The sequence below is a fragment of the Mesorhizobium sp. P2_H9 genome (genome assembly GCF_056403215.1).
On record NZ_JBFUFX010000003.1, the window covers coordinates 1 to 57,671 of the forward strand.

Annotated in this window: 48 protein-coding genes and 5 pseudogenes (1 of these 53 running past the window's edge); 16 read left to right on the plus strand and 37 right to left on the minus strand. The window is 58.8% G+C overall.

Annotation, left to right across the window (positions count from 1 at the left end; translation table 11 throughout):
• Positions 1-286: 286 nt before the first annotated feature.
• The 5 genes from AC1DXN_RS05920 to AC1DXN_RS05940 form a co-directional block, all read right to left on the minus strand.
• Positions 287-1,243, minus strand: a complete 957-nt coding sequence (locus tag AC1DXN_RS05920) for an alpha/beta hydrolase (RefSeq protein ID WP_477278447.1) — start codon at positions 1,241-1,243, stop codon at positions 287-289.
• A 57-nt stretch (positions 1,244-1,300) separates the two neighbouring features.
• Positions 1,301-1,870 (minus strand): S-(hydroxymethyl)glutathione synthase, encoded by a 570-nt coding sequence (gene gfa, locus AC1DXN_RS05925; protein WP_477278445.1) that lies wholly within the window; start codon positions 1,868-1,870, stop codon positions 1,301-1,303.
• Positions 1,871-1,936: 66 nt separating this feature from the next.
• The gene (locus AC1DXN_RS05930) at positions 1,937-3,064 is read right to left on the minus strand and encodes an S-(hydroxymethyl)glutathione dehydrogenase/class III alcohol dehydrogenase (RefSeq protein WP_477421498.1); all 1,128 of its coding nucleotides are present in this window, start codon (positions 3,062-3,064) and stop codon (positions 1,937-1,939) included.
• Between the two features lie 104 nt (positions 3,065-3,168).
• Positions 3,169-4,590, minus strand: a complete 1,422-nt coding sequence (locus tag AC1DXN_RS05935; protein WP_477269769.1) for an FAD-binding oxidoreductase — start codon at positions 4,588-4,590, stop codon at positions 3,169-3,171.
• Positions 4,591-4,634: 44 nt separating this feature from the next.
• Positions 4,635-5,531 carry an SMP-30/gluconolactonase/LRE family protein gene (locus tag AC1DXN_RS05940; RefSeq protein WP_477269767.1) on the minus strand — a complete coding sequence of 299 codons (897 nt, stop codon included), beginning with the start codon at positions 5,529-5,531 and terminating at the stop codon, positions 4,635-4,637.
• Positions 5,532-5,887: 356 nt separating this feature from the next.
• Between AC1DXN_RS05940 and AC1DXN_RS05945 the strand changes: the two genes are divergently transcribed.
• The 6 genes from AC1DXN_RS05945 to AC1DXN_RS05970 all read left to right on the plus strand — a co-directional run bounded on the left by AC1DXN_RS05945 (position 5,888) and on the right by AC1DXN_RS05970 (position 12,350).
• Positions 5,888-7,510 carry an ABC transporter substrate-binding protein gene (locus AC1DXN_RS05945; RefSeq protein ID WP_477269765.1) on the plus strand — a complete coding sequence of 541 codons (1,623 nt, stop codon included), beginning with the start codon at positions 5,888-5,890 and terminating at the stop codon, positions 7,508-7,510.
• 44 nt (positions 7,511-7,554) lie between these two features.
• Entirely contained in the window at positions 7,555-8,574 is a 1,020-nt protein-coding gene (locus AC1DXN_RS05950; protein ID WP_477269763.1) for an ABC transporter permease, read from the plus strand.
• Between the two features lie 15 nt (positions 8,575-8,589).
• Entirely contained in the window at positions 8,590-9,447 is an 858-nt protein-coding gene (locus tag AC1DXN_RS05955) for an ABC transporter permease (protein WP_436260305.1), read from the plus strand.
• A 1-nt stretch (position 9,448) separates the two neighbouring features.
• Positions 9,449-10,450: an ABC transporter ATP-binding protein gene (locus tag AC1DXN_RS05960; protein ID WP_477269761.1), complete on the plus strand. Its 1,002-nt coding sequence runs from the start codon at positions 9,449-9,451 to the stop codon at positions 10,448-10,450.
• Complete coding sequence (locus AC1DXN_RS05965; protein ID WP_477269759.1) at positions 10,447-11,502, plus strand: ABC transporter ATP-binding protein; 1,056 nt, start codon at positions 10,447-10,449, stop codon at positions 11,500-11,502. The genes AC1DXN_RS05960 and AC1DXN_RS05965 overlap by 4 nt, the downstream gene beginning before the upstream one ends.
• 98 nt (positions 11,503-11,600) lie before the next feature.
• On the plus strand, positions 11,601-12,350 hold the full coding sequence (locus tag AC1DXN_RS05970) for a GntR family transcriptional regulator (protein WP_477269757.1): 750 nt from the start codon (positions 11,601-11,603) through the stop codon (positions 12,348-12,350).
• A gap of 100 nt (positions 12,351-12,450) precedes the next feature.
• Here AC1DXN_RS05970 and AC1DXN_RS05975 read toward each other — a convergent pair whose 3' ends face one another.
• Together AC1DXN_RS05975 and AC1DXN_RS05980 are read right to left on the minus strand one after the other, a co-directional pair.
• Positions 12,451-13,269: an SDR family NAD(P)-dependent oxidoreductase gene (locus AC1DXN_RS05975; protein ID WP_477269755.1), complete on the minus strand. Its 819-nt coding sequence runs from the start codon at positions 13,267-13,269 to the stop codon at positions 12,451-12,453.
• Between the two features lie 34 nt (positions 13,270-13,303).
• Entirely contained in the window at positions 13,304-14,605 is a 1,302-nt protein-coding gene (locus tag AC1DXN_RS05980; RefSeq protein ID WP_477269753.1) for an amino acid deaminase, read from the minus strand.
• A gap of 503 nt (positions 14,606-15,108) precedes the next feature.
• Between AC1DXN_RS05980 and AC1DXN_RS05985 the strand changes: the two genes are divergently transcribed.
• From AC1DXN_RS05985 to AC1DXN_RS05995, 3 genes are read left to right on the plus strand one after another with little or no spacing between them, the layout of a single operon-like run.
• Positions 15,109-16,209 carry a fatty acid desaturase family protein gene (locus AC1DXN_RS05985; RefSeq protein ID WP_477269752.1) on the plus strand — a complete coding sequence of 367 codons (1,101 nt, stop codon included), beginning with the start codon at positions 15,109-15,111 and terminating at the stop codon, positions 16,207-16,209.
• A 40-nt stretch (positions 16,210-16,249) separates the two neighbouring features.
• Entirely contained in the window at positions 16,250-16,579 is a 330-nt protein-coding gene (locus AC1DXN_RS05990; protein WP_477269751.1) for a MocE family 2Fe-2S type ferredoxin, read from the plus strand.
• A complete protein-coding gene (locus tag AC1DXN_RS05995; protein WP_477269749.1) occupies positions 16,576-17,799 on the plus strand; it encodes an NAD(P)/FAD-dependent oxidoreductase in 1,224 nt (407 codons plus the stop codon). The genes AC1DXN_RS05990 and AC1DXN_RS05995 overlap by 4 nt, the downstream gene beginning before the upstream one ends.
• A gap of 242 nt (positions 17,800-18,041) precedes the next feature.
• On the opposite strand, the gene AC1DXN_RS06000 is transcribed toward AC1DXN_RS05995, so the two are convergent.
• The 4 genes and pseudogenes from AC1DXN_RS06000 to AC1DXN_RS06015 form a co-directional block, all read right to left on the minus strand.
• Positions 18,042-18,917 (minus strand): aldose 1-epimerase family protein, encoded by an 876-nt coding sequence (locus AC1DXN_RS06000; RefSeq protein ID WP_477269747.1) that lies wholly within the window; start codon positions 18,915-18,917, stop codon positions 18,042-18,044.
• 370 nt (positions 18,918-19,287) lie between these two features.
• Positions 19,288-20,319: a LacI family DNA-binding transcriptional regulator gene (locus AC1DXN_RS06005; protein WP_436260315.1), complete on the minus strand. Its 1,032-nt coding sequence runs from the start codon at positions 20,317-20,319 to the stop codon at positions 19,288-19,290.
• A 170-nt stretch (positions 20,320-20,489) separates the two neighbouring features.
• Positions 20,490-20,630, minus strand: a pseudogene (locus AC1DXN_RS06010) (pantoate--beta-alanine ligase); the annotation flags it as partial.
• Positions 20,631-20,858: 228 nt separating this feature from the next.
• A complete protein-coding gene (locus AC1DXN_RS06015; RefSeq protein WP_477269744.1) occupies positions 20,859-21,677 on the minus strand; it encodes a shikimate dehydrogenase family protein in 819 nt (272 codons plus the stop codon).
• Between the two features lie 93 nt (positions 21,678-21,770).
• Between AC1DXN_RS06015 and AC1DXN_RS06020 the strand changes: the two are divergent.
• Positions 21,771-21,947 (plus strand): annotated as a pseudogene (locus AC1DXN_RS06020) (IS481 family transposase); the annotation flags it as partial.
• On the opposite strand, the gene AC1DXN_RS06025 reads toward AC1DXN_RS06020, so the two are convergent.
• The 15 genes and pseudogenes from AC1DXN_RS06025 to AC1DXN_RS06095 form a co-directional block, all read right to left on the minus strand.
• The gene (locus AC1DXN_RS06025; RefSeq protein ID WP_477269742.1) at positions 21,944-22,318 is read right to left on the minus strand and encodes a hypothetical protein; all 375 of its coding nucleotides are present in this window, start codon (positions 22,316-22,318) and stop codon (positions 21,944-21,946) included. The pseudogene AC1DXN_RS06020 and the gene AC1DXN_RS06025 overlap by 4 nt on opposite strands.
• A 103-nt stretch (positions 22,319-22,421) precedes the next feature.
• Positions 22,422-22,606 (minus strand): annotated as a pseudogene (locus tag AC1DXN_RS06030) (IS110 family transposase); the annotation flags it as partial.
• A gap of 13 nt (positions 22,607-22,619) precedes the next feature.
• Positions 22,620-22,931 (minus strand): annotated as a pseudogene (locus tag AC1DXN_RS06035) (integrase core domain-containing protein); the annotation flags it as partial.
• Positions 22,932-23,065: 134 nt separating this feature from the next.
• Complete coding sequence (locus AC1DXN_RS06040; protein ID WP_477269740.1) at positions 23,066-24,130, minus strand: extracellular solute-binding protein; 1,065 nt, start codon at positions 24,128-24,130, stop codon at positions 23,066-23,068.
• A 199-nt stretch (positions 24,131-24,329) separates the two neighbouring features.
• Positions 24,330-24,716 carry a hypothetical protein gene (locus tag AC1DXN_RS06045; RefSeq protein WP_477269738.1) on the minus strand — a complete coding sequence of 129 codons (387 nt, stop codon included), beginning with the start codon at positions 24,714-24,716 and terminating at the stop codon, positions 24,330-24,332.
• Positions 24,717-24,783: 67 nt separating this feature from the next.
• Positions 24,784-25,893, minus strand: a complete 1,110-nt coding sequence (locus AC1DXN_RS06050; protein WP_477269736.1) for an ABC transporter ATP-binding protein — start codon at positions 25,891-25,893, stop codon at positions 24,784-24,786.
• A gap of 85 nt (positions 25,894-25,978) precedes the next feature.
• Entirely contained in the window at positions 25,979-26,791 is an 813-nt protein-coding gene (locus tag AC1DXN_RS06055; RefSeq protein ID WP_477269734.1) for an ABC transporter permease, read from the minus strand.
• Positions 26,788-27,960 carry an ABC transporter permease gene (locus AC1DXN_RS06060; protein WP_477269732.1) on the minus strand — a complete coding sequence of 391 codons (1,173 nt, stop codon included), beginning with the start codon at positions 27,958-27,960 and terminating at the stop codon, positions 26,788-26,790. Before AC1DXN_RS06060 ends, AC1DXN_RS06055 begins: the two co-directional genes overlap by 4 nt.
• 414 nt (positions 27,961-28,374) lie before the next feature.
• Positions 28,375-29,442 carry a LacI family DNA-binding transcriptional regulator gene (locus tag AC1DXN_RS06065; RefSeq protein WP_477269730.1) on the minus strand — a complete coding sequence of 356 codons (1,068 nt, stop codon included), beginning with the start codon at positions 29,440-29,442 and terminating at the stop codon, positions 28,375-28,377.
• A gap of 402 nt (positions 29,443-29,844) precedes the next feature.
• Positions 29,845-30,513: a class II aldolase/adducin family protein gene (locus tag AC1DXN_RS06070; protein WP_477269728.1), complete on the minus strand. Its 669-nt coding sequence runs from the start codon at positions 30,511-30,513 to the stop codon at positions 29,845-29,847.
• A 20-nt stretch (positions 30,514-30,533) separates the two neighbouring features.
• Positions 30,534-31,919 (minus strand): FGGY family carbohydrate kinase, encoded by a 1,386-nt coding sequence (locus AC1DXN_RS06075; RefSeq protein WP_477269727.1) that lies wholly within the window; start codon positions 31,917-31,919, stop codon positions 30,534-30,536.
• Between the two features lie 69 nt (positions 31,920-31,988).
• Positions 31,989-32,796: pseudogene (locus AC1DXN_RS06080) on the minus strand (SDR family oxidoreductase).
• A gap of 47 nt (positions 32,797-32,843) precedes the next feature.
• Positions 32,844-34,568, minus strand: a complete 1,725-nt coding sequence (araD, locus tag AC1DXN_RS06085; protein WP_477269725.1) for an L-arabinonate dehydratase — start codon at positions 34,566-34,568, stop codon at positions 32,844-32,846.
• A gap of 60 nt (positions 34,569-34,628) precedes the next feature.
• A complete protein-coding gene (denD, locus tag AC1DXN_RS06090) occupies positions 34,629-35,615 on the minus strand; it encodes a D-erythronate dehydrogenase (protein ID WP_477269723.1) in 987 nt (328 codons plus the stop codon).
• Between the two features lie 366 nt (positions 35,616-35,981).
• The gene (locus AC1DXN_RS06095; protein WP_477269721.1) at positions 35,982-36,482 is read right to left on the minus strand and encodes an ester cyclase; all 501 of its coding nucleotides are present in this window, start codon (positions 36,480-36,482) and stop codon (positions 35,982-35,984) included.
• A gap of 116 nt (positions 36,483-36,598) precedes the next feature.
• Here AC1DXN_RS06095 and AC1DXN_RS06100 point away from each other — a divergent pair, with 116 nt between their 5' ends.
• Entirely contained in the window at positions 36,599-37,513 is a 915-nt protein-coding gene (locus tag AC1DXN_RS06100) for a LysR family transcriptional regulator (RefSeq protein ID WP_477269719.1), read from the plus strand.
• Positions 37,514-38,308: 795 nt separating this feature from the next.
• Here the strand turns inward: AC1DXN_RS06100 and AC1DXN_RS06105 are convergent.
• The 9 genes from AC1DXN_RS06105 to AC1DXN_RS06145 all read right to left on the minus strand — a co-directional run bounded on the left by AC1DXN_RS06105 (position 38,309) and on the right by AC1DXN_RS06145 (position 48,991).
• Complete coding sequence (locus AC1DXN_RS06105) at positions 38,309-39,811, minus strand: winged helix-turn-helix domain-containing tetratricopeptide repeat protein (RefSeq protein ID WP_477269717.1); 1,503 nt, start codon at positions 39,809-39,811, stop codon at positions 38,309-38,311.
• Positions 39,812-40,061: 250 nt separating this feature from the next.
• Positions 40,062-40,433, minus strand: a complete 372-nt coding sequence (locus tag AC1DXN_RS06110; RefSeq protein WP_477269715.1) for a hypothetical protein — start codon at positions 40,431-40,433, stop codon at positions 40,062-40,064.
• Positions 40,434-40,631: 198 nt separating this feature from the next.
• Positions 40,632-42,692, minus strand: coding sequence for an SPFH domain-containing protein (locus tag AC1DXN_RS06115; RefSeq protein WP_477269713.1), 2,061 nt, complete (start codon positions 42,690-42,692; stop codon positions 40,632-40,634).
• Positions 42,693-43,027: 335 nt separating this feature from the next.
• Positions 43,028-43,369, minus strand: coding sequence for an autotransporter domain-containing protein (locus AC1DXN_RS06120; protein WP_477421517.1), 342 nt, complete (start codon positions 43,367-43,369; stop codon positions 43,028-43,030).
• Complete coding sequence (locus AC1DXN_RS06125; protein ID WP_477421500.1) at positions 43,338-44,648, minus strand: HlyD family type I secretion periplasmic adaptor subunit; 1,311 nt, start codon at positions 44,646-44,648, stop codon at positions 43,338-43,340. Before AC1DXN_RS06125 ends, AC1DXN_RS06120 begins: the two co-directional genes overlap by 32 nt.
• Positions 44,648-46,402, minus strand: coding sequence for a type I secretion system permease/ATPase (locus tag AC1DXN_RS06130; protein ID WP_477269709.1), 1,755 nt, complete (start codon positions 46,400-46,402; stop codon positions 44,648-44,650). Before AC1DXN_RS06130 ends, AC1DXN_RS06125 begins: the two co-directional genes overlap by 1 nt.
• Before the next feature lie 100 nt (positions 46,403-46,502).
• Positions 46,503-47,894: an endo-1,3-1,4-beta-glycanase EglC gene (gene eglC / locus AC1DXN_RS06135; RefSeq protein ID WP_477269707.1), complete on the minus strand. Its 1,392-nt coding sequence runs from the start codon at positions 47,892-47,894 to the stop codon at positions 46,503-46,505.
• A gap of 455 nt (positions 47,895-48,349) precedes the next feature.
• A complete protein-coding gene (locus AC1DXN_RS06140) occupies positions 48,350-48,508 on the minus strand; it encodes a hypothetical protein (protein WP_477269705.1) in 159 nt (52 codons plus the stop codon).
• 180 nt (positions 48,509-48,688) lie between these two features.
• On the minus strand, positions 48,689-48,991 hold the full coding sequence (locus AC1DXN_RS06145) for a DUF982 domain-containing protein (protein ID WP_477269704.1): 303 nt from the start codon (positions 48,989-48,991) through the stop codon (positions 48,689-48,691).
• 204 nt (positions 48,992-49,195) lie between these two features.
• Between AC1DXN_RS06145 and AC1DXN_RS06150 the strand changes: the two genes are divergently transcribed.
• The 5 genes from AC1DXN_RS06150 (at position 49,196) to AC1DXN_RS06170 (ending at position 56,826) form a co-directional block, all read left to right on the plus strand.
• Positions 49,196-50,254 carry a glycosyltransferase family 4 protein gene (locus AC1DXN_RS06150; protein WP_477269702.1) on the plus strand — a complete coding sequence of 353 codons (1,059 nt, stop codon included), beginning with the start codon at positions 49,196-49,198 and terminating at the stop codon, positions 50,252-50,254.
• A 52-nt stretch (positions 50,255-50,306) separates the two neighbouring features.
• The gene (locus AC1DXN_RS06155; RefSeq protein ID WP_477269700.1) at positions 50,307-52,469 is read left to right on the plus strand and encodes an amylo-alpha-1,6-glucosidase; all 2,163 of its coding nucleotides are present in this window, start codon (positions 50,307-50,309) and stop codon (positions 52,467-52,469) included.
• Positions 52,470-52,617: 148 nt separating this feature from the next.
• The gene (locus AC1DXN_RS06160) at positions 52,618-54,399 is read left to right on the plus strand and encodes an alpha,alpha-trehalose-phosphate synthase (UDP-forming) (RefSeq protein WP_477269697.1); all 1,782 of its coding nucleotides are present in this window, start codon (positions 52,618-52,620) and stop codon (positions 54,397-54,399) included.
• Positions 54,396-55,157 carry a trehalose-phosphatase gene (gene otsB, locus AC1DXN_RS06165; RefSeq protein ID WP_477269695.1) on the plus strand — a complete coding sequence of 254 codons (762 nt, stop codon included), beginning with the start codon at positions 54,396-54,398 and terminating at the stop codon, positions 55,155-55,157. The genes AC1DXN_RS06160 and otsB overlap by 4 nt, the downstream gene beginning before the upstream one ends.
• 211 nt (positions 55,158-55,368) lie before the next feature.
• The gene (locus tag AC1DXN_RS06170) at positions 55,369-56,826 is read left to right on the plus strand and encodes an NCS1 family nucleobase:cation symporter-1 (protein ID WP_477269694.1); all 1,458 of its coding nucleotides are present in this window, start codon (positions 55,369-55,371) and stop codon (positions 56,824-56,826) included.
• 202 nt (positions 56,827-57,028) lie between these two features.
• Here the strand turns inward: AC1DXN_RS06170 and AC1DXN_RS06175 are convergent, their stop codons facing one another.
• Together AC1DXN_RS06175 and AC1DXN_RS06180 are read right to left on the minus strand one after the other, a co-directional pair.
• Complete coding sequence (locus AC1DXN_RS06175) at positions 57,029-57,568, minus strand: DUF1697 domain-containing protein (RefSeq protein ID WP_477269692.1); 540 nt, start codon at positions 57,566-57,568, stop codon at positions 57,029-57,031.
• A gap of 12 nt (positions 57,569-57,580) precedes the next feature.
• On the minus strand, positions 57,581-57,671 hold the end of the coding sequence (locus AC1DXN_RS06180) for a CTP synthase (protein WP_477421502.1). It continues 1,547 nt past the right edge of the window; the window shows 91 of its 1,638 coding nt (coding positions 1,548-1,638); its start codon lies off the right edge, out of view — the gene reads right to left on this strand; its stop codon occupies positions 57,581-57,583.

Genomic DNA, 57,671 nt, shown 5'->3' on the forward strand with positions numbered 1-57,671 from the left:
CATGCAGGCCTACCGCTATCCGGCGATTATGGCGATGATCGGCAGCGGCAAGCTGAAGCCCGAACTTCTGGTCAGCAAGAGGCTCAGCCTCGAAGAGGCTCCGGCCGCCCTGGTGGCCATGGGCGGCTTCGAAGGCATCGGCATCGGCGTCGTGACCAAGTTCCAGTAGCCGCCCTCAAACCCCCCAGCCTGGTGGCAACTCGCAACGCCACCTCTCGATGCAGCGCTTCATCGAGGGGCGGTCGATGCCTGCAACATTCGCCCCGCTGCCGTGAAATCCGAATGATCAAGGAGTGGCCTTGGCGGGGCAGAATAGAGCACTCGCGGGCATCAACACGGGCAGCAGCGGTTTTGGTCCTGCCATGGAAGGTATTTCCCAAGCTCCGCAGGATATCGGCGTTTTCTGAAAAAGCGCTAAGCCCAAGAAACATCCCCCTGCTTCGCATCGGAGGCATCGATAACGGTGATGCCGTACTGACGAAGCAGATTGTCGTATGGCCGAAAATCGGTAGCACCGAGGTGCTGCACATCGCCCGCGAGCCAGGTGGATACTTTGAGCGCCAGATCGTTTTGCGAAGAGTATGGTGATATGCGACCGCTTGTCGCCCAGCTCGAAAACCAGACGCTTGAATACATCGACATCGATGTCAGGCGAGGCGAGAATGACTGAACGAATTTTGGGCGGCACTTTTGCGTCCTGTTGGCCATGTCTCGCAGAGCCTCCATGGTCAGCCATGCCCATTGAATGGGCCAGGATCACCACCTCGGCGACGCCTGGGCTATCGACGGCTGCTTTCAGAACGGCGTCGAGCCCGAAGCGGGAATAGATCGTGCTTTCGCGATCGTAGACGTAGTCGAGCACGTTGCCGCGCGAAGGCCAGGTGAACGGCACCGGTGCGGCATTGATGCACGCATCGTGAACGAGTTGTGCGAAACGATAGACGGCTTCGGCATGGCCGTTGTCGAATCCAGGCACGAAAATCAGCACGTGCTTCGTTCCCCGGCTTGCCTTGCGAAACCACGGCACAACCTGCTCCTCGCCAAGAAGGTCGGCCTTGAGCGTGACGAAGGATCGTCGCGGATCGGGCTTTTCAGCATTCGGCCACAGAACGAGACCTATCTGACGAGCGCTGGCGGGGGAGACGGATACGACGATGTTGTCGAGGCGAACGTCGTCCCCACGCTCTCCGGTATATCTGAGCGCGGCATTGTCGGAGGGCTGGCGTGTGGTGGCAACTAGCATCCAGGGAATATGGGGCCGGATCGCTGTTCCGGCCCCATGAACGCTTGTTTCAGATCTTCAGGCCGGCAAGGCGCCGCACTTCTTCGCGGTCCAGGTGGCGATGTAGTCCATCAGGCCGGGATTGAGGCAGTCATAGGGTTCGATGCCGATTGACTTCAGCTGCGCGCGAATGCCGTCCATCCGTTTCGGGTCGACACCGGATTCGATGATCGACGAGACGAAAGCTGTGAAGCCCGGCGGTGACCAGCCATCTTCCTCAAAACGTTCGGGATGGATGAAGGAAAGGCCCTTGAACGGATGGTCGCGCTCGACCGGCCCGTGCATGTGGACGCCGCAGCCGGTGCAGGCATGGCGCTGGATCAGTGCCGAGGGGTCGACCACCTTCAGCTTGTCGCCATTCTCGGTGACGGTGACGTCGCCGGTGCCGGCGACGGCTACGACCGAGAACACCGCGCCTTCAGGCTTCCAGCATTTGGTGCAGCCGCAGGCGTGGTTGTGGGCGATCTGGCCCTTGACCTTCACCTTTACCGGCTTGCTGGTGCAGGCGCAGACCAATGTGCCGCCGGCAAAGCTTGCGCTCTCCTTGGGAAGCCCATTGTCGATCTTGGGATGCAGTTTCTCCGCCATTCTTGTCTCCTCCAGTTGTGAACCACAGAGGTCGCAGGCCTGCTGGTCGGCGGCGTGTGGTCTTCTTCAGTAAACCACGACACTCCTGATCGACTTGCCCTCATGCATGAGGTCGAAGCCCTTGTTGATGTCCTCGAGCTTCAGCAAATGGGTGATCATCGGGTCGATCTGGATCTTGCCGTCCATGTACCAGTCGACGATCTTTGGCACGTCGGTGCGGCCGCGCGCGCCGCCGAAGGCGGTGCCCATCCAGGTGCGGCCGGTGACCAGCTGGAACGGCCGGGTCGAAATCTCCTGGCCGGCGCCGGCAACGCCGATGACAACCGACTTGCCCCAGCCGCGATGCGACGCCTCCAGCGCCTGGCGCATCACCTTGGTGCTGCCGGTGCAGTCGAATGTGTAGTCGGCGCCGCCGATCTGGTCGGCGCCGCGCTTGGTCATGTGGACGAGGTGCGGCACGACATCGCCGTCGATCTCCTTCGGGTTGACGAAATGCGTCATGCCGAACTTTTCGCCCCAGGCTTTCTTGTCGTTGTTGAGGTCAACGCCGATGATCATGTCGGCGCCGGCAAGGCGCAGACCCTGGATGACGTTGAGGCCGATGCCGCCGAGGCCGAAGACGACTGATGTCGCGCCTTGCTCGACCTTTGCGGTGTTGATGACAGCACCGATGCCGGTGGTCACGCCGCAGCCGATGTAGCAGATCTTGTCGAAGGGGGCGTCGGGATTGACCTTGGCCAGCGCGATCTCGGGCAGCACGGTGAAGTTCGAGAAGGTCGAGCAGCCCATATAGTGAAAGATCTTGTCCTTGCCGATCGAGAAGCGCGACGAGCCGTCCGGCATCAAGCCCTGGCCCTGGGTGGCGCGGATGGCGGTGCAGAGATTGGTCTTGCGCGACAGGCAGGACGGGCATTGCCGGCATTCCGGCGTGTAGAGCGGGATGACGTGATCGCCCTTCTTGACCGAGGTGACGCCCTTGCCGACATCGACGACGACGCCGGCGCCCTCATGGCCGAGGATGGCCGGAAACAGGCCTTCGGGATCGGCGCCCGACAGCGTGAACTCGTCGGTGTGGCAGATGCCGGTCGCCTTGATCTCGACCAGCACCTCGCCCTCGCGCGGTCCGTCGAGTTGTACCGTCATAATTTCCAGCGGCTTTCCGGCCTGAACGGCAAGGGCAGCGCGTACGTCCATCGTCTTTCTCTCCTTCTTCAACCCTTTTCAGCAGGCCTTTGCCCCTTACTGATCGCCTTTTCCGGCTCCAGCCGGGGCTCGAAGAGATCCGACGAGGTCAATTGCTAGCCGAACCTCACCGCACCGAGACCCGCTGGTGAGGTGATCGTTTTGAGTTCTCGCGCCATATGTTTCAGCACAGCCGGCGTGAACTTGTCGTAGTAGGCTTGGTTTCTCCGGCCAATCGCATGTTCACCACTGAAGCTGCCATCAAAGTCATTGACCACGACGTCATACACCCAGTCCCGGAGCTGGCCCTCCATGCTCGCATCTGCAGCAACGCCGCTTGCCCGATCGGCAACGAGATTGAAATGCACACCACCATCGCCGATATGACCGAAATCGCAGACCGCAACGCCCGGGAAGCGCGCCGGTATTTCGGCTTTCATCCGCTCGCAGAACGTCATCACGTCACCTCTGCGAAAGGCCAGATCAAACGCGACAAGCTTTCCCATCTGTCTCACGCCCTCGGAGATCGCATGGCGCAGCGCCCACATTTCATGCGCCGACCCGAACAGAGCATCGGCCAAGGGCGCCTCTTGCAACTCCCACATCTCTGCCAGGACCGTTTCAAGCACGCTGTCGAGCGTCTGCTCATTGTCGCGAAGATCCCAGGTTCGCGTTAACTCCGCCAAGATCACGTAATCGGGGATTTCGCGGTTTTCGAAGGGATTGCGCAAAGATGGGATATGATGGAGCGTGGCTTTGATCGCATTTCCGGACATGCCCTCGAAGGCAGTGAGATAGCCACCGGCGCGTGTTTCCATTGCACGAAGCAGTGACATGACATGGCCCGCACTTGATGGAACCAGCAATGCAGCGGCGCTTTGTCTTGGGCGCCGTTCAAGGTTGAGAACACATTCGGTGATAATGCCGAGACTGCCGGATGTACCAATAAAAATCTGCTTCCAGTCGATGCCGGTGTTGTTCTTTCTGAGCTCGCGGCCGAAATCGAGGATCGTACCTTCCGCATCCGCCAACACGACCTTCATGCCAAGCGTATTCTTGCGGGCGTCGCCATATTTGAGAAATCGTGCCCCACCTGTATTTGTTGACAGCATGCCGCCCAGCCGGGGATCTGCACCAAGATCAATTGGGAAGAACAGCCCTTCGGTTTCGAGCGCGGCATTCAGATCCGACAGCAGGAAACCCGCATCTACGGCCACCGAACGGTTGTCGACGTCCAGATTGAGGCTCCGGGCCAACCGGTCAATGCTAATCACCGCCTGGGTTCCACTGGAGTCCGGCGTCGAAGCCGCGACGACGCCCGTGTTGCCCCCTTGCGGAATGATATGTATCCCGTGGCGCACGCAATAGGACACTGCTTGGGACATTTCCTTTGTCGTAGCCGGTCGCACAACGAATGAGGCGCGCCCCTTGTCATAGCGGGCACCGTCCTCATACGAGGCCGCGTCATCGCCGAACATGACGGCTTTTTCTCCAAGCATGGCGCCCAGGGTTTCAACGTGTTGAATATCAGCGACCATGCGGGGCCCTCCGGGGTTGAGATGATAAAAGTCCCGACACCGCGCTATGCGGGATGCAGGGCATGGGGTGCCTGCTCCGGAAACCTGTATGTGGGAAGACCAGGCACAGCGACGTCAAAGGCGATCAAAGTACCGGTTGAATGCTTCCCGTCCCGATCGGTTGTCAGGGACGTGACGAACATTGTCTTGAAATCCGGTCCGCCGAAACAAGGCATCGTCGGCGCTGCTACCGGCAATACCAGGGTCTCGAGGAGAGAGCCGTGCGCCGTGAACCGGTTGAGGACCCCAGCGGAAATACCTGCGCTCCAATAGCAACCCTCGACATCCACCGCTGCCCCGTCGGGCAGGCCGCCTTTTTCGTCGAGGACGATGATGGTCCGTTGATTGGAGACTTGTCCACTGCCCGGATCGAAGTCGAAAGCTCGCACGACCGGCCCCCGCGAATCAGCGTGATACATTGTTGTTCCGTCGGGATTCCAGGCGAGGCCGTTTGAGACACGCAGCCCGTCGATAATGGTCGTCACTTCGCCACTTGGTGTTACACGGTACAGGCTCGCCGTCGGTTGCCGCGGCAACGCATCGTGCATGCTACCGACCCAAAACGACCCGTCGGGACCGACTTTCCCATCATTGAGCCGGTTCGTCGGACGGCCAGGTTCAGGGTGAACGAGAAATTGGAGCGACCGGGTCGCCGGGTCGAAAATATGGACACCGCTCCTGAGTGCTACAATTAACTTGCCGCCCGCGACGAGGCCAAGACTGCCTATCTCGTCGGGCATCGGGTACTCCACCACCGTTCCTGAGGCCGGTTCGAGGGTGAAAGCTGCCGGCCGCAGGACGTCTATAAACCACAGGAGGCCTTTCTCTTCGTCCCAGACCGGGCTCTCACCGATGGCCAGCTCGAAATCTATGCAGGTCTCAAAATGAGATGTTGTCGGCACAAAAGCCTCCACCCGGGATCGGAACGATCATTTTTGATATAGCAAACTCTTCGCTAGTGTCGAGACGCAATCTTCCATCGATCGCAACTTTCTCCGGTTCGGATCGAAATCATTGAAAATTCTCACATTTCTTTCCGGCTGGAGAATGCTACGGCCATTTTGACATAGCAGATAAGCCGTCTCTGAACGTCCTTTCTGCCGAAATAATCGGACTGACCTCCCGCCATTTATGGCCTGCGGGGCTGGTTCCCGCCAAATTTCCCATTGACAGGTGGCCCGAAATTCAACGTTATGATATATGATGGACGTTCTGAAGCGCCGCGTTTCGTCACCAATCAACAAAGGGGAAGATCAAAATGACCGTAGCGTTCGATAAGACTCCCAATCGCAAAAGAGTCGGCCGTGCCTTGCTCCCGCTGGCTATCGCCCTGGCTATGCTTGGCTCGACGTCTCTTGCCTCCGCGCAAGCGCAAAAACCGCTCATTATTGCCCGCAACCTTGCCGTCAATTCACTCGATCCCGCTCGTACCACGTGCGATACCTGCAACATCTATTTGTATGCGGTCTACGAGACGCTGGTGAGGCTCGGAGATGACAACAAGACGATCACCCCGGCGCTGGCCGAAAAGTGGGAGGTCAACGACAACAATACGCAGTTCACGTTTCACATGAATCCGAAGGCGGTCTTCTCCGACGGATCGCCGGTCGAAGCCAAGGACGTCAAATGGTCCTGGGAGCGGCTGGCCAATCTCCAAGGAGGCATGGCCTGGCTCTTCGAAACCGTGACGTCGATCGAGACCCCCGATGCACGCACGGTCGTGGTCAAACTGTCGGCGCCGGATTCGGAATTCCTCGGCAAAGTCATCGCGCCATACTCCGGTGTGGTAAACAGCGACGTCGCCTCGACACAGGGTGCCAAGGCCTCAAAGGATGGGGCTGCCTCGGACAGCGCGGAGCCTTGGTTCCTCACCAATTCGGCAGGCAGCGGCCCTTATGTGCTGGGAGGCTACAGCCCGAACGACGAATTGCGGTTCAAACGCAACGAAAAATACTGGGACAAGCCAGCCGCGATCGCCGAAATCGTCATAAAGCAGACGAAGGATTCTGTTGCGCAGGCACAGGCGCTTGAAAGCGGCGCGGTCGATATAGCGATGCAGATCGCACCGGATACCGCCCGGACGATCAAAGCTCCCGATGTAGTCGTCGAATCAGTGCCCTCGTACAATTTCCTTTACATGGCGCTAAGCCCGGGCGCGAAGGCAAACACGGTACCGCTGACGCTCAAGGTGCGGCAGGCCATAGCCTACGCCATCGACTATAAGGGCATCATCGACTTCACAATCGGCGGGGCCGGCAAGGTCGTGCCCGTTGCGATTCCTAACGGCTTCCCCGGCACCGACGGCCTGCCGCAGCCGGAATACAATGTCGAGAAAGCCAAGCAACTCCTGAAGGAGGAAGGGCTTGAGAATGGCTTCGACATTGAATCCGTGTTTCCCAACGAGAACTATTATGGGGTTGATATGTCAACGCTCATGCAGTTCGTGCAGCAGAACCTCGCCAAGGTGAACATCCGCCTTCAGCTGAAGCCTGCCACCTTCCCGGTCTGGCTTGACACGGTCAAGGGAGACCACACGCCGCTGACTGCATCGTTTTACGGACCTGATTACTTCGGTACCGACCAGTATGTGAAAACCTTTGGTATGATCCCGGGCACACGCTGGCTGGCTCGCTCTGGCGGAGACAAGATAGAGGGCGTGTTGAACAACAAGGAAAAGGAACTGCTGGACAAGGCCGTTGCGGCGCCGATCAACGAACGCGACGAACTCTATCACCAGATCGCGTTGGAGATGATCAAGGACCGCATCATCGTGCCACTGGTCGGTCCCGATACGGTCCTTGCCTATAGCAAGAACATAAGCGGAATGAAGTACAGCGTGACGTCAATCCTGCCGCTACAGGATCTCAGCTTCGCGCAGTAATGCGCGACGACGGGAACGTGGAAGTCTGATCGAAAGGGCGAACAATGCAAGCTCATACATACGTTCTTCGCCGTTTGATCGGACTTCCACCCTTGCTTTTGGGTGTGCTTACCATCGCCTTCCTTCTGTCGCACGCCTCGCCGGCGGATCCACTTTCCTCGATCCTGCCCGAGCGGCAGCTCAGTAATCCGGAGGCGGTTCAAGCGGCGAAAGTCCGCTGGGGTTTGGACAAGACGCCCGTCGAGCAATATCTGATCTATCTGAAGAACGTGGTCACGGGGGATTTGGGCACGTCCTTCCGGACAAAGCGGCCGGTCGCTCAAGACCTGATGGAGCGCCTTCCCGCGACAGTGGAACTGGTCGTTGCGGCATTGCTGTTTGGCTCGGTTTCAGGAATTCTGCTTGGGGTAGTCGCAGCGCGTATGCGTGATACCGCCGTGGACCACCTGGTGCGCCTTTTCGCACTTTTGGGATCTTCGCTGCCGGTATTCTGGTCCGGGCTTGCCGTGCTCTTCATATTTTCCGTCCAGCTTGGTATTCTCCCCGGACCGGGGCGGCTTGATGCCCGCACGTCCCCAGAATCCACGATTACCGGCTTCTATACGGTCGACGCGCTGTTCGCCGGCAACATGTCCACGTTCTGGGAGGCTGCCACCCACTTGATACTTCCCGCGAGCGTCCTTGGATGGTCTGTCACCGGCATAATATCTCGGCTGGTACGCGCCAGCATGCTCGACGTGCTCAGCCAGGACTATATTCTTATGGCGCGCTCCAAGGGTGCGACCGAAAGAAGGGTCCTCTTCCATCACGCCCTCCGGAATGCACTGATCCCTGCGATCACCGTCATCGGCTATTCCTTCGCCTTCCTCATTACCGGCGCTGTTTTGACCGAAACGATTTTTTCGTGGCCCGGCATAGGATCCTACGCAGTGGAATCCGCCCGGGCACTGGACTATCCGGCGATTATGGGAGTGACCATGCTTGGAGGGACGGCGTTTCTTTTGACCAATCTCCTTACCGATCTCACCTACGTGCTGGTCGATCCTCGCATCAAACTCCAGTAGGAGCCCGGCAATTCCATGGCCGCAGCAGACACCTTACACGCAACGCTCAGGCGTAAACGACGCCGCACCAATCTGTGGTCGGTCATTCCCGCATATATTGGCTTCGCTATCATCCTGTTTTGGATATTTGCTGCTCTAACCGCGCAATATTGGATGCCCTATAGTGCTTTCGACATGGTTGGCCGTCGGCTCCAGCCCCCAAGCCTTGAGCATCTGTTTGGTACCGACGGCTTGGGTCGCGACGTCTTTTCACGGACGCTATCGGGAGCGGTCTATTCCATTCCCGTCGCATTTTTCGTCGTGTGTGTCGGTGCGATCCTCGGCAGTTGTCTTGGAGCGATGGCAGGTTTCCTGGGGGGCTGGATAAACACGATCATCATGCGGCTGGTCGACATCACCTTGTCCTTTCCGCCAATGCTCCTGGCGATGGCGGTCGCGGCTACACTAGGCCCCGGACTTTGGACGGCGACGGTGGCGATGATTGCTGTCTGGTGGCCGCTCTATACGCGTCTGATGCAGGCGCAAGTTATCAGCGTCAAACAAATGGAGCATGTCGAGGCTGCAATATCGTCCGGCGTCCGCAAAGGCCGATTGCTGCGGAAATATATCCTGCCTCTCTGCGGAACGCCGATTCTCATAAATGCAACTATGGATTTCGGGCAGGTCGTACTGCTCGCAGCATCGCTGAGCTTCATCGGTCTCGGCGCCGCCCCTCCTGCCCCGGAATGGGGCGCGATGGTCTCGGATGGCACCGTGAATTTCTACTATTGGTGGATCGCCGCAGCGCCCGGTTTGGCCATCCTGAGTGTCGTTCTCGCGCTGAATTTCATCGGCGACCGGGTCCGCGATATTCTCGACCCGCGGAAAGCATGACATGGGCGACCAACCTCTTCTCGAAGTAAATGATCTACGCGTGACCTTTGAAATAGCGAACGGTTACGTCGAGGCCGTTCGCGGGGTGAATTTTTCTCTGAAGAGAGGCGAGATTATGGGTCTCGTCGGTGAATCCGGCTCGGGGAAAAGCATCACGATGCGTGCCGTCATGGGGCTTTTGCCGCCTTCCGCGATGGTTTCCGGCTCGGTCAAGCTTCTCGGTCGAGAACTAATCGGCAGTCCTGCAAAGGACCTGCGACAATTGCGTGGATCGAGAATGTCGATGGTCTTTCAAGATCCCCTGACTGCGCTCAATCCCGTACTGACGGTCGGCGACCAATTGGTCGAGGCGATCAGGATTCACAATCCGCAGTGCACAGCCAAGGAGGGGCGGACAAGGGCGATCGAATTGTTTCGTTCGGTCGCGATTCCTTTTCCGGAAAAGCGCATTGACCAATATCCTCACGAATTCTCCGGCGGCATGCGTCAACGCGTGGTTGTCGCAATCGCAATCGCCAACAAGCCAGATCTTATTATCGCCGACGAACCGACAACGGCTTTGGACGTAACCGTCCAGGCGCAGGTGCTGGAGCTTCTCCGCAATCTTTGCGAGGGTAGCGGAACCGGCCTGGTGCTTATTACCCATGACTTGGGCGTCGTCGCCGGCATGGCTGAGCACGTGTCGGTCATGTATGCGGGCTCGATCGTTGAACGAGCGCCAGTCGATGACTTGTTCGACAATCCGCGTCATCCCTACACCAGAGGCCTGCTGGGTTCGTTGCCCCAGCTGACCGGGGAGATTGCTCGTCTCAGCGATATCGGTGGGGCTCCGCCGACGGCAGGTACCATACCGCCTGGCTGCGCTTTCAACCCGCGATGTAGTTTCTCTGTCGAAAGATGTCAGCTCGAAAGGCCCGAACTCCGAGGTTTCGGGCCAACCGACGTGGCCTGTCATCTCGCCCAGGCCATCCCGGCTGCTAAAACCAGAGTGAACTCGGCATGACATCCACTTTGCAGGATCTCCCCGCGGGACAGACCACTAGAGCTGTGAGCCATTCGGATGCCGGTGCGCCTTTGCTGTCGGTTAGAAACCTGACCAAGGATTTCGGCGCTGGCGGGGTCTTTTCCACTCTGAAGAACGCTCCGGTCATTCGGGCCGTTGCAGGTGTCAGTTTCGATATTGCCAAGGGAGAAACACTTGGGCTTGTCGGCGAGTCCGGCTGCGGCAAGTCGACACTTGCGCGCTGTATTCTCAGACTCTTGCCACCCAGCTCGGGAGAAGTGCTCCTCGAGGGAACCGACCTCAGCAAGATCAGCGAGGCGGAAATGCGTGCAAAGCGAAAAGATCTCCAGGTGGTCTTCCAGGACCCTTTTGCTTCGCTTCATCCTCGAATGAGAATCCGTGAGATAGTGACGGAGCCATTGCGTCTTCTGGATATGTCAAAAAAGGACATGTCGGATCGTGTCAGTGAGCTGATCGGACTCGTCAAACTCAACCCGGAGCATCTTGACCGCTTTCCCCACGAACTTTCAGGCGGCCAGCGACAACGCGTGGGTATTGCAAGGGCGCTCTCGGTCAAGCCGAAACTCATCATTCTTGATGAACCCGTCTCCGCTCTCGACGTGAGCATCCAGGCAGGCGTGCTTAATCTGCTCCATGATTTGCAGCAAGAGCTAGGCCTCTCCTACTTGTTTGTCGCGCACAATTTATCGACAGTGCGTCACATTTCGGATCGCGTTGCCGTCATGTATCTTGGCAAGATTGTTGAAATCGGTCCCCGCAACGAGATTTTCACGTCGCCAAGACATCCATACACGACCGCTCTCCTATCGGCGGTGCCAACCGCGGACCCTCGAAGCGAACGCACCCGCCGCCGCATCGTTTTGACCGGGGACGTGCCCAGCCCCGCCGATCCCCCGAGCGGCTGCCGCTTCCGAACGCGGTGCTGGAAGGCACAAGAACTCTGTCGCACTGTCGAGCCCATGCTTATTCACCAGGACGAAACCGCCTTTGCATGTCACTTTCCTATGGACAAGAACGGCCTCAAGGGCTGAAAAGCGGGCTTCGCCTTGTCGACATCTCGTAATCGGGGTTTGCTGGCATTATTGCTGGTAAATTCAGACGCCGGTATTGGACAGGCGGGAAGGCATATATGAATTCGATAGTCACACCAGAGACCGATATCGATAGTAATGAGGATCTCGGTCTCAATCGGCACAGCCTGTCGGAGCGGATATACTCACGTTTGCGCGTGGCACTCATGACCGGCCAATACGAACCTGGAGCACGCCTCAATATCAGGGGGTTAGCGGCCACATACAACACCTCGCCAACGCCGGTTCGGGAGGCCATCTTCCAGCTCGTGCGCGAGGGCGCATTGGAAATCCGACTTGGCCATCAACCGCGTGTGCCAGTGCTGTCGATTCCGCAATACATCAATATTCGCGAAACGCGGGTGCCCCTCGAGAGACTCGCAGCAGAACTTGCGGTGGTGCGGATTAGCGATGAGGACATTGCGAGACTAAGCGTACTGCACCAGAGGTTTATCCAGAGCGAAAAGGAAGAGCGTTGGAAGGAAGCACTTGCTGCAAACCAGGAGTTTCATTTCACGATCTATCGCGCCTGTGGCAACGATGTCCTCGTAAGGTATATTGAAAACCTCTGGCTTCTTGCTTATCCTTTCGTGAACAATCAATACCCGATCATCCGACCCGCAACGGCCGCAGTCCATCCCCATCTTCTGATTGTCGACGCATTGAACAGACGCTCGCCGGCCGAAACCGGCGATTTGATCATTCGGGATCTCCGCGAAGGATCTTACAATATTCTGCAAAGACTGAGCGGCGCGGAAAACGGCGACGACGCTACGCCATCGCGGCGAAAGAAGAAGCAGGAAAGCTGAAGCAACCTCGCGGTCAACGATCATCGTTGCCGGGGTCGGCCGACGCCGTCGAGGCAAGCATGGCACTCCTCACGTGACGAGGCCATCCCCTGGATCGCTGTCATTGTGGCCCGTTCATTGCCTTTCCAGCGCGGCGAGCCTTGAGCTTTTCAGCGCCGATGGCAGAGTTGCGGTCCATCATCTCCCAAAGGTTTTTGGGATTGGTCCCGAGCTTTTTCACTGCATCGCCGCGTTCCGGCGGCGCGAAGGCCTCGATCTCCTCATTGCGAATGGCTTCGAGAACCACCTTGGCGACATATTCGGGCGTGACCGATATGCCGGCAAAGGAAAGGGCCATTGCATCATCTTCCGCTTCCTTGTCCAACATCGGCGTTTCGGTGGACGTTGGATGGACGATGGTAAATTTCACTGGCGTTTGGCGCTCTTCCAGGGCTAGCGCGAGATGAAAAGCGCGAAGGGCATGTTTCGCGGCGGCATAGCTGGCGATACCCGGGAACGGCAGCAGCGCTGTCATGCTGCAAACCGTCGCGAGGTGCCCGTATCCCTGCGATTTGAAGCGCGGAAGTGCCGCGAGCATGCCCTTCACCGGGCCGAAGAAATTTGTGTCCATCGTTTGCAGGTGCTTTTCGATAGGAAGGTCCCGCGCATAACCTGTGTGGACGATTGCAGCATTGTTGATCAGAACGTCAAGGCCGCCACGCTCCTTCCATATCAGGTCAAGGACTGCCTCCCACTGCGCCTCGGAGCAGATATCGAGCTTTACGGCGGACGCCGACGGACCGATTGCCGAGGCAACCTGCTCGGCTCCCGGAAGATTGATATCGGCCACAAAGACGGTGTGGCCGGCCTCCGCGACGAGCCGTGAAAGGGCAGCCCCAATTCCACTCGCGCCGCCGGTGATGAGATAGGTCTTCGTCACGTTTTCCCCTCGACAATTTGTCCGTGTTCGCCCGTTAGAAATAGGTGCGGATGGAACTCGTGATGTGATAATTTTCATCAACTATGTGCATGACTCTCCATTTGTCGAAGGTGAGACAGGGATGAGAAATGCCGAAGCCGACCATATCCCCAACCTGGAGAGGTGAATCGGCAGGAATTGCCACATGGCAGTGCTGATCGTTCAAGCGCGTCACGGCGTGATCTGGAGACAGCTGTCGAGGGTGCTCCATCCCAGAACCCGGACGGAACCAGAGCAGAGGAATCGGCTGGTCGTCATGCGAGACGTCACGCTTGCCCAGTGCCGCGATGAGCTTCTCGGTCTCCGGCCTCGATTGGACATAGGCCCAAACTTCCAACGCCGGTGTCAGTCCGCCACGCGCGTCAGCCAACCCTGGATTTCTTTCCCGCAGCGCCTGAACTGCCTTGGCGTACAGGATTGAGTCATGCGTGATGTAGCAACCCGAGCGAACCAGAACCATGTTCTTTTTCGAAAGCGCTGCGGAACCCAGTTTCTCCGCGACAACATCATAGTACGCGGATCCGCCGGCACTCAGGATGACAGTTTCGGCGCCCCAAAGGTTTTCAAGGTCACATGCCTGAGCGAACTGCACCATTTTATCGAGGAACGAATGGACTAATGCGAGTGTCCCCGCATTGTCTGCGCCCTTTAGAAGTCCCTCGAAACCTTCCACGCCGCGCAGCGTCACGGCTTCGGTCCTGCTCACGGCCCGCGCAAGGTTCAGCGCCTCTTCGACACTGCGGCAACCGGTGCGGCCACCTGGATATCCGATCTCCACGAGGGCATCGAGCGGACGCTGGAGCTTCGCCTTTCGTGCTGCCTTGGCGATTGCTTCAAGATTGACCGCAGAGTCGACCAGGAACAAGAACTCGAATTCGGCGTCCCGGGCCAATTCAGAAATGACGTAGTCGATCGCCTTTGCGCCAATCAGCTGATTTGCAAGGAAGATGCGTTTGTAACCGAATCTGCGCACGACTTGAACCTGATGGGGCGTGGAAACGGTGATCGCCCATGCGCCATCCGCAAGCTGCAGGTCGAATAGCGCCGGGCTCATGGTCGTTTTACCATGCGGAGCAAGAACTGCTCCGCCCTGGGCCAGAAACGCCTTCATCCATTCGCTGTTGTGACGGAGGCTTTTCTCTTTGAGCACCGCCACCGGCAATGGCAGGTCTTCACTCAGCAACCTCCATCCCTGCTCGCCGACACGATTGATAGGGACTCCAACCTCCATAGGAGGAGCGCCTTTGTCGAGCTGGGTTAGAAGCGCGTCTTGGGGGTAATGCGCGTGGAACGCCATTCTGCTAACTCTCTGATATATGATATCTAGTCTGGCGTGATCGGCTGCGCAAGCAATATCTCCGCACGATTTATGGCTTTTCGCGAATTGCCTCCCCTTCCACGTGCTTCGCAAACTTAAGGAAACGGACATCCGGTGATATTTTTGATATGTCAAATATGCGGATTTTGACCTATATTCACTGCCACCCTGAATCCCGCATCCGAGTTAAGCCGAAACTGTCAGAGTTTTGACGCGACGAGCGGTCCCACCACAGCTTCAAAGAAGGTGCCCACGTTACCGATATGGCCAGAAAGCTCGCAGCCGTGCAGCGATTTATGCCTCTCCGCACCAGGACAACCTTCGCCGAAAATGACACAAACATGTCATTTTGCAAATCCAGGGTCTGACAGTTTTGATATATTTGTTGGACATTTCATTGCAAGAAGCAGGGTGTTCGGCTTTACCTTTGTCGGCCGAGCGCACCAACAGCTCTTTGAAGTCGGCAACCGGAGGCAAGGTAGATGGCGCGAATTCGCGAGTTCAAACGGGATTACAGCCTGCTGGGCCGGGACGCGACAGCAGCGATCGAGGAAGGCATCGCTGCGGCAGAATGGTATCATACCGACATTGGGCGGGCGAAGCTGAAAGAACTTATGAAACGTTCCGACGGCCCCGCGATCCGCGATACCCTTCTATGGTTTGCCATTCTCGGGTCTCTGGCATTTGGAGCCTACATCACCTGGGGAAGCTTCTGGTGCGTACCGATCCTGGCCGTCTACGGCGTGTATTACGGTTCGGCGTCGGATGCGCGCTGGCATGAGACGGGACATGGCACCGCGTTCAAGACACGCTGGCTGAGCGATCTTGTTTACAATATTGCGTGCTTCATGATGCTGCGGGAGCCCAAGATCTGGCGCTGGAGTCACGCTCGGCACCATACCGACACGACCATTATCGGACGCGATCCTGAAATTGTAACAATGCGACCGGCAGACCTCGCAAGAATGGTCATGGCGGTTTTCGGCATTCGTCGGGTTCCGTTGACATTCAAGAACATGATCAAACACGCATTTGGGAAGCTAAATCCGGAAGAAGCGTCTTTTGTTCCCGACATGGAGCGTCCGAGCATCTACCGCACAGCGCGACTTCTGCTGATCATTCATCTGGGTATCGTAGCGGTTGCCGTCTATCTGGGATCATGGCTGCCGGTGCTGCTGATTGGCCCGCTTCCAAGCATGTATGGCGGATGGCTCTCCTACTATCTCGCCATCACCCAACACGCCGGATTAGAGGAAAACGTACTTGACCACAGGCTTTGCGCCCGGACGATTTACGTCAATCCAGTTCTGCGGTTCATCTACTGGAACATGAACTATCATGTGGAACACCACATGTTCCCCATGGTCCCCTACCACAAGCTGCCGGCGCTCCACAGGCTGACGCTCCACGACATGCCCACCCCCTATCGCAGCACCTTCCACGCCTATGCAGAGATCATCCCCGCCATTATTCGGCAGCGGAAGGACCCCAATTGGTACATCACGCGTGCGCTCCCGCCCCACGCAAAAGCCTATCGACCGGAGTTGCACAAAACTGGCGCAACCGTGGTTGCAGCAGAATAACCCCGCGGATCAAACACCACGACCCCGATCGGATCTTATCATGACTTCAGACAACTGGATTGACGCCTGCGCCACCGATGACATCGATGAAGAGGATGTTGCACGATTTGATTACGAAGGGAGGACCTTCGCGATTTATCACAGTCCCGACGGAAACTTCTTTGCCACGGAAGGGCTTTGCACGCATGAAAAGATTCACCTTGCCGATGGCCTGGTGATGGGAGACATCATCGAATGTCCGAAACATAACGGAAGATTCAATTACAAGACCGGCCAGGCCAAGGGTGCCCCGGTGTGCATCAACCTTACAATCTATCTGGTGCGCATCCAGGCCGGGCGGGTCTTCGTGAACGTCCAGACGACGACGTGAGCGGCATTATTATCGTTGGCGCCGGAGAAGCTGGCGTCAGCGCCGCTTTCTCTTTGAGAGAATGCGGTTATGACGGCCCGATCGATCTCTTCGGATCCGAGTTGCATGTACCCTACGAAAAACCTCCGCTGTCCAAGCTTCCGGTGGATGGTGAGAGTGAACCCGGCCGTTCGATCCGCCCCTTGGAGGCTTTCGCAAGTCACCAGATCACATTGCATCGCGGCAAGACGATCAGCAGCATCCAGCGGCCCTCCCGTACAGTCAAATTCGTAGGCGGCGGCAGTCTCGCCTATTCGAGACTATTGTTAGCGACCGGGTCCGTGCCTCGACGGCTACCTGTTCCAGGCGGCGAGAGCTGTGTCTATCTCCGAACATTGGACGACGCCCGCCTGGTGCGGCAAGCGATCTCTCACCGCCTGCAGATCGCGATTGTTGGCGCTGGTTTCATCGGCTTGGAGATAGCCGCGAGTGCGCGCCAGAATGGCTGCGAGGTTTCGGTCTTTGAAGGTCTTCCACGAATTCTCTCACGGGCAGTGCCGGCAGAAATCGCCGCTGCATTGCACAACAGGCATGTGGGTGCTGGTGTTCGCATTTCGTGCAGCCAGAAACTGACAGGAATTGCTACGAACGGACGGACCCAGGAGCTGCGGTTTGCCGATGGAAGCACTTTCCAGGCCGATGTAGTGCTGGCCGGCATTGGTTCGCAACCGGTGACCGCGCTTGCACAGGATGCAGGTCTGGCGGTATCCAACGGCATTTCCGTTGATGCGCATTTGCGAACGACGGATCCTGATGTGTTTGCAGCCGGCGATTGCTGTTGCTTTCCCACGACTAGCGGTGAATCCGTCCGTTTGGAGAGCTGGCGAGCGGCCAAGGACCAAGGTCGCACAGCTGCATTGAACATGCTTGGCCGCGCACAGCAATTCACTGGGATGCCTTGGTTCTGGTCCGATCAGTATGAACTGACCCTCCAGGTCGCTGGTCTACCGAATTCCGCAGTCCGGACCGTTCGGCGAAAGGGCGTCGCAGGCCTGTTTCTTTTTCACCTAGACGAAGCCAATCGGATCGTCGCCGTCAGCGCGCTCGCTGAAGGTAACATCCTGGCAAAGGATGTCAGGCTGAGCGAGATGCTTATCGCAGCGCAAACAATCAGCGATCCGGAATTGTTGCAGACTGAAGGGCTAAATCTGAAGCAGTTGGCAAAGATGATGGTCGCGTGAGCTTGAACCGATTGGCTTCCTCGATGTGGTCGTAGACCGAGGCATCGGCACCATCAACGCCATAGGCGCAAGGGGGTCCTCACCAATAGCGCGCACTTCGGGACCCCGGACACAACGATGGCTGGACGAGCCTCAGCGGGCAGTCCGCACTAGCCATGTATGTGAAGCCGGACGTCGGAAAGTGCGAGTGGTGGAAGCCAATTCGGTCCTCACAATCATGCCTTGGCTGCATTGTAGGCGAGTTAAGTCGGATCACGGCCAATGACAGTGATCGACATCTCGAAATCCCGATGTTCACCAGGTTGAAGCAAGAGAATGCCAGGCTTTTCTGAAAGTTCGCCATCAAAGCCGAGAGGCGTGGGGAAACCTTGCCAAGGCTCGATGCAAACGTAGCCGGCCAAAGGTTTTGTCCAGATGCCCAGGTGGGGTAGGTTTCGCCATTCGATTTCAAGGTAGCTTCCCTTGCCGGAGCCATAGCGTAAACGTCGCGATTCAAGATCGAAAAACATCATGGCTTCGTCGCTGAATAGCTCATCGCGCAATTCAATCCTCCTGCCCGCGACCGGACTCGGATATGGTTTCGGGTCCAGAAGACCTGCAGATAGTCTACGCAGAGCGCAGGATTCCTCCTCCTCAAATTCGATGAAATGTTCAAGCCGTTCTCCGGCATCAGGAAGAGGCCAGCGAAACCCCGGATGGAACCCGAACGAGTAAGGCATGACGTCCGCACTGCGGTTGGTCACCTTCGCCGTCATGGTTAGGGTGTTCCTGTTCAAGCCGTAGGCTACATCCAGGCAAAAGTTGAAAGGATAGAGCTCCCGCGTGGCGGCGCTTGCCTCCAGCCGGAAGATGCAGCTACCTTCCTCGGCGGCCATGAGGGCAAATTCACTGGATGGTGCAAATCCGTGCTGACGTAAGCCATATAGCCGGCCGCCGATCATCACGCTGTCGTTGGGAACCCTACCCACGATGGGAAACAGGATCGGTGATGTCCCCTTCCAGATGTCTGCGTCTCCATCCCAGAGAAATTCGCGGCCTGAATGATCGCCAAACCCCACCAACTCCGCACGCCACGATGTGAACTTGGCATGCAGAAACTCACTTCGAATGCTGACCATCGTCCCTCACATTTGCGTTTTGCAACTACGGTAGGGTGATATATCAAACATGGCAACCGCCTTGATCTGGGACCGGGTGGGGAGCATTGAAATGCATCGCTTTTGACCACGTTGCGCAACAGGAAAATTCACGCAAAACGCGCTGAGAACGCGGCTCCCAACCGCAAAGCATGAATGAATGGCTGGTTTTCGGCCCGATGCGCCTTTTCGACCGAGATCATGCCTCGTGTGGTGGTCCAGCGCCTGTCGGCCTTTTGGCATGCGAGCGCATTGGTCAACGTCAACGTTTATGAAATATCGTATGGTTGGTCAGCGCTGCCCCGTCGTGCTCGTTTGAGCGATCGTGACGTCTTTTTGCGGGCGCAGGAGCCTACAGGTTTTCGGGGCAATACAGGCGAAATTCGACATGGGTGGAGCGGGGATCCGAGGCTGGATTCAAGCCGCGGCGAACCAATTGGTCAACAATCTCGCGCGCGAGGTCCTTGCGCGGCGAATCGAGAACAATTCCGACCGTTCCGGAAGCCAGCGCCGCACGGGTCACCGGCGTCAGTTCGTGACAGACGACGTGGAGACGACGTTCGGGAGGTAAGGTTTCGAGCGTCCGCAAAACCGCCGCCACACCGGCTCCGATAAAATAGAGCCCCCTTAAATCGGGATGACGGGCGAGTAATTCCTCGAACATTCTCTCGACGACAGAGTTGGTAGCGATTCCGTAGACGCCCTCGCATAGTTCCATACCCGGTTCGTGCTCGAGAATGTAATTGCGAAGACCTATCTCTCGCTCCTGGTAGGCACGGTACTGATAGCTTTCGATCAGCATGCCGATCTTGCCAGAGCGATTGAGGAGCTTCGACAAGGACCATCCTGCGGTACGTCCCGCTTTCTGGTGATCGATCCCGACATAGCCGGCAAGGCGAGGCGCTGAAAGATTGGACACGATGGCGACGACGGGTTTTGCAATGTCGGCGAGCAGAGAGACGGCCTCATTCACCGCAGGATGGTCGAAAGCCATGACGCCGACCACATCGACCTTTGCAGCCAGCTGGTGCAGCGCACGCCCCATGCCCTTTGGGGTCAGGTCGCTAAAGTCTTCGATCAAAATGCTGCGGCATTCGGGTCGGGCATGCTTGGCATAGGCGTTGATCTCCTCAGCCAATTGTCGGAAAAAAGGATTGGTTTTGTGCTGGAGGGCAAGCCCGACAGACACCGACCCGCGACTTTCATCAATCCTCTGCATCATCAGGTTTGTGCCGTGATAACGCAGTTCACGGGCCGCCGATAACACCCGCTCAGCGGTTTTCCCCTTGACCGGAAGCCGTGAGTTCAGCACTCGATCTACTGTTGACGGGCTGACGCCAGCCTTAGCGGCGATATCGGCGATAGTGGCCCGGGTGTTTTTCAAAAACGATACCCTGCTAATCTGAAAAACTCATGAGGGTTGGCCGATTTTGTTTACGGCAAACCGCTCGATTTGCGGAGACCAACCTACCCTGTTAATGAATGATCCTACGCTGCCGCTGAACGGTTTGTCATCTGTTCCCAGCTTTCGCCTCGTCGCACGTTTCGATTGGCGAGCGCGGCACGTACCAAGCTCAGATGGCCTTCATGCAAGGCATCCATAGTCGGCACGACAGCGACCTTCGGGCCACTCTGACGCCATCCGGCCACGGCCATGCGCAACTCGGCGACGATTCGTGCGATCGGAATGCTCATGCGCCTTTTCCGCCATTGACCGTCCTTGACGCGCATCGGACCGTGGGGCCCTTCTCCAGCACCACCGCGAATGCCCCCGCTTCGCTCACGTCAGGCCGACATGGAGTCACGACTGGGCAGGTACGCAACGCGTATATGTTGCCGCAAGTTCATAACTTGTGGCACCCTCCCCGAGGCCGGATTTTCGGCCTTTCTCGTATCTCACGTAATTGTCGCATCGTTGTGTGCCTACCCCCTTCGATTAGGCAGAAGCCCTAAGAACTCCGCTTCCAGACGCGGCTGTGGTTTGAGCATCTCCGCGCCGGAGACGATCGCGTGGCCGCGTTCAGCAGCTGCCTGAAGCAGCGGCGTCATCACCGGATTGACGACTACTTCGGCAACAATGGCTGCTGGCTCCATGGCGGCAATGCTAAAGGGCATGGGATCGCCTTCCTTCATCCCAAGACTGGTGGCGTTCACCACCAAGTCCATTCCCGCAGCTACGTCCTGCGCATTCGCATCGCGAACCACAGTTCGGCAGGACGGGACGACGGCCGCTATTTCTGCGGCAAGAGCAACTGCACGCTCCGTATTTCGGTTCGCCAGGACGAGCTCTACCAATCCTTCGTCCGCTAAGGCAAAGGCGATAGCGCGAGCTACACCCCCGGCCCCAACGATCAGGGCACGACGTCCCGCTACCGAGATATTGTTGGCAGCAAGACCAGCGATGAAGCCCGCCCCGTCCGTGTTGGTTCCGGTCAACGTTCGATCGGCGTTGAAGCGGATTGCGTTCACCGCACCAACCCGTCTTGCGACTTCCGTCATGTGTTCGAGATGAGGGATCACGGCAATCTTGTGGGGAGCCGTGATACCTAGCCCGACCACATTAAGCATCCTTCGCAATGCCTCAAGACTAGAGGCGAGATCAGCGGGCCGGACGTGGAGCGGCGCGAACACCGCGTCGACCCCTAAAGCCTCGAAGCTCTTGTTGACAATGATCGTGCCGCGGACGTGTGCGACGGGATCGGTGAGCATAAATATGAGAGCGGTCTTTCCGGTAATTTCCATTATCTCATCAGCTCCAAGTGGTTGGTAGAAAAACGGAAACGCCCTCGTTCCAAAGACCAGGGGTCGCTCTAGGCCGGGTGCTTCACCTAGGCGGCGCTGCGCGAATGGGTTAAGCCGCCGCCTATCCGACCTCAGCCCGCCGCGCCGTTGAATTGCCGGTACGGCTGGACAGAGACAATTGGCACCGTCCGCACGGCAGCCTCAAGTCCAAACCACCTATCAGTCGCCTCGGCCCTAAACGAGGACAACCTGTTGAGGCTACAAATCTAGGCCGTAGGCCGTCTAGCGGCCCAGTCGGGAGGCGTGACCGCAAATATCGCCGCCGACGTGCCCTTCGACCGCCAAATCAGAGAGGTTCCCGCCGGCAACCACATCATGTCGCCGGGCTTCATAAAATTCTCTTCTCCGTCGACCACGATAGAAAAGCTATCTTCCACGGATAAGCAGAACATGACTTCATCGTACCAAAGTTTAAAATCGATATTGGAGTCTTTGAAGTATACAACGCCAGCTGCCATGCTGGCGTTATCTTTGTCGTCTACAAAGACATGAGTGGACGACCCGCGTGGCGTGAATTCCCTCTTAATATCTGCGACCTTGTACAGTTTTGGCATGTAAATTCCCTCTACTTGTTCAGCCAATAAGATCTCGACCGGACGATGCAAGGCATCAGTCGGTGTCAAGAGCACAAACGATTGTGCCCGAAGTTAATCGGTTTTCTGAGCGCGTCAAGGCCTCACCTCCGGCTTCGTGGCCTTCATCGGGAACCCAAAGCGCCGTCAGTTCGCCGGCGCGCAATAACCTGGCCAATTCGACGGCCTGCCGGGGGGGTGTCTTCACCCGATCGCAGGGTACCTTGAAATCAACGATGGCGCGACCACAGTGCATTCAAGGCCGAGCGATCGGTTCAGCCGATAAAGACCATGACCTGCCACTGAACTGTCATCCAGCGGCGATTAGAGCCTCGGCGGTTTCTGTTACGCCGCAGGGCGCGGGTTGAGCAACCGGCGGAGACGTGAAGCCATCAACGAGCGTAGCGTCGGAGCCGGTTGCGATGCCGGCGAAGGATGCCGGGGGCTGGTATCCGAGCGAGGAATGAGGCTTGGCGGCGTTGAAGTCCTGCCTCCATTCGGCGATGGCACTGCGGGCGTGGTCGAGGCCGAAGAACAGGCTCTCATTCAAAGGCTCGTCGCGCATCCGGCCGTTGAAGCTCTCGACATAGCCGTTTTGCATCGGCTCGCCTGGCGCTTTGTAGGACGATCCGCCTTATTGGCAGAAGCGGACAACCGGTCTTAAGACTAGCCGATGCCCTTCTAAGAAGTCGGCACCGGCATGCAACTGGTCGAGACAGGGCGGCGCGACGGCGCGCCGTCCTGAGGACACTGTCGCTATTTAGCGGCGATCCATGCCTCAAACGCCTCCTGCCATTCGGCGTAATGACTTCCCCAGAAATCATAGTCGTCCGAAACCGCGTAAGGCAGATTTTCGGGCGACGAGGGCAATTTTGCGCTAACCTCTGGTGTGACGAGAGCGTAGGCTTTCAGGTTCGCCGTGCCGTAGGGGAACAGACGCATAAAATCTGCCTCGACTTGCGGCGCTGCGACAAATGAAATGTAGTCCATGGCAGCCTGTGGCTGACCTGTTGTCTTGGGTATGATGTATGCATTTAAACCGAGACTGTAGCCCGCCGACCAGACAATCCCAAACTTGCCTCCCGATTCCTTATTTGCGGTATCGACTCGGGCGTTCCAACCAAGAGCCATGTCATACGTACCGGAAATGAGACCTTGAACGAATTCGGCGCCCGTATCGAGGAAGACGAGGTCTCCCTTTATCTCGGACAACTTGCGGAAAATTCGGTCCCTCGCATTTGGTTTTCTAAGTTCCTCGCTAATTTTCTCGCGAGGCACGCCATCCGCGAGCAGCACCACCGTCGCGACATTCTGTATGTACCGGGCCATCCCTCGCTTGCCCGGAAAACGCTTCGTATCCCAAAAGTCCTGCCATGTCTTCGGTTCATCGCTCCCGAATTTTCCTCTAGCGACCACCAACGCCACGGCGACAGACGCCGATGCTACGGCGCACTCTTGCAGCGTGTGCGGAAGTAGGTCGGCGACTGGCAACTTCGACTTGTCGAGGGGCAGAATGAGGCCTTCGTTACAGGCTTCGATCGCCGTAACAACGTCGGTTTCCATCACGTCCCACTTCGAGGGCGAAGCCGTGGCGAGCGCGCGCAGGACGCCCATGCTGTCTTCGGTTGTGCTCCCAATCACATTCGTGCCGGTTGCAGTCGTGAACGGCTGCCAATACGCCTGCTTCACAGCGTCCATATAGGCGCCGCCATAGGTCGCCACGCTGAGTTCCGCCGAGTCCGCAGCAGTCAGCGTCATAGCACTGGCGGCCAAAGCCATCGTCAATGACGCGACCTGCAAGATCCTCTTGCTTGTTTTCATGTTCGTTCCCTTTCTCGTTGATATTGTTGGGTCTTCCTACCTCGAACCGAGATCGCCGCTTGCGCGAAGACCACCGGGAATCCGAACAACGATCAATGTCCGACACTGGACCGCCATCACGCGTTCGTTATCAAAGGTTACGGGGATGGCGAGAGGAGTTCCCAGGAACCTAACCTCTGGTTAGACGGTGGCGTAAAGCTTATGAGGAAAAGCTCGGTTCGAGGCGCGCCGGCACGGGAATCCGCTCGGGCCGGGTATCAACCCAGGTCGGAGGGGTGATGGCAAAGATGAGCACCGCCTTGCCCTTTGCGCGCCAGATCGCCTTGGTGCCTTCCCTGTACCAAATCATGTCGCCAGGGCTCATGAAGTGTTCCCGACCGTCAACCTCGACCGAGAAGCTTTCCTCAATTGAGAGGCAGAACATGCATTCCTCATACCAGAATTCAAAAGCTATCTCGGTATCCTTGAATTGCGCAATGCCTCCGGACATTTGCGCGCCCGTCAGATTATCCACCATGACGTGGGTTGCGGTCCCTCGTGGGCTGAACTTGGGTTCGATGTCGCTGAACTTGAAAAATTTGATCATTCTGGCTCCTTTTCTATTATCGTGCGACGGTCTAGGAATTTTTCTTCCACGAAGGAAAACTGAGGAATTATGCAGCTGGAAAGCATCGGGCGGCGCTGCTGCGCCAGGTGATCCGGATATCGTCTCCGCGGGCGAGCCCGGCGGCCTGATCGGGCCGCACAGCGACAGTCAATGGGGATCGGCCCGCAAACTTGATCTCGACGATCAGAGTGCTCCCCTGAAAGATCAGGTCGGTGACTGTCGCGGAGAGACTGTTCTCGAACGGCGCGGTTTCGGCGATGTGGAGGCGCTCTGGTCGGATCGCTATCAAACAGTTGCCCGACGAACAGGTAGGGTTTGCGGATGCGGAGCGGACAATTGTCCCATCCTGCAAGCGAGCGATAACCAACCCGTCCTCGTGACGCACAAATTCCGCCGGCAAGAGGTTGGTATTTCCGATGAAACCCGCGACAAAAAGCGACGCCGGATGATTGTAGAGTTCCTCCGGAGCGGCAAGCTGTTCGACTTTTCCATTGTTGAATACAGCAATACGATCGGACAAAGTGAGCGCCTCGGTCTGATCGTGTGTAACGTACAGCATCGTTACACCATTTTCCTTGTGCAGCCGGCGGATCTCGAACTGCAATTCATCCCTCAAGCTTTTGTCGAGCGCTGCCAGTGGTTCATCGAGCAGGACCATATCTGGCTCGAAGACAAGCGCGCGAGCCAGCGCAACCCGCTGTTGCTGCCCCCCTGACAATTGATGCGGCATCCGGTGGGCAAACTGCACCAATCGGGTCATCGTCAATGCTCGCTGTACCTTGATCTGGATCTCCGGCTTCGCGAGCTTCCGCATTCGCAGCGGGAAAGATATGTTTTCGGCTACCGTCATGTGCGGGAACAGGGCGTAGCTTTGAAAGACCACACCCAGATTGCGCTTCGACGCAGCCAAACCTCCGATGGGCCGCCCGCGAAAGAATATCTCGCCTCGGTCCTTGGCCAGGAAACCGGCCAGCAGCATGAGCGTCGTGGTCTTCCCTGATCCTGACGGACCAAGACAGGTTAGCAATTCCCCCTCACGCACTTCGAGGTTCAGATCCTCAAGCGCGTATGTCTTTCCATCGAAACTTTTGCTTATGCCCGAGAATGAACAGAACGGGCGCTCCCCACTGGGTCCGGCTCCTTTTTCGACAATCACACCTGCTTTGCTCGAACTTATTTCAGACAAGAGAGGTACTTTCGCTAGCGTTGGCATTTGTGCAATAGCAAATAGTTTTATTGAATCACGACATTGACGGAATTCGTTTCGACTGGAAGCGCTCGGCGATCAAGAACAGGCAAAGTAACATGATCGTAGCAAAGGTCGTCATCACAGAGACGACTGCGACATCCGGTGCTATGCTTGATGTCAGTCCAGAGAAGATCCGCTGCGGCAGCGTCGTTTGATCTGGCTGCGCAAGAAGGAGCACGATGATGGACTCATCGAAAGACGCGTGGAAGGCATAGATGGCGCCCGCCGCCAGAGATGGAACGAGGGACGGAAGCACTGCATGCCGAACCGCCTCTACCCTGCCGGCGCCCAAGCTCAGCGCCGCGATGTAAAGACGCGTATCGTATTTGCGCATCGACGCGGAGGTTGTAACTACCACAAACGGAATGCCAAGCGCTGCATGCGCAACGATCAGCCCGGCGCGCGTGTCGGTTAGACCCCATGCGTTAAACGATATATATATTGCCAAAGCTGCGATAATACTCGGCATTATCAAAGGAAGCATAAGTGTTCCATATCCGATTGCAGAGGTTTTTCCTTTCAATAATGCAACGCCGCAGCCAGCCGTTGCGCCCAGAGCCACGGCGATAACCGTTGAAAAGCAAGCAACATAGAGACTGTTGCGCGCCGCTTGCCCCCATTCGGGGTCTGTCAAGACCTTCGAATACCAGCGGAGCGAGACGCCATCCCGCGGAAGCGTGAAGAAATTCCCGTCATTCAGCGACACAGCCAGAATGACAAAGAGCGGCAGAATGAGAAATGCGATTACGGTCGCACCGCCCAACCGGGCGACGGTGTCTATCGCTTGTGCCGATGTCGGCCTCATACCAACTTACCCAACCGTTTGCTGGAATTCTTCGCGGGGCTCAATGCCGCGCCGGTCAAAGCGAATCCCGCCACCAGTAAGGTGAGCCAGACGCTTAATGCCGCTGAAACATGCCAGTCGCCCATGCGTTGGGCAAAGAAGGCCGTGTAGTATGCAAGCAACTGATCTTGCGGGCCGCCCAGCAGGAGCGGCGTCAGGTAGAATCCGAGCGTAAGCGTAATGACTATCGATAGTCCGGCGGTGATCGCCGGCCGCATCTGAGGCAAGTAGACGAGCAAGACCGCTCGGAAGGTAGAGGCACCAAGACTAGTCGCAGCAAAATATTGCTGTATCGGGATACGCTTCAGGCCTTCATGCAGCGACAAGATCATATAAGGTAATAGCAAGTGTACCATACCTACGATAACGGCACTGCGTGTTCCAAGTATTCCGTAGGACAAGTTGGAAGAAAAGAGAGCCCTCCCGATCGCAGTCAGGACGCCCTCATTTTGAAATATGATGATCCAGCTGAGCGTGCGAACGAGGATCGATGTCCAAAGCGAAACGAGGACACAGGCAATCATCATGCGCGCTGTGCGACCGGATGCGACGCTAATCGAATAGGCTGCGGGCGCCGCGATGAGAAAGCACAGCGCTGCAACACCCGTTGCAACGCCGATGGTGCGCATGAAAACTTCGGAAAACTGGATCTGCTCAGCCGCGCGGTTTCCCCATGGGGCCGTGATCGAAAGATACCGAAGCGTGAAGCGCTGGCCTTCGGCTTCCAGCATTTTCCACGTCGATTCTTGCAGCCAAAGATCATCAATTGCGGCGAACCACGCTCGGATGTCTTCGGGCAACTCATCGGTTTTCCTGGCCTCCGCGCTGGTTTTGAGCAACATGATGCGCAAGGCGCCGCTGCTTGATCCGACGCTGTGCGCGAGCTGTCCCACATCGCTGCGCGCAGCCGATCGCAGGTCACTGAAAAGTACCTTGAGCGCATCGTCCGTAGGCTCCGCCTGACCCTTGTCGAGAGCAATCTGCCTATAGGTTTGCGCCAGTATATCGCCAGCACTATCCTTTAGAAAAGCTTGAGGAAGAAAGGAGAAAATAGGGACCAGATAAAACAGCGCCAAGAATGCAAAGGCGGGGGCCATCAGAAATAAGAATAGGAATTTTTCACTCTTCATGATCGTCTCTTTATCTTGGGCGCTGCCTGCTGAAATCCGACCGGATCTCGACCCACTCCAGAGAAATGAACCCGGAACAGTCAGCGTCTGGGGCGGAGCCAAGCCGCCGCTGCCAGGCAGACGGGCCCCTCCTCTAGCGCTGAGAAATTCTCAATCCCTCCAATGGCTGTAACGCGATCTCCTCGCCCTCAGGGTGCCCARGTATGGTCCACAATCGATTGTGATGGCAAGTTCTTTTTATTACGATCGAGGTCGGCGATCAGAGAAAGCGCGACAGGCAGGATTTGAAGAACGGGCCGCAAGCTAGCGCGCAGCACGGGGACAGGGACTTACCCTACAAAACGTCAAAATGGCGACGTACCCTGACCACCATCGTGATCTCATTCGTGCGCCAGAGAACCGGTAGCTCGCGGCCTATATCGCGTCCGTTTCGACATTGATCATCGTCAACTCCGGCGTCGGAAGGGAAGATCTGGGAGGAACCAGTATCGGCGTTATGTAGTAGATGGTTGGGTCCCCTGAATCCTTATCCAGGATATCAAAAGCCTTCTCCATCATTGCGACCACGTCTTGCTTTATCATCCATGTTCGGAAAATACAAAATGACGCAAAAGGATCGTAGTCGCAGCAACCAATTTCGATATCGGACAGATCAAGATCTGGATGGCGAGATGAAAAGCGAAGAAATCCTTCGTAATTGAGCGTACTGTTCAGGAAAATACGACGCGGGACACGGCCATGGTTCTGATAATACGTCTCGAAGGCTTCGCATGTTTTCGCAGGGTCATAGCCAGTAAAATGAATGACCTCGTCGGTCGGTGGACCGGCAAAGTTGTCGACAGCGACCTTGAATCCGCGAATACGATCGAGCGTTGAGACCTCACTGCAGCCCCCGAAAAAATGAATATCATTAGCCCGCAGGCCGTCCTTGTTTCCAGTCTCAATAATTGCGCTCGTCAGGGTCAAGCCGCCATTGAAATTATCGCTGATGACAGACGATACTTTCGACCCGGGAAGGTCTATGTTGACATGGCGCTGCCCAGCAGAACTGCAAATCTCATGGACTCCATCCGGGTCGGCTGCACCGCAGATAACTAAACCCTCAATAGAGTACGAAATCAATGTCTTAGCGGTTTCACGTTCGGTGGCCGGATCACGACCGGCGCTAACCACGATAGGACATTTTCCCCGACGGCGAACGTTCAGTTCGAAGCTCTGTGCAACCGCTGCGAAAAACCGGCTGTTGTGCGAGGGGATCATCAGTCCCGTCATTTGCGAGACGGACTTGCGAAGGCCCTGGGCCTGCCTGTTCGGCATGTAATTGTGCGCTTTTGCCAGCGCTTTCACAGCCTCCGCCGTCCGGGCTGAGATGCCCCGCCTCGACCAAGTCCCACTCAATACAGCACTGATCGTCGAGACGGAAAGACCAGCTTTTTTCGAGAGTTCATAAATCGTGGAGCGTTGTTGATTGTCGATAGCCAAAAATTCACCTCAGGTGCTGTGATTCCGTATTCCTTAGAGGATATCAATCTTACACAGTCGGTTGTGAAATGGCATGATAACGATCCGGCCCTAACGAGCCCCAAAGGCAGCTGCCTGATCCCACATTGAGGTGGCGCGCAATACCCTTGAACCGAGGCTAGGTGTTGATTTGCCACCGAGAACTGATCCGGCAGCATATGACATTTCCATTGAGAATTGACCCATGTTTGAATCAGCCCTGCACGACAATGGGGCTTTGGAGTGATCGACATGGGCGTTATTGAGCCGGTCTGGCCCCGCAACGTACCGGTATCCGGTCGGACTATGACATATATTTAGTTATGAGTTGTCTTGGCGCATGGCATCGAGCCAGCGATTCGCCAGCCCGCCGCACAGAATCAATCATCCCGTATGGTTTTCCTTTGGTATCAGACGGATGGTGGCGCCCTCCAGATCTGGCGCGTTGCCGTAGGACATCTGCTTCATCTGGCGCAGCACATGGTCCATTTCCTCGTCGGTGAGCAGGATTGGCTCGCCCATCGCAAGCGACTGAATGTACTGTCGCGCCAGCGTCTCCACTTCGTTGGCAATGCGCAAGGCATGGTTAAGATCGCGGCCGACGGCGATCTGGCCGTGATTGGCGAGCAGGCACGCGTCGCGTCCCTGCAGCGCCTTTAACGCGTTCTCCGACAATTCCTGGGTGCCATAGGGCGCATAGTCGGCGCAGCGGATGGTGTTCCCGCCGGCTATGCCGATCATATAGTGGAAAGCCTCGATCTGGCGGCGGTGGCACGAGAAGGACGTCGCGAAAGATGAATGGCAGTGCAGCACGGCGTTTCGGTCCGAACGCTCGTTCAGGATGTCGCGATGGAACCGCCACTCGGAAGACGGCAGACGCGCACCATAATAGCCTCCTTCAAAATCCATCTCGACAATATCTTCCGGTTTCATCACCTCGTAGCGCAAGCTCGTCGGGGTGATCAGGAAGCCTTTCCCGCTACGCACGGAGAGGTTACCCGAGGTTCCCTGGTTGATGCCTGAAGAATTCATCCGCAGGCAGGTTTCGATCATCTGTTGTCTTAGTTCAAGTGTCACCGATGGTCTCCATAGTTGGATTCGTCAATCTGTTGGCGCCAGGCCCGATGATAGTCCCGTAGCGCGGTCACATTCAGGCCGCCGCAGTCGATGGTTTCGAACCGCAGCCGATTTGGATGGGCGATCCCCGCCAGCAGAGCTGCGCCCGTCGCCGTACCGTTCTTTGCCGATGCGATGAGGACGCGCCGCTCTGGATCGAGCGACGCGAGCAGGGCGCCGAGAATTGGTTGCGCAGTCACGTTTCCGTCGACGATGAGCCGCCGCTGATCCCCAAGATAAGCGGCGCAGACATTCGCGAGCATAGCGTAGTAGACGATCGCCAGAGCCGTGCGATCGAGGGGATCAGTCGGCATGGGGCCGACAACTCTTCCCCTGTTGCCCGCGTCGGGAAACAGTCCCCCGCGCGGCACGAAGCTCGGCAGTGCGAAAATGTTCGATTCGAGGATCCTGTTGACGGAATCCACGGTGGCAATATCGCGTCTGCCGCCGGTCAAAATCTCAAACTCGCGCCCTGCCATCGCCCGGCAGCTCGTCAGCGGGACATCAAGCGCCGACTGCTGAAAGGTCACGTCGATCCCAGGCGGGATCGAATTCGATTTCGTGTCGCTCAGCCCGACCAGCCAAGTTCCGCAAGACAGCAATGTCACGTCGGTGAAGCCGGCTGCCTGGTAGCGGTGAAAGTTTGCCGCGCTGTCGTGGACGCCGCAACGAACATGGACGCCACCGAGCCGTCCGCACAGATCCACCAGATGACCCGATATCGGCCCAAGCACATGCGAGGGCATCCTCACCGGAGCCATGAGATGCTGCCATCCCTGTCTGGCGACCAGGGACGTGAGCCTTTTCTCTCGCGCATTCCACAGGTGAGACTGGGCGGTAAGGCTGGTGATGTCCATCGACGCAACGCCGGAGAGCCGCCAAGCCCAATATTGGGGCGCCGGCATCAGCGTGGCCGCCTTCGCGAAAAGATCGGGGTGCTTCAGCTGTATCCAGAACAGCTGCTTGGCAATATTTGTCGCGCCAAGCCCTATGTTGGCGCCACGCTCATCGAGCCCGTCGGCGACTTCCGCGTAAAGTATGTCCAGCTCGGCCGGCATGGTCGATTCATAGTCGGGAAGCGGCGTCGTCGACCCGTCCTGATTGACGATCATCGCCGATGAACCGTGCGTGCTGACGATGACGTCGGAGACCTTGTTGAGCTCCGACAGCCCGCAAAGGGACTGGAACATGAAACGCCAGGCGGCCTCCAGATCCTGGACGAGATAGCCATTCCCCTCTATTGAGCGGTTCTCCGCTTCAAGAGAGCGTATGACCTCTCCATCGTCCGCGACGAGGCTCGCCTTCAGGTTGGTTTTTCCAACATCCAGAACGACTACCGACACGATATCGAACCTTCGCGATCCTGCGGCCGCGATGGGCCCCCAATTCCCCCCTTTGGCCCTCCAGCCACATCAGCCACCATTTCGCTCTCCCAGGCCTGCAGCAGCCAACTCCGTCGACCTTGCCGGCCGATGTGAGATTCTAAATACAGGCAAGCGCGCGCTTGCACAATCGATTGTGAAACATATTTTTCCTAGGGATCCGCCCGACTCGAAGCTGATCTCGGGCAACCCGTGCATTCGTGATTCGGGACGCTTCGAACCGTCTGCTTGCGGCACGCCCGCAATCATTCGTGCCGTCATGTCTGTCGCGGCATTTCCGATGTCTATCTGGCCGAGGCGATGGAGAACGGCCTCCCATCCAGGGCCAACGTCTTGGTCAATCCGCTGATCGCATGTTTCGTGGCTGTATATGGCACGGACCCGGGCCGTGGCGCATGGGCTGAGACCGAGCCATTGTTGATTATCCGGCCGCCTTGAGGACTTTGCGAACGCATGACGCCGAACGCTTCCCGAGCGCAGAGAAACGACCGGTCAAGTTTACGGCTACGACCTGGTTCCATGCCTCTACCGGTATCTCGTCGATCAATGTCGAGGGATAGCCGCTGCCTGCATTGTTGAAGAGAAGATCGACGCGTCCAAATGACTTCAGCGTCGTTTCAAACAAAACCTTCACGTCATCCGGGCTTGTCACGTCGCATGGGACAACGAGCGCGCGGCCGTCACCCTGTGTGCTCGACGAAGCCGCAGCTTCCAGTGTTGTTCGCGTGCGCCCGCAGAATACAACGCTCCATCCCGCTTCCAGCAAGGCGACCGCGGTCGCCTTGCCTACTCCTGCGCCGGCACCCGTTACGATCGCGGTCTTTTTTTGACATTGCACCTTCCCATACTCGAGCGTGACGATCACAATTATGCCCAGCCACCAAGCTAGTGAATTTCCGGCTCCGGCGTGAAGTTGGTGCCCTCCAGGAAATCGAAATCGCAACCGAGATTTGCTTGCGTGACGTGCCGTGAAAACATAAGTCCGTAGCCGCGCTCATAGCGTTTCTCGGGTTGCTTCCAATTCGCCTTGCGTGCCTCAAGCTCTTGGACCGAAAGCTCGACGTTGAGTACGCGCCGCTCGACATCCAGTTCGATGACGTCGCCGTCCTTGATCAGCCCCAACGGACCACCGACGAAAGACTCCGGCGCGACATGCAGTACGCAAGCGCCATAGCTCGTGCCGCTCATGCGGGCGTCCGATATCCGCACCATATCGCGCACACCTCGTGCGAGAAGCTTCTTGGGTATCGGCAATTGCCCCCACTCCGGCATGCCAGGACCGCCATTGGGTCCGCAATTTTGCAGGACGAGCACGGAGTTCTCATCGACATCCAAATCCGGATCGTCGATCCGACGGGCCATGTCGTTGTAATCCCGGAAGATTACGGCCGTGCCTCGATGCTTCAACAAGCGGCCTTCCATCGCCGTTCGCTTGATGATCGCCCCGTCGGGGGCTAGGTTTCCTTTCAACACGACGAGCCCACCCGCCTTTTCTACCGGATTGTCCAGCGAGTGAATGACGTCGGGAAGATAGACCTCGAACTCGCCGATGTTTTCTCCAAGAGTTTTTCCTGTCACTGATCCGGCGGTCAAATCCAGATGATCCGAGAGGACCTTCAGGACAGCACCCACGCCTCCCGCAAAATGGAAGTCCTCCATCAGATACTTTCCGGAGGGCCTGACGTTGGCGATGAAGGGTATCGACGCAGAGAAGTCGTCGAACCGTTCCAATGACAATGGGATGCCGGCCCGGCCTGCCAAGGCAAGAAGATGCACCACCGCGTTGGTCGAGCCGCCCATCGCCATCGTCACCTTGATGGCATTGTCGAAGCTCCCGGTCGTCAGGATGTCCCTGGGCTTGGTGTCTTCCCAGATCAGATCGACGACCCGGCGCCCTGCCGACGCCGCCATTCGGGCATGATCCGCGTCAACCGCGGGAATCGACGCCGCACCCGGCAGCGCCATTCCGAGGGCTTCGGTGATCGCCGCCATGGTCGATGCCGTCCCCATGGTCATGCAGGTTCCCGCCGAGCGGGCGATCCCGTTCTCCAGGCCTTCCATGGCCTTCTGGTCGAGCTGCCCTGCCCGGCGCTCCGCCCAGAACTTCCAGACGTCGCTGCCGCTCCCGAGGCGCTGCCCTCGCCAGTTACCGCTCAGCATGGGTCCGGCAGGAACGAAGATCGCCGGGATGTTCATACTGAAGGCAGCCATCAGAAGGGCGGGCACCGTCTTGTCACAGCCACCCATCAGCACGACGCCGTCGACCGGGTTGGCACGAAGTTGCTCTTCGACCTCCATCGCCAGCAGATTGCGATAGAGCATTGTCGATGGCTTCATGAATACTTCGCCAAGCGCCATGGCGGGCAGTTCAACGGGAAAGCCGCCCGCCTGAAAGACACCGCGCTTGACGTCGGTAACCCGCTGGGGGAAATGGGAATGGCAGGGGTTGAGGTCACTCCAGGTCGTAATGATCGCGACGATGGGTTTGCCGGCATAGTCCTCCGCTCCGTAGCCCATCTGTTTCGTCCGCGATCTGACGCTTTGAGAGCGCACGTCGTCAGGTGCATACCAGCGGGCGCTGCGAAGGGTTTCGTAAGCTCTCTTTGTCATGCGATTCCTGTGGTGCACAGCACGTCAAATCAAGTGAGGCCAGGCAATTAAACGTGTCTGCTAAGGGGATTGATGTTGGCGAAAGGTCGGCAGATCTTCCTCGATATAAATTCGGATGATCTCGTCGAAGTCGCTTTCGGATTTGAAACCGAGCTCCCTGGCCCGCGTCGCTTCGAACCCTTGCGGCCACGTCTGCACAATTCGCCAGATCGTCTCGTCGGGTTCATCCTGGATCAGCCGAATGACGTCGTCGCCGGCAACGCGCCGCAGGGCTTCGATCTGCTCTTCGACGGTGCAGATCACCGCCGGCATACTCAGATTGCGGCGTGGTCCCACTCGCTCTCCATCGAGCTCTGCGGCATGGAGCAGAAAATTGACCGCGGAACGCGGGCTTACGCTGGAGCCCCGGAACGATCGTGGCACTGGCAACAACGCCGGGATGCCATTGAGCGGCTCGCGAATGAGCCCCGACTTGAAGCCCGAAGCAGCCATGTTCGGCTTGCCGGGCCTGACGCAAATGGTCGGCAGGCGAATCCCGATTCCGTCTATGAATCCGCGTCGCGTGTAATCGGCGAGCAGGCCCTCGACGATCATCTTCTGGGTGCCGTACGAGGTCAGCGGCGTCAGGTGAAACGTATCGGGCACGATCCCTGGAAAGGGGCCGCCGAAGGCGGCGGACGACGACGAGAACACCACCTTCGGCCGATACGCCAGCGCGCGGATCGCCTCGAAAAGTAGTCGTGACGCCTCGACATTCACGCGGTAGCCCAGCTCGAAGTTCGACTCAGCCTCTCCTGAAACGACGCCGGCGAGATGGAAGACGACGTCCGGTTTCGTCGCGACAAGGGCTTCCGCGGCGCTTGGATCGGCGAGGTCGCCGACATGCTTCGTCACCAATACGTCCGCAATCTGGATGTCCGCCGGGGCGACCACATCCTGCAGCTGCAGCGCCGATATCTGGCGCCCGCCCAGCGAGCCGTTCGCGGCTAATCTCTTGACCAGTTTTTGCCCGATCATTCCGGCCGCGCCCGTAATCAGAATGCGCATCGATGTCTCCGGTCCTTCGAGCATTTAGGTCCAAATTCGAATCGATCGGCCACCTTGTGACCGAGGCGATGGCAGGTCGATCAACTCGATCGGTGTGGCGTGACCAGGGGTGAAACCCACCATCGTGCCGCAACTGTTCGGGGCCTAAATACAGGCAAGCGCGCGCTTGCACAATCGATTGTGGAAACTAATTTTCAGAGGGTCGGCGCAACTCGAAGCTGATCCGGGGCAACCCGACACGTCGCGAAGCTGCGCCATAGCTTCGCCACCCCCCCTTGGATGATTTCGAGCAACCGCTAGACAGGTTCGATAACGAACCACTGGTAGCACGGTCTTTCAATAATCGATGCCGTTATGGCCTGTGTTTCATCCGCGCAATTGCTGGGCGAGACCGAACAGGTCTGCCGCCCCCCAGTGCTCGACAAAGACGCCGTCACGAATCTTGATGATGTCGGTGGAATTGAATGTCACGCGCTTACCGGTCGGTTGGATACCGAGATACTCACCCCTATGCGTGCCGGTGTAGACAAGATTGGCGCAGATCAGATCCCCCTCGGTCAGGGAGGCATCACTGGTCACGACGAGGTCGGGAAAGGCTTCGATGCGCTTGGCGAAATACGTGACAACGGCCTCGCGCCCGGCAAGCGAGGCTGCGTTGGTCGCTAACGCCTGATGCTGAATATAGCCGTCGGCTACATAGAGCGACTTGAACTTTTCCATATCATGCGCGGTCAATGCGTCGAGGAAGGCCTGCAGTAACTCGCGGTTGGTTTTCGCATTGCCGGCGGCCATAACCGGCAGCGTGCCACCAAGGGCGAACGGCAGAGCAGACAAGGCGGCTACGGCCAGGGCGTGGCGTCGATCCATCGAAGAACTCACCTGCGTTTGATGTTGAAATAATAGATCTCATTCAACGTAACTATGGTCCGCATCGCTGATAATGGGCTAAATCGATCATTCAATCGATACCAGGAGTGCATGAGATGGCAGACCGGCTGACCGGCATGGAAGTCTTCGTTCGAGCAGTAGAACTCGGTAGCCTCGCCGAGGCGGCACGGGCGAGCCGCCTATCAGCCGGGATGGTTGGCAAACATCTTCGCGCACTGGAGGCGCGGATTGGCATCCGGTTGCTCAATCGCACAACACGCCGATTGGGGCTCACGGAAACCGGGCGGACCTATTATGACCGTTGCCGGCAGATCCTCGCCGAAATCAGTGACGCCGAGCGCGAAGCGATCGAGCAGCAGAGGGCGCCACGCGGGCTGATCCGCGTCAACGCCCCAGTCGCCTTCGGTGGGGTGCATCTCGCGCGCGCTATCACGGACTTCAACGCGCAGTACGACGAGGTTTCGGTCGAGGCGGTCCTTAACAACAATTTGGTTGATCTGATGGATGGGGGCTGCGATCTTGCCATTCGCATCACGCGGCTACCGGATTCGGATCTTATCGCACGCCGACTTGCCCCGTGCCGCCGTGTTGTCTGCGCTGCCCCTGCCTATTTGGAACGGTATGGCGTCCCGGAGAGGCCAGAGGATCTTAAACATCACAATTGTTTAATTCATCTTCCGGACACCGATTCCGCCACGTGGCGGTTCAAAGGGGCAAGAAGAGAACAGGCAATTTCGATCAAAGGTCGGGTGCAAGGAAATAGCGGCACGCTTCTACACGAAATTGCTCTCGCCGGCGGCGGTATCGTGCGACTGCCGAGCTTTATTGTCGGCGCGGATCTGAAGGGCGGACGGCTTGTGCCTCTGTTGGCTGACCATATGTGCGAGGAGCTTGGCATTTATGCCGTTTTCCTTGATGCGCGACCGCTTTCGGCAAGAGTCCGCCTTTTCGTCGAATTCCTCGCTCGCCGCTTTGGACCGGAGCCGTCGTGGGACGACTGGATGCCATAATCTGGCAACGGGCTAGCATCGATGGCGAAGGGGTTCGTCTACCCCGATGATTGACTGACACGTTTGAGCTGAGCCGGTCTGCTTCTGCCACTGGTCGCCAAGGGCGAGGTGATTGTTCGCTCGACCGTGTGCCAAGGCGTCTCCTCACTGGCTCGTAGCATTTGGATTTATCGAACAGGCAGAAGGGGTAGCTTTTGGGATAAAGCGTTTGGGGTGCTGAACGGCGACAATTGGGCGCGAAGCTGCCGTTAAAAACATGGTACTTGGAAGTCGTGCTGTCGCGCTATCGGGCCGCAACGTGCCAGGGGGTCGATCCCTTCCAGAGCCACGCAAAAGCCGAATCTAGTATCCTACTTGGTCCATGAGCACCCGCAATTCGGACTGCGGAGCGACCTAGAAAGTTCAAAAAGCTTCCAGGAACCCCAAGCAAACTGGACGCCGCTTCGGACAATCAGGTTCACGGATATCCCGGCGAACATCCGCATAGGAGCGGCCAATATCGTCGGCAAAAGAGCGTCCGAAAAGGGCTGTCGGCGGCTCCGTCGTGGGAACGGAAAAAGAAGAGAAGCAGAACTTTCGTGTGCGATTTTTGCACACGGACTCCCGCAACTATCTGATATTATTCATCTATCTGTCCCATCCATCATGGGGGCAACGGAAAGCCGGAATCTTTTGTAATCGCTTGTCTTGTCTTGCATTCCCGGGAACTCGCGCGGCCTCGATCCTTGCGGCTTTTCGCTGACTTAGGTGATTTCGCGCGATTTTCCTAGCCACAGCTGGCCTTGGACCCTGCCTTCACGCGGGAAAACCGGCCTTTCTGAAGCCTGACATGAAAAGCTCGAGGCCGACTTGGTCGGCGAACGGGAAACCTAAAAACAGCCGGAGAGTCAGGTCGTGTTTCCTCGTCAGTGCTTTCTCGACTTCAGCGCGCGCCTTCTGCGTCTCGCCCAAATGCGCGTACGCCGCTGCGAGGAAGGCATGAATGAAGAATTGGTCGCCGGCCTTCTGATACGAACCGACGGCTTCCGCGTACCTTCCAAGCAGGAAGAGGGAGCTGCCCTTCACCTCCCAGAACCATATCGGAGGTAACGGGTCGCGCTGGAGCGCAGTTTCGAGCACGTTCAGCGCCGTCTCGGCCCGTCCGCCGTAGTTGAGCCAGCTTGCGTAGTCCCCCGCTATGTTCACGTCTAGCGGGTTCAACGAGCGCGCTTGCCCGAAATGCACCCCCGCATCGCTGTGCTGGCGCATGTGCGTAAGCACCAGCCCCATGCTCTGGTGACAGACGCCATCGCTCCTGTCGAGAGCGAGCGCCGTTCGTGCCGAGTCCCAGGCCTTCTGTAGCGTGCGCGGATTGTTGTCGTACCAAAATCTGCCAACGAGGGCCTGCGCGAGAAAGGCGTGGCCTTGAGCGAACGTCGAATCGAGCTCGACACTTCGGACGAACAGGGGCTCGGACTTGTCCAGTTCATACCTTTGGAAGTGCGCGCGCCCCTGCAGGTAGTAGTCGTATGCATCCCAATCGGCCGGAGGCTTGCGTCTGGTCCGGCTCGCCGAATCGGCCTCTGTTTGGCCTTCCACCATCGAGGCGATAAGAGCCGCAACCTCGTCTTGCAATGCAAAGATGTCGTCGAGGGCCCGGTCGTACCGTTGGGCCCAAAGGTGGGTGCCGGTGGCGGCGTCAATCAACTGTGTGGTGATCCGAATGCGATCACCGAGCTTTCGTATGCTGCCTTCGACGAGGTAGCGAACTCCGAGTTTGCTATGGACTTCGGCAATGTCCAATGCCGGATGGCGAAACTGAAAAGATGAATTGCGTGCGATGACGAGGAGGGAGCGGAACCTGGCCAGCTCCGTAATTATGTCCTCGGTTATGCCGTCGCTGAGATACTGCTGGTCCTGATCGCCGCTCAAGTTGGCAAAAGGCAGCACCGCAATCGACGGCTTGCCGGACGGCGGTGTCGGTCTGAGGGATGCGCTCTCCACCGGCTCGACAGTCCCGGTGAAGCGGTAGCCGACGCGAGGCACCGTGGCGATCCACTCGCCGCCGTTATCAGCCGGACCGAGTGCCTTTCTTAGTGTCGCGATTTGGACGGTAAGGTTGCCTTCCTCAACGGCGGTGCCCGGCCAGGCAGCGTCCATCAGTTCGGCCTTGGTCAGGATCTCGCCGGGCCGTGCCGTCAGCGCAGCAAGCAGTGTCAGCCCACGATGCCCAACAGCGATCGGGATCTGCTCTTTAAGGAGCGTCCCGATGTCGGGATCGAGTACGAACGGACCAAAAGCGATGCGAGTCCCCTGCATGTGGGCATACTAGACGTTTCGGAAGTTTTCGGAACCGTTTCGGGACCGCTTAAATCCCTCGGTCGTTTTCGAGGCTATTCATCAACCCAGGCACCGAGTGGCTCAGTTTGAATTCCGGTTGAGATAGGTGTAGATGCCCGCGCCTATGGCAACGGCTCCCCATGGTGTTGGACCGATGACTCTTTGAGCACTGGAGAATCTGCGGTCGATGCTGGCAACGCACGACATGGAGTGGCCCGAAGGCACACATCTACCGGTAACTATCTCGGTCCTTGGCCTTCTCGGCCCTGCAATCAACCTTACCCAAAGCAGCCTTGCGGTAAGCGTCTTCAAACACGCGGATAGCCCTTTCGAATTTAGCTGGATTGGGTGCCAGGTGTTTATCTAGCCCGTGATACAAAAGGATGGAGACTGCCATCATGGCTTTTCCACTTGGGCTTGGGCTCAGCGCCGGGCACCTTTTCAACACGCCATAGATGTTGCCTGAAATTGCTGCAGCCCGATGCAATTTGCCATCCGCCATACGCGCCAAGTAATCGATGTTTTTCTCTTCCTGCCCGGCCGAAGCAGCCGAAATCGTGAAGCAGATTGCTGCGATGACCGTTACTAAAATGCGACCCAAGCGCTTCCCTCTTCTTGCAGTCTACTCGACCCTACTAGTCGCCCTCTATTATAGCCTAGCCTAAGATTCAGAAGTTCGCCAATCGGCAGCAGCGGGCATCAACGCCGTCGGCAAATAGCGTCAGGGCCGAAGTGGGCCGGTCCTTAGTGTGAACGAAAATGGAAAAGAAATGGGCCGGTACAACCGGCCCAGTTTCAATCAATCCTCCGCAACGGATTCCTCCTCAACGGGTGCCGCGATCTCATCCGGTACGATTTGCGGTCCAACCCGGTCGGCAACGAGCATCGAAAGCATCATTTCGACAAGGCCATTGGCAGCCCCCTTCTCGCCGCCGGTAGCGCCGATCTGGATCTGCGGCACGAGCGGCAGCCTGCCATTCTCGATCGCTTCGGCGAAGCGCATGAGAACCTGCGAGTTGAGCTGATAGTCCGGGCCGCCGAAGGCCGCGACCTTTTTCTCGGTGGCCTCGGCCTCCGCCAGACCGATGGCGCGCACCTTCTCGGCTTCCGCAAAACCGGTCGCCTTGATGCGTTCGGCATCGGCAAGCGCGATGGCCTTGATCATGTCGGCCTCGCCCTGGCCGCCGAGGCGCACCTTCTCGGCCTCCGCCTTGGCAGTGACCTGAATGGTTTCCGCCTCCTGGCGGGTGCGGGCGAGTTGCGCCTTGCCCTCGTTCTCACTGATCTCGATGGTAAGTGCCGACGTCGTGATCTTGGCTTGCTGTTCGGCCAGCGCCTCCTTCTCACGCAACGTGCGTTCCTGAATGGCCGCCTTCTCCTGCAATTTATAAGTCTCGACCTTTTCGACTGCGATCTGGCGATCGCGCAGCTGGATCAGGATCTGCTCTATGCTGTTCTGGCCATTGGCAGCACGGGGCGTACCAATCAGCACTTCCTGCAGCTCGAGGCTGTAGGTATTGAATTTTTCGCGCATCTCCTCGCCCGATTTGCGCTGGATATCGCTACGCTCCTGCAAAAGCTGGATCAGCGTCTTTGTCTGGGCGATATTCTTGAAGTAGGCAGAAACCATTGGATCGAGCGTTTGTTCGACCAGCCGCTTGATGTCGCCGAAACGCTGCACCACGAGCGGCGCTTTCATATAGTCGATATGCACGACGACCGAGAGTGGCAGCACAGGCTCGAACGCATCCCTGGTGATCAACGACACTTCAGACAGGTTCTCGTCCAGTCTGTGTTCGCCAAACTGCTCCTTCGTCCATTTGAGCACGAAGTTGGTGGTCGGCACGGTGATGATTTTGCCGGCATAGGTATTGAACGCATACTTGCCTGGCAGAAGCGGCGTTGACCAGACGCCGCGGGCGCCGATTTCGACCAGCTCGCCGTGACGGTATGCCTGCCCGGATATATCCGTGCCGTGGCGGCCGTTATAGGAGACGACGACACCCACCGTACCAACATCGATGATCGTCTTCCCGACCAGTTCGACGGTCGCGAAAATGCGATTGAGGAAGTAGCTACCGTCGGCCAGCACCTGCAGCTGCCGGCCACGGTAGCCACCGGCGCTGAGAAACTTCTCCGGGTCCTGAAAATTGTTGTGGAAGTTCGGGTCGTTCGGATCGTTGGCGACGGTCGGTGCGATGATCTCGCCGTCCGGCAGGGCCGGACCGTCATGGATGGTGACGATACCGATCATGTCATCGGCATTATGGATGACGACCGGCTCAAAGCCGCCCCGCTCCGAGATCATGCTGGACATATTGGAAAAAAGGCTTTGTTCCGACGAGCTCAGATTGATGGCATAGATCGACTGGGCGGTCAGCACGATGAATTGTGCGAGATTGATTGCATAGGTGCCTTCACGCAGGATCTTGCGTTGCGGCCCTTTCTGTCCGCCTTTTTCCAGAAAGCCGCGTACATCCTGGAAATCATCGGCTTCGGTGTTGGAAGCAAGTGTCTGCGTCGGAGGCAGCGGCTTGCCATCACGGGCAAAGACATAGCCGATCTGCCCCTGCGGGATGGTTACAAGATTGGCGCGATGCATCGAATATTGGAACGGCATGAAGAAATGCAGGCCGCCGCGCACGACTTCCGGCTGGTAGCCTGCCTCTCGGTCAAGCGCAATGAAGCCATTGCTGATGGAGCCGCGAAAACTCCATAGTTTTTCCAGGATGCCAAGCCTGTCGTTTGGGATGTAGCGGACCACGCCGCTCCACCTGAACAGTATTGCCAGCACGATGACTGTTACAGCTACCTCGATCGCCGTCCATTTGATCGGGCCGAGATATTGCAGGGCTTCCATTTCTTCGCTCCTGTGGGGCGCGCGGGTTCGTTCACCCGAGGGCCACCCGGTTGGTGTTGATTGATGAAGTGGGGAGATCGCGCGCCGATACGCCCGACCAACTCAAGGGCGTGTCGAACGTTTGGGCTGCTCATTGTCTGGGAAAATGACCGCGCGTCCCGAGTCCCCAGTGGGGGCGGCGTGGCCGTGAGTTATCTCACATCGGTGTTGCCTTGATAGACACTACAAGAAATGACGTAGGTATCTCGCCAACAGGTTTAAAGATATTCCGCGCGGAAATCGTAAAAGTATTTCCACCGCTATTCGGATCGTAGCCTCGCTAGTTGGTCCAATCCCTACCAGTTCAGCTTGAACCCGACATTGCCGCCATAGGTCCGCATGCCCTCGCCGAACTTGCCGTCAAAGGCGGCGAACATCGAGGTTTTGTTGCTCCAGTTCACCTTCAAGCCGGCGTTGACGGCGACTGCGTCTTCAGCGGCAGCGGCCCCCTCGATCACGAACGGATAGCCTGGCGCCGCCTGGAAGCTTGGCTTGACCGAGCGGTCGGGCTCGAACTCATGCACCCAGGCCGCGCGGCCCCTGGCCTGCACCGACTGGCCGTCGCCGACGCTGACCGTGGTGTCGAGCTGAAGGCCGAGACGCAGTTCACTCCTCCCGGAACGCCCGCTGGATCTGATCGGCCAGGGGTTTCACGAGATAGGAAAGCATTGTGCGGCTGCTGGTCGAAAAGAACACCTCGACCGGCATTCCCGGTGCCAGCGGCAATCCTTTGAGCCTGGTGAGATCCTCGCGCGGTAAAACGACGTGCACGGTATAGAAGCTGGCACCACTTCGCTCATCGATGCTGAGATCAGCGGAAATCTTGCTGACGGTTCCGTTGAGCTCCGGCGTCGTTCGCTGGTTGAAGGCCGACAGCCGCAACGTTGCGCCCTGCCCTGGCCTCAGTTGATCGATGTCCTGGGGAGCCACGCGTGCCTCGACGGTCAGTTCGTCTGCCACCGGTACGATGAGCATGATCAGCTCTCCCGGAGAAACAACACCACCGACCGTGTGCACGGCAAGCTGATGAACCACGCCGGTTTGCGGGCTTCGTATGTCGATTCGCTTGAGCTGGTCCTCGGCCGACACCTTGCGCTCGACGAGCTCGGAGATCTTTGCCTGAACATCGCGCAGCTCGGTCGCAACCTCGCTGCGCAGATCCTTGTCGACCTGGATGATCTGCAGGCGGATTTCGGATGTATGACCCTTCGATTGCGCGATCGCCGCTGTAAGCTGCCCGTGCTCGCCTTCCAGGCGCACGGCATCGCGTTCGAGCGCGGTTATGCGATCAATCGAGACCAGCTTGCTTTGCCAAAGTTTAYGCATGCCCTCGAGCTCTATGCCAATCAGCTTGATTTCCTGGCTTTTGGCGTCTCTTTGCTCGGTCAGGCCGGAGACCTCCTCGACAAGCTGAGCGATACGCTCCGCCAGCTGAGCCTTCTGGCCAGCGCGGGCCTGCCTGCGAAACTCGAACAGGGATCGCTCGCCGGCCATCGCGCGGCCGGTCTCGGGTTCCGCTTGCCGCGACATGAGCGACGCCGGAAAGGCCATGACGTCGGCGCCGTCGCGCTCGGCTTCAAGGCGCGCCAGGCGGGCATCGAATTCATCGAGGCTCTTGGTGACAATGGCCAGATTGGCGCGGGTGATCGTTTCATCGAGACGGATCAGGACCTGCCCCGCCTGCACGGCATCGCCTTCCCGGACCAGGATTTGACCGACCACGCCGCCCGTTGGATGCTGCACCTTCTTGTCGCTGGAATCGACGACCAATCGTCCCGAGGCGATGACGGCTCCAGAAAGCTCTGTGACGGCGGCAAGGCTTCCCGCGCCGCCAACAAGCAGGACGCAGGCGGCGACACCGCCCAGCAGATAGCGCCGAATGGTCCTGTCAATCGCGGATGCAGCGCGTTCCGCCATCAGGATGTAGCCTCTTCGGGGCCGGAGACGACCTTCAACGGGACGCCTGCCGGGCGGGTCACCTTGTTCAACACCTCATTCTTGGGGCCAAAGGCCTGCACGCGGCCGCCGGCCATGACGAGCACCTGGTCAAGGCTTGCCAGCGCGCTTGGCCGATGCGCCACGACGACGGCAATGCCACCTCTTTCACGCACGCCCTGGATTGCCACCGTGAGTGCTACTTCGCCTTCGGAATCGAGATTGGAGTTGGGCTCATCCAGAATGACCAGGAACGGATCGCCATAGAGAGCCCTGGCCAGCGCCACCCTTTGTCTCTGGCCAGCCGAAAGCGCCGACCCGGCCTCACCGATCCGCGTCTCGTAGCCTTCCGGCAGATGGACAACGAGATCATGCACGCCGGCAGCGCGTGCCGCCGCCAATATTTTGTCCGAGGGCGCCTGGGGTTCGAAGCGCGATATGTTTTCGGCAATGGTGCCGTCGAACAGCTGGACGTCCTGCGGGAGGTAGCCGACATGCTTGCCAAGCTCTTCGGGCGACCACTGGTCGAGCGTCGCGCCGTCCAGCCTGACGGTTCCGCGCACCGGCAGCCAGATACCGGCGATGGCTCGCACAAGCGAGGATTTTCCGGATGCGCTCGGCCCGATGATGCCGAGGCCGGCGCCCTTCTCCAGCGCCAAGCCGGCATCCTGCACGACCACACGGCGCTCGCCCGGCGGCGTGACGCTGATGCCTTCGACCGAAAGCGCCGATATGGGCGCCGGCAGCGAGACACTTGTTGCAGTTTCGGGAAGCAGGGCCAAAAGCTGCGTCAGCCGAGCCCAAGCCTGGCGGGCAGTGACGAAACCCTTCCAGTGGGCGATGGCCAGTTCGATAGGTGCGAGCGCCCTACCCATCATGATCGAACTGGCGATCATGATGCCGCCCGTCGCCTCCTGATGAATGACGAGATAGGCGCCGATCGCCAACACACCTGACTGCAGCATCATCCGCAGGATCTTCGAGATCGTACCGAGCGTACCCGCCAGGTCGCTCGCTTTCGCATTCGTGTCGAGATAGTCGGCGTTGATGCCCGACCAGCGCTCGGCGATACGTGAGCCAAAGCCCATGGCCTGCAGAACCTCGACATTGCGGCGCGTAGCCTCGGCAAGCGTGTTGCGCGCCGCGGCCTGGCTGTTTGCCCTTTTCGTCGGCTCTCGTGTGCGCATTTCGGCAAGCAATGTCAGGCCAAAGAGAATGACGGCGCCGGCGAGCGCAGCCATGCCAATCCAGAAATGGAACAGGAAGCAAATACCCAGATACAGCGGCATCCACGGTAGATCGAAAAGCGCGGTCGGACCGGCGCTCGACAGAAACGAGCGCACCTGGTCGAGATCGCGCAACGACTGCAGGCCATCGCCGGCGAGCTTGGTGCGCAATGGCAGGCGCATCAGGGCGGCATAGACTTGCCCGCTCAGCTGCGCGTCGAGCGCCATGCCGATGCGCACCAGCAGCCGTGACCGGATGAGCTCGAGCACGCCCTGGAAGGTGAAAAGCGTGGCGGCAAACACGGCAAGCCCGACGAGCGTCGGCACGCTACGGCCAGGGATGACGCGATCATAGACCTGCAGCATGAAGAACGAGCCGGTCAGCGCCAGGATGTTGACGACGCCGCTCATCAACGCGATGCCGGCGAACGCGCGTCGAAACGAAGCCAAAACCGCCGCGAGCGTTGTTCGCGGCGGTTCGGATGGATTGGACTGCGTCGTCGCCTTCACATCAGTTCCTGTTCAGTCTCAGGCAGCAATGCAATAAATGGAAATTGCCGAGGCTTGATGACGAACGTGTCCGTACCGGCCTCACCATCAGCTGTTGCGCCTAGATAAACCAATCCCCCAGCGCATAAGCGTGAACATAGTCGATGTGCATTTCCGCGGGCGTAGCAAGCCCGTCGGCGGGTGCTCCCGCGATGCCGCCAACCGCCAGGTCGACCAGCATGTACATCGGCTCGTGCATGTCGGCAGGCGTTGCGGCATGGGCGACTTCGACGTCGTCGAAATACCAGACCAGTTCGTCTTGCGTCCACAGCACCCCGTATGTGTGGAAGCCTGCGGTGTCCGCGACATAGGGCGTCGCGCCCACGGTTGTGTGCGCTCCCGTCTCGTTCGTGTGGCCAGTCAGGAGGAGCTTGTTAGGGTCCTGGCCGGTCATCTCGATGGCATCCAGTTCCGGCGGCCAGGAACCGTCCGCCGGCAGCAGCCAGAAGGCCGGCCACACACCTTGTTTCTCCGGCATGTCGGCACGGATTTCGAAATAGCCATAGGTCTGCGCGAAGGTATCGTGGGTCGTCAGCAGGCCCGACGTATACTTGTAGTCGTTTATCAAGGGCTGGATCGCTTCCGCAGCCCGGGCGGCGGTTATGGTGAGAACCCCGTTGTCGACGCTGAACGGATGGACGGAACTGGTCGGCGCGTAGTTGGCATCGATATACCATTGAAGCTCGCCATTGTCGGTGAGCGAACTGCCGTTCTCGCCTCCCCACCAGAAGTTCGTGTCCCAGGTGCCGCTCGAGCCGTTCCTGAGGCTCAGCGTGTTGAACTCGTCGGAGAAAGTAAGTTCCAGATGCGACCTGTCCAGTGCCAGATCGAACTGGCCTGCGGTGAACTGGCCGACCGTCTTGTTGGCGAAAACCAGAAACTCGGTGCTGGAAAGATTGAGCCGCACATTCGCGCCCGACTGGACCATATTAGCCTGCACCTGCTCGAAGGAGGTGAAGCCGTAGCTCCCGACGCGCACGGTGTCGTCGGCGCCAAAGTCCATGATCAGGTCGCTGCCGTTGCCCCGGGTAACGACGAAGATGTCCGCCCCCGATCCGCCTTTCAGAACATCATCGCCCTGCAAGCCGTCGAGCGTCTGCTGGCCGGCGCCGCCGGTAATGATGTTGTTTAGCGCGTTGCCGAAAGCATAGTGTTTGTCGCCGGTGACGGTCAGGTTCTCGAAATTGGCCGGCAGCCGATAACTCATCCAGGTCGAGATGGTGTCGACACCCTCATTGGCCAGCTCGACCGGCTTGTTCTTCGTGGAATACAGATAGTAGATGTCGTCGCCCTTGCCGCCATACATCGTGACGCTGACGCTGGCGTCGCCGTAGATGGTGTCGTTGTATATGCTGCCATAGAGTGTCGGGCCGGAATTGGTCGCCGAGTACCACTTTGTCGAGGACCCGGTGTAGGAGAGTGGAACGCCTTTGGCGTTCAGGACGGTGGCCATGCTGGTCTCCTCGTCTCGCTCGATGCCAGCCCTAGCATCTACGGTAGGCAGGAGAAGCCAAACTCTTATTTGGTCGTCGACTTGAGAGAGTTACCAGGAACTTAACACGCAGGCCCTCATTACCTCGACTGCATAAGTATTGGGCAGCCAGCACTTTTTTGGTCACGAGTCGTCGCAATTTTGGGGCGAGGTTTGACGCCGCGATGCGGATTGTCTTGGCCAAGTGCATGCAAAGCAAGCGCGCTTCGCTTGACACGGACACTGAGCAAAGCAATGAATGAACATATATTCATTCAAAAAGCGCGGCTGAATGCGCGAGCTTGGAGACTTCCATGTCAGCTCGAACACGACCCACTGTGTACCCGCGTCGATCGACCGCTCGAGAAAAGTAAGCAAGCGTTTGACGTTGACGTATTTCCCGGGGCGGCATCGCACAAAGTCCTGCTTGATGGTGGTCAGTCCGAATTCCGGTTGAAATAGGTATAGATGCCTGCGCCTATGGCGACGGCTCCCACGGTGATCAAGATGGAGGGCGCGCCCATCATGGTGGCAACAACCGCCCAGACGATGGCAATGGCGATGGCGCCGGCCGTCCCCAAAACGTTTTGAGCCATTTGGGCATTGTCGTTTCTCCGGGCGGTGGCGATGACGCTACGCCAAGCGTCGCACGAATGCTGTCACAGTATGTGAGGTGATGTGCAATCGAACAGGCAGCGGCCTCGAATGATATGCACAAACAAAGCCACGCCGGCACCGGCCAGGGCGCGGCGTCGAAATCGCAAAAACAAATGACCCTATCGCCTCAGCGCGTATACGCCGTCCATGTTTCCGCCGCCCATAGGCAGTGCCATGTCGTCGTCAAGCAGGCGGGTGATGCGGGCAAAGCCGGTAAAAGCCTTCCGTGCTTCTTCGGCGGACATCCGGCCCGAAAGGGCAGCTGAGCAGCAATTCAGCGCGCATTGGTATACTGGCCCGCGCCGCCCTGCCGGCCATTTCTGCAAAAACACCATCGCTTCGGCAACGCTATCGACTTCTTCCACTGGATGTCCCTGCCCGCGCGCAATGCGCACCGGCGTAAAGAAATGCAAGCGATCCATCGTATTCCTCCCGGGTCGATCGCCTCCGCTCGATCGAACCCCATTAAACTCACGACTGGCCATTTGGTTCCAGAAGAATCGGCGGAACCTCAAAAATAATGTGCGCTCCGGACGTCGTTGCCGTGCGTTCGTGGTTTTGTGCGGAACGTAAGGCCGGCTGACGCATTGGGGTCCTGTGATGATTTTCGAGGGACAGTTCATACCATGCGGATAGCCCATGTCGCGCCTCTGCACGAATCCGTGCCGCCCCGGCTCTATGGCGGCACAGAGCGGATCGTTTCCTATCTGACCGAAGCGTTGGTCGAACTCGGCCATGAGGTGACCCTGTTCGCCAGTGGCGACAGCCGGACGTCGGCACGATTGGTGCCGGGGCGCGAGCGCGCGCTTCGTCTCGACCCGCGCCCGCTCAAGTCGGAAACCGCCGCACATCTTGCAATGCTCTCCGAGGTGAGGAAGCGTTCTCATGAATTTGATATCATTCACTTTCACCTCAGTCATTTCCTGCATTTCCCTTTCTTCGAAGGCATGGCGGAGCGGACGGTGACGACGCCGCATGGCCGGCTCGACTATGTCGATCTGGCGCCCGCCTATGAGCGTTTTCCGCGCTTTCCCATGATTTCCATCTCGCGCAACCAGAGAACCGGTCTTGCCAACGCCAACTGGCTGGCGACCATCCATCACGGACTGCCGACGGATATCTACCAGCCGACTTTCGAGACCGCGGCAGAAGAGCCGTACCTTGCTTTCCTCGGCCGGCTTTCTCGGGACAAACGCCCCGATCGCGCCATCGAAATCGCCTCCCGCTCCGGGATGAAACTGAAGTTGGCGGCCAAGATCGGCGATGATGACCGCGCCTATTTCCACGAAAAGATCGCGCCGCTGATCGACGGCGACCGCGTCGACTATGTCGGCGAGATCGAGGAAAACAAGAAGGCGGCGTTTCTCGGCAATGCGGCCGGCCTGCTGTTTCCGATCGACTGGCCGGAGCCGTTCGGCCTAGCGGCAATCGAGGCGATGGCCTGCGGCACCCCAACGATCGCCTGGAATTGCGGCGCCCTGCCCGAGATCATCGATCCTGGTGTGACCGGTTTCGTCGTCGATACGATCGAAGATGCGGTCGCCTCGGTGCCAGGCTTGCTGCGGCTCGACAGGCGCAAGGTGCGTGCAGCGTTCGAAAAACGGTTCTCCGCCATGCGAATGGCGCGTGACTACGTCGCCGCCTATGAGCGCCTGATCGGCGTCCAGGAAGCGAGAGCTTCGTGAGCGGCGTCGCGTGGTCAAGGACGTGGAATGAATTCGACGGAGTTGTTGGCGGATGAACCAGCTCGACGAGCGCACGCTCGATCCCGCCGTAGCGCTTGCGTCGCTCGACGCTACCGCCCCGCGTGAGCCGCACCGGCTGTTCGCGCTCAAGCAGGGCGACTGCTTTGTCGTTGCCGATGCCTATGGCGATATCAGGGGCGCCGGCGACGGTTTCTTCCGCGACGACACCCGCGTGCTCTCCGAATTCCGGCTGACCGTCGGCGGCAGGCCGACATCGCTGCTTGGCGCCTCGCTCAGCCAGGACAATGTGCTGTTCACCAGCAACCTGACCAATTTGCCGATGCAGAGCGCCGCCGGCCGCGACATTCCGCAAGGCGCCATCCATATCGAACGCGTCAGGCTGCTTTGGCAGGACCGGCTGTTCGAGCGCATCACCCTTTCGAACTACAGCCGGGAAAACGCCACCATCAGCGTTTGCCTGCACTTTGCCGCCGATTTCCGCGACATGTTCGAAGTGCGCGGCTCGACAAGGGCCAAGCGCGGCATGGCCCATGCAGCGGAAACGGAGGCGACATCCGTCCTGCTGCGCTATGACGGACTGGACGGGCTGGCGCGCGCGTCGGCCATATCGTTTTCGCAGGCGCCGGATCATCTGGCGGCCGACCGTGCCGAGTTTCTGCTCGCCGTGGCCAAGCGCAGCAGCGAGGTGCTCTATGTCGAGGTTGGTCCACAGGTGGCGGACGTGCCGGACCGAGACCGTTTCCGTGCTGCCGCGGCTCGCGCCCGCTTCGGCATGCGTGCCAAGCGCCGTCATGGCGCCACGGTGCACAGTTCCGGCCGTGTCTTCAACGACTGGATCGCCCGTGCCCGCGCCGATGTCGCATTGCTGACCACCGAGCTTGAGACCGGCCCCTACCCCTATGCGGGCATTCCCTGGTTTTCGACGGCGTTCGGCCGCGACGGCGTCATCTCGGCGCTGCAGATGCTGTGGCTCAACCCCGGCCTGGCGCGCGGTGTGCTGGCCTTCCTTGCTCAGCACCAGGCGACCGAAACGCTGGCGTTCAGCGATTCACAGCCAGGCAAGATCATGCACGAGACCCGCAAGGGCGAAATGGCGGCGCTGCGCGAGCTTCCCTTCGGTCGCTATTATGGCGGCGTCGACACGACGCCACTCTACATCCACCTGGCCTGCGCCTATGCCGAGCGCACCGGTGACATGGCGTTCATCGACGGCCTATGGCCATCGCTCTGCGCCGCCGCCGAATGGACGGAAGCGGCAAGCCGCGAAACCGGCTTCGTCACCTATCAGCGCGCCGCCGAATCCGGCCTTGCCAACCAGGGCTGGAAGGACAGTTTTGACTCCGTCTTTCATGCCGATGGCCGCATCCCCAAGGGGCCGATCGCCCTGGTCGAAGTGCAAGGCTATGTCTTTGCTGCCTTCCGAGGCCTGGCGAAGCTCGCGCGCCGTCGTGGTGAGGACGACAAGGCCGATCACTGGGACGACCGCGCCGAGGCCATGCGGGCGGCGGTGGAACGCGATTTCTGGCTGGACGACCTCGGCTTCTATGCGCTGGCGATAGACGGCGCCGGCGAGCCCTGCAAGGTCAGGACTTCGAATGCCGGGCATCTGCTCTTTGTCGGGCTGCCTGAGCCGGCGCGGGCACAGCTGGTCGCTGACCAACTGCTTTCGGCCTCCTTCCACTCCGGCTGGGGGCTGAGGACGCTTGCCGACGATGCCGTGTTCTTCAACCCGATGTCCTATCACAATGGTTCGATCTGGCCGCACGACACCGCGCTCTGCGGCGCCGGCCTGGCGCGCTATGGCGAACGGAAAAGCGTGGTCCGGCTGATGAGCGGCACGTTCGAGTCCGCCGTCCACTTCAACATGCGGCTGCCGGAATTGTTCTGCGGTTTTACCCGTGCGCCGGGCGAAGCGCCGATCGCCTACCCCGTCGCCTGCCTGCCGCAGGCGTGGTCGGCGGGTTCGGCCTTCATGCTGATGCAGGCCTGTCTCGGGCTGGAGATCGACGGCTGGGACGGCGAGATCCGAGTTACCCGCCCCAGGCTGCCGATCGGCATCGACACGCTGACGCTGCGCCATCTGGGCGTTGGCGACACAAAGGTCGACCTGACGTTCCAGCGGGTCGGCGACCGCGTCGTCGCGTTTCTCGCCGACCGCCATGAAGGGCTGGTGCCGCTGATCGTCAGAACATGATCCGGACGGGACTGTGGCCGGAACCAGACCGCATGTTTGTGCGTTGCACAAATACGAGTTCCAACGGCGACAATGTCGCCGACGAGCGGTTTCAAATTCGAGACAAGAAGTACCGGCCGCCGAACGGCCGAAAGTGAGTTGGCATTCAATGACAGATTATGGCGTAGAGCTGCTTTGGGTTCTGATCCTGGCAAGTCTCGGTCTTTCCACCCTCGCGGTGGTGTTCTCGATATCTCGGCAGCGCCGCAGTCACGTACCGGCGGTTGAACGCACTGCCGGTGAGGACGTGGCCGCGGAAGCGGCGCGCAAGGTGATGCGCGAATTCGAAAAGAACAGCCAATCGGCCGATGCTGCGCTGGTGACATGGTCGCCCGAGACCTTGCGCAAGATCCTGGCCGACGACCTGCCGGAGGCGCAGGTCATCGTGGTGTCCAACCGCGAGCCCTATATCCACAACACCAAGGATGATGGTGGCATCGAATTGCTGGTCCCGGCCAGTGGGTTGGTTTCGGCGCTCGAGCCAATCACCCGCGCCTGCGCCGGCACCTGGATCGCCTATGGTGGCGGAACAGCAGACCGTCTCACGGTCGACAAGGACGACCGCGTGCAGGTGCCGCCCGGCAATCCCTCCTACACGCTGCGCAGGGTCTGGCTGACCGAGGAGGAGCATCAGGGCTACTATCTCGGCTTCGCCAATGAAGGCCTGTGGCCGCTTTGCCATATCGCCTTCACCCGGCCGATCTTTCGCGTCTCGGACTGGGAGGCCTATGAAGCCGTCAACCGCAAGTTCGCCGATACGGTGGTGGCCGAAGCGCGCAACGAGCGGCCGATCGTGCTGGTCCAGGACTACCATTTCGCGCTGTTGCCGCGGATGATCCGGGAGCGGCTGCCCGAGGCGATCGTCATCACCTTCTGGCACATCCCATGGCCGAATTCCGAGGTGTACAGCATCTGCCCCTGGCGGGAGCGGATCCTGGACGGGCTGCTCGGCAGCTCGATCATCGGCTTCCACACCCAGTTCCATGCGAACAACTTCACCGAGAGCGTCGATCGATTCCTGGAAAGCCGCATCGAACGGGCGGATGCGGCGATCTCCTATGGCGGCCAGACGACATTGGTGCACGCCTATCCCATCTCCATCGAATGGCCGGCCGCCCTCCTGGCAAAACTGTCTGATGTCGACGCATGCCGCGCCCGTCTGCGCGAGCGGTTCGGCCTGAAAGCGGACGTGAAGTTGGCCGTCGGCGTGGAGCGCCTCGACTACACCAAGGGCATTCTCGACCGTTTCCAGGCGCTGGACGAGCTGTTCATGAAATACCCGGAATGGGTGGGCAAACTGGTCTTCCTGCAGATCGCCGCGCCCAGCCGCGGCACATTGCCGGCCTACAAGCTGCTCCATGACGAATGCCTGCGCTATGCCGACGAGCTCAACCAGCGCTATGGCAGCGAGGGCTACAGACCGATCATCATGGTGGCCGAGCATCATTCGCAAGAACAGGTCTACGAGATCTACCGCGCCGCCGACATCTGCATGGTCACCAGCCTGCACGACGGCATGAACCTGGTGGCCAAGGAATTCGTCGCCGCACGCGACGACGAACAGGGTGTGCTGATGCTCAGCACCTTTGCCGGTGCCTCGCGCGAACTGCTGGAGGCGCTGATCGTCAATCCCTACGATGCGGCGATGATGAGCGAGGTGCTGTTGCAGGCGCTGACCATGTCGCCGGAGGAGCAGCGCGATCGCATGCGCCCGATGCGCGAAATGGTGCGCGACAACAATGTCTACCGCTGGGCCGGCTCCATGCTTCTGGACGCGGCGCGCCTGCGCAAACGCGGCGATCTCGACCGGGCGACGGGCAGCACCGAGCGGCCCTCAAACACCGACAACATCATCTCCATCTTCGAGCGCAAGCGGAAGGTGGCGTCGTGAGGCGCCTCCAACAGCTGTCGGCAGCAGAATTGCCGGAGGGGCGCTGGGCGCTTTTCCTCGATATCGACGGCACCTTGCTGGAACATGCAGATCACCCCGATGCGGTGTCCGTCAGCGACGAATTGCGCGGGCTTCTCGGCACCATCGAACAAACACTCGATGGCGCCGTCGCCTTCATCACAGGCCGCTCGGTTGGAGCCGCCGACAGGCTGTTTCATCCGCTGAAGCTGCGCGTTGCCGGTCTTTACGGATTGGAGCATCGGCTGACGCCTGACGGCCCTGTCGAAGTTGCCGACGCTCCGGCCGATGTCGCCGCCCTTGCCAACGAGATCGAGGCCGAACTGGGCAGGCATAAGGTCTATGTCGAGCGCAAAGGCCCGATCCTCGCCATCCATACCCGCGCGGCACCGCATCTGCTGGCCCGGGCAACCCAACTTGTCGAAAAGGCTTTGGCGGAGCTTCCCAAGGGCTATCGGGTGATCCCGGGAAATGCCGGTGTCGAACTCATGCCGCTCGAGGCGGCCAAGGGCGCGGCCGTGCGGCGGTTCATGGCAATGCCGCCATTTGCCGGGCGACGGCCTGTCTTCCTTGGCGACGACGCGCCGGATGAAAACGGATTCGAGGCGATCAACGAAGCCGGCGGCATCTCCATCCGTGTCAGGCCGCGTGGGCCAACCGCGGCAAAATACGTGCTCGACGATGTGACCAGCGCCATAGGCTGGCTTGCCGCCAATTTCGAAAAATCGCCGGTATCCTGAGATTGATCGCCAAGCCGGCAGAAATTCGAATCAAGCGCGACCGTTGAATCAGCCGATCACCCATAAAAGCTGATCGATAAGCGCGATTTGCATTGAATATCTTTAAGGTCAAAGCCGGCAAATGGGTTGCTTGCCGGTTCCCCTGCGTCAGGCCTAACCTGCGCGCAGCCAACGCATGGTGGTGCGTTCGGCTCAAGGGGAGGATTTCACAGTGACCATACAAGGCGCATCGCCTGACCTGTACAATGAGGATCTCGCGCCGGCGACGGTTCGAAACTGGGGACCGTTTTCAATCTTCAACGTCTGGACGTCTGACGTCCACAGCCTGTGGGGATACTATCTCGCTGCCAGCCTGTTCCTGTTCTGCGGCGGCTTCGTCAACTTCATCATCGCCATCGGCATCGGCTCGCTGATCATCTATGTGCTGATGAACATGGTCGGCTATGCCGGCGTAAAAACCGGCGTGCCCTACCCCGTACTTGCCCGCGCCTCCTTCGGCATCTGGGGCGCCAACGTTCCGGCGCTGGTTCGAGCCATCGTTGCCTGTTTCTGGTACGGCGCGCAGACGGCGGCGGCATCCGGCGCCATCGTTGCGCTTCTGATTCGCTCGCAATGGTTCGCCGACTTCAACGCCAACACGCATTTCCTCGGCCATACCGGCCTCGAAGTGATCTGCTTCGTGGTCATCTGGGCGCTGCAACTGCTGATCATCCAGAACGGCATGGAAACGGTGCGCCGCTTCCAGGACTGGGCCGGTCCGGCCGTGTGGGTGATGATGCTGGTCCTGGCCATCTATCTCTGCGTCAAGTCAGGGAGATTTGCCTTCACCAGCGACATCCCGATGGATGTGCTGCTCGACAAGACCAAGGATGCGGGTGTGCCCGGCACGCCGGGGTCGTGGACATCGCTGTTTGCGGTGGCGGCGATCTGGGTGACCTATTTCTCGGCGCTCTATCTCAATTTTTGCGATTTTGCCCGCTATGCGCCCGACAAGGCGTCGCTGCGCAAGGGCAATATCTGGGGCCTGCCGATCAACCTCATCCTGTTCTCGCTTGTCGCTGGCGTCACCACAATTGCCGCCTTCGACGTCTACCACGAAGTGCTGTTGCACCCCGACCAGATCTCGGCGAAATTCGACAGCTGGTTCCTTGCGGCGCTCGCGGCGCTGACCTTCGCCGTGGCAACGCTCGGCATCAACGTGGTGGCGAATTTCGTCTCGCCGGCCTTCGACTTCTCCAACGTCTTTCCCCGGCAGATCGACTTCAAGAAGGGCGGCTATATCGCGGCTGTGATCGCGCTGGTGCTCTACCCCTTCGCGCCTTGGGAAGGCAGTGCGGCCTCCTTCGTCAACGTCATCGGCGCGACGATGGGACCGATCTTCGGGGTGATGATGGTCGACTACTATCTGATCCGGAAGGGCGAGGTCGACGTCGAGGCGCTCTACAGGGAAGACGGCGAGTTCCGCTTCCAGGGCGGCTGGCACGTCAATGCCTTCATCGCTGCCGGCATCGGCGCCATCTTCTCCTCGATCCTGCCCAACTTCACCACCGTGCTGCCGTCGTGGTGGGGCGTCTATGGCTGGTTCTTCGGCGTGGCGATCGCCGGCGCCATCTACTATGTGCTGCGCAGCATGGCATTGGGTGCGGGCGCCAAGACGGCGAAGGCCTGAGCGCCGGCTAGCCTTCTCCCCTTGTGGGAGAAGGTGGCCTCGCGAAGCGAGGTCGGATGAGGGGTGTTGGACGGATCGCGACCTTGAAGAATTAAGCGCTTGAGAGTGCTTTGTTTTTCAGCGCCGCGTTTCTTCCAACACCCCACATCCTTCTCGGCGCTACGCGCCGATCCACCTTCTCCCACAAGGGAGAAGGGAAGACCTAACCTCCTACCATCTCAGCCAACCTCCGCACCGTATTCCAGTTGCGCGCGGTGCCGATGCCGAGGCGTTTGTGGTTCATTGCCGCGAGCAGGCGCGAACTTGGCCTCTCGCGCGAAAATACAACCCAGATGTCGCCGCCGACCAGCTGTACCTTCTCGTGCTCGGCGGCGTAGGCCTGCAGCGCGGCCACGCCTTCCGCGGGCGCAGGTTTGCGCATCACCCGCACGGCCACCTGGTCGCCTGCCGCGGCAGAATCGCCCGGGAATGGATTGCCGGCGGCGAGCTTCAGCCATTCCTCGGCCGTGCGCACGATGATATCGACGTGGCGGCCGAAGGTTTTTTCGAAGGCCGTTTCCAGCCGCTGTTCAAGCCTGGCGATATCGGTCGCCCGCGCCTCAAAGACCAGATTGCCGGTCGCAAGCAGCGTGCGCGGATTCTTCAGCCCTAGGCCTTCGGCCATCGCCTTGAGGTCAGCCATGACAACCCGACGCCCCTCGCCCAGGATGATGCTGTAGAGCAGTGCGACACAGGCCTGCATCGGTGCCAGCGCCTATACCAGGCGCGATTGCTCCACTGCCGCTTCGATGAAGCTGGCAAACAGCGGATGCGGGTCGAGCGGCCGGCTCTTTAGTTCCGGATGG

Coding starts and splice junctions, on each gene's coding strand:
- AC1DXN_RS05935 (WP_477269769.1), bottom strand. CDS start 4,590: ATGGTCGCTGATATTCAACACGTTGAAACCCTGGGCGCCATGCTTGGA.
- AC1DXN_RS06000 (WP_477269747.1), bottom strand. CDS start 18,917: ATGGTCAGCATTCGAAGTGAGTTTCTGCATGCCAAGTTCACATCGTGG.
- AC1DXN_RS05950 (WP_477269763.1), top strand. CDS start 7,555: ATGCAAGCTCATACATACGTTCTTCGCCGTTTGATCGGACTTCCACCC.
- AC1DXN_RS06145 (WP_477269704.1), bottom strand. CDS start 48,991: ATGGATCGCTTGCATTTCTTTACGCCGGTGCGCATTGCGCGCGGGCAG.
- AC1DXN_RS05980 (WP_477269753.1), bottom strand. CDS start 14,605: ATGGCGTTCCACGCGCATTACCCCCAAGACGCGCTTCTAACCCAGCTC.
- AC1DXN_RS06105 (WP_477269717.1), bottom strand. CDS start 39,811: ATGCAGGGGACTCGCATCGCTTTTGGTCCGTTCGTACTCGATCCCGAC.
- AC1DXN_RS06055 (WP_477269734.1), bottom strand. CDS start 26,791: ATGAGGCCGACATCGGCACAAGCGATAGACACCGTCGCCCGGTTGGGC.
- AC1DXN_RS06070 (WP_477269728.1), bottom strand. CDS start 30,513: ATGATCGAAACCTGCCTGCGGATGAATTCTTCAGGCATCAACCAGGGA.
- AC1DXN_RS05945 (WP_477269765.1), top strand. CDS start 5,888: ATGACCGTAGCGTTCGATAAGACTCCCAATCGCAAAAGAGTCGGCCGT.
- araD (WP_477269725.1), bottom strand. CDS start 34,568: ATGACAAAGAGAGCTTACGAAACCCTTCGCAGCGCCCGCTGGTATGCA.
- AC1DXN_RS06140 (WP_477269705.1), bottom strand. CDS start 48,508: ATGGCTCAAAACGTTTTGGGGACGGCCGGCGCCATCGCCATTGCCATC.
- gfa (WP_477278445.1), bottom strand. CDS start 1,870: ATGGCGGAGAAACTGCATCCCAAGATCGACAATGGGCTTCCCAAGGAG.
- denD (WP_477269723.1), bottom strand. CDS start 35,615: ATGCGCATTCTGATTACGGGCGCGGCCGGAATGATCGGGCAAAAACTG.
- AC1DXN_RS05965 (WP_477269759.1), top strand. CDS start 10,447: ATGACATCCACTTTGCAGGATCTCCCCGCGGGACAGACCACTAGAGCT.
- AC1DXN_RS05990 (WP_477269751.1), top strand. CDS start 16,250: ATGACTTCAGACAACTGGATTGACGCCTGCGCCACCGATGACATCGAT.
- AC1DXN_RS06175 (WP_477269692.1), bottom strand. CDS start 57,568: ATGCAGGCCTGTGTCGCACTGCTCTACAGCATCATCCTGGGCGAGGGG.
- AC1DXN_RS06160 (WP_477269697.1), top strand. CDS start 52,618: ATGACAGATTATGGCGTAGAGCTGCTTTGGGTTCTGATCCTGGCAAGT.
- AC1DXN_RS06015 (WP_477269744.1), bottom strand. CDS start 21,677: ATGGAAATTACCGGAAAGACCGCTCTCATATTTATGCTCACCGATCCC.
- AC1DXN_RS06115 (WP_477269713.1), bottom strand. CDS start 42,692: ATGGAAGCCCTGCAATATCTCGGCCCGATCAAATGGACGGCGATCGAG.
- AC1DXN_RS05960 (WP_477269761.1), top strand. CDS start 9,449: ATGGGCGACCAACCTCTTCTCGAAGTAAATGATCTACGCGTGACCTTT.
- AC1DXN_RS05955 (WP_436260305.1), top strand. CDS start 8,590: ATGGCCGCAGCAGACACCTTACACGCAACGCTCAGGCGTAAACGACGC.
- eglC (WP_477269707.1), bottom strand. CDS start 47,894: ATGGCCACCGTCCTGAACGCCAAAGGCGTTCCACTCTCCTACACCGGG.
- AC1DXN_RS06100 (WP_477269719.1), top strand. CDS start 36,599: ATGGCAGACCGGCTGACCGGCATGGAAGTCTTCGTTCGAGCAGTAGAA.
- AC1DXN_RS05930 (WP_477421498.1), bottom strand. CDS start 3,064: ATGGACGTACGCGCTGCCCTTGCCGTTCAGGCCGGAAAGCCGCTGGAA.
- AC1DXN_RS06045 (WP_477269738.1), bottom strand. CDS start 24,716: ATGATCAAATTTTTCAAGTTCAGCGACATCGAACCCAAGTTCAGCCCA.
- AC1DXN_RS06040 (WP_477269740.1), bottom strand. CDS start 24,130: ATGAAAACAAGCAAGAGGATCTTGCAGGTCGCGTCATTGACGATGGCT.
- AC1DXN_RS05985 (WP_477269752.1), top strand. CDS start 15,109: ATGGCGCGAATTCGCGAGTTCAAACGGGATTACAGCCTGCTGGGCCGG.
- AC1DXN_RS05920 (WP_477278447.1), bottom strand. CDS start 1,243: ATGCTAGTTGCCACCACACGCCAGCCCTCCGACAATGCCGCGCTCAGA.
- AC1DXN_RS06095 (WP_477269721.1), bottom strand. CDS start 36,482: ATGGATCGACGCCACGCCCTGGCCGTAGCCGCCTTGTCTGCTCTGCCG.
- AC1DXN_RS06060 (WP_477269732.1), bottom strand. CDS start 27,960: ATGAAGAGTGAAAAATTCCTATTCTTATTTCTGATGGCCCCCGCCTTT.
- AC1DXN_RS06155 (WP_477269700.1), top strand. CDS start 50,307: ATGAACCAGCTCGACGAGCGCACGCTCGATCCCGCCGTAGCGCTTGCG.
- AC1DXN_RS05970 (WP_477269757.1), top strand. CDS start 11,601: ATGAATTCGATAGTCACACCAGAGACCGATATCGATAGTAATGAGGAT.
- AC1DXN_RS06150 (WP_477269702.1), top strand. CDS start 49,196: ATGCGGATAGCCCATGTCGCGCCTCTGCACGAATCCGTGCCGCCCCGG.